General features: G+C 71.0%; 34 protein-coding genes (1 of these 34 running past the window's edge). 14 read left to right on the forward strand and 20 right to left on the reverse strand.

The window, feature by feature from the left end; translation table 11 throughout:
• From N4G66_RS20680 to N4G66_RS20695, 4 genes are all read right to left on the reverse strand, one after another.
• Positions 1-396: the 5' portion of a hypothetical protein gene (locus N4G66_RS20680; protein WP_261705619.1), read on the reverse strand. Its footprint begins 372 nt before the window's first position; 396 of the gene's 768 nt are visible here — the first part of the coding sequence; it begins with the start codon at positions 394-396; its stop codon lies off the left edge, out of view.
• A gap of 11 nt (positions 397-407) precedes the next feature.
• On the reverse strand, positions 408-1,136 hold the full coding sequence (locus N4G66_RS20685) for a hypothetical protein (protein WP_261705620.1): 729 nt from the start codon (positions 1,134-1,136) through the stop codon (positions 408-410).
• 21 nt (positions 1,137-1,157) lie between these two features.
• The gene (locus N4G66_RS20690; RefSeq protein ID WP_261705621.1) at positions 1,158-2,117 is read right to left on the reverse strand and encodes a hypothetical protein; all 960 of its coding nucleotides are present in this window, start codon (positions 2,115-2,117) and stop codon (positions 1,158-1,160) included.
• A 326-nt stretch (positions 2,118-2,443) separates the two neighbouring features.
• Positions 2,444-3,529, reverse strand: coding sequence for a hypothetical protein (locus tag N4G66_RS20695; protein ID WP_261705622.1), 1,086 nt, complete (start codon positions 3,527-3,529; stop codon positions 2,444-2,446).
• 484 nt (positions 3,530-4,013) lie between these two features.
• Here N4G66_RS20695 and N4G66_RS20700 point away from each other — a divergent pair, with 484 nt between their 5' ends.
• Both N4G66_RS20700 and N4G66_RS20705 read left to right on the forward strand, forming a co-directional pair.
• Positions 4,014-4,571, forward strand: a complete 558-nt coding sequence (locus tag N4G66_RS20700; RefSeq protein WP_261705623.1) for a glycoside hydrolase family 25 protein — start codon at positions 4,014-4,016, stop codon at positions 4,569-4,571.
• 301 nt (positions 4,572-4,872) lie between these two features.
• A complete protein-coding gene (locus N4G66_RS20705) occupies positions 4,873-6,045 on the forward strand; it encodes a N(5)-(carboxyethyl)ornithine synthase (protein ID WP_261705624.1) in 1,173 nt (390 codons plus the stop codon).
• 21 nt (positions 6,046-6,066) lie between these two features.
• On the opposite strand, the gene N4G66_RS20710 is transcribed toward N4G66_RS20705, so the two are convergent.
• The 3 genes from N4G66_RS20710 to N4G66_RS20720 all read right to left on the reverse strand — a co-directional run bounded on the left by N4G66_RS20710 (position 6,067) and on the right by N4G66_RS20720 (position 8,176).
• Positions 6,067-6,789: an NADPH-dependent F420 reductase gene (locus N4G66_RS20710; protein WP_261705653.1), complete on the reverse strand. Its 723-nt coding sequence runs from the start codon at positions 6,787-6,789 to the stop codon at positions 6,067-6,069.
• Between the two features lie 199 nt (positions 6,790-6,988).
• The gene (locus tag N4G66_RS20715) at positions 6,989-7,201 is read right to left on the reverse strand and encodes an EF-hand domain-containing protein (protein ID WP_261705625.1); all 213 of its coding nucleotides are present in this window, start codon (positions 7,199-7,201) and stop codon (positions 6,989-6,991) included.
• A gap of 60 nt (positions 7,202-7,261) precedes the next feature.
• A complete protein-coding gene (locus N4G66_RS20720) occupies positions 7,262-8,176 on the reverse strand; it encodes a MerR family transcriptional regulator (RefSeq protein ID WP_261705626.1) in 915 nt (304 codons plus the stop codon).
• A gap of 54 nt (positions 8,177-8,230) precedes the next feature.
• Here N4G66_RS20720 and N4G66_RS20725 point away from each other — a divergent pair, with 54 nt between their 5' ends.
• Positions 8,231-8,923, forward strand: coding sequence for a GNAT family N-acetyltransferase (locus tag N4G66_RS20725; protein ID WP_261705627.1), 693 nt, complete (start codon positions 8,231-8,233; stop codon positions 8,921-8,923).
• A 244-nt stretch (positions 8,924-9,167) separates the two neighbouring features.
• Here the strand turns inward: N4G66_RS20725 and N4G66_RS20730 are convergent, their stop codons facing one another.
• The 6 genes from N4G66_RS20730 to N4G66_RS20755 form a co-directional block, all read right to left on the reverse strand.
• Positions 9,168-10,367: a YncE family protein gene (locus N4G66_RS20730; protein ID WP_261705628.1), complete on the reverse strand. Its 1,200-nt coding sequence runs from the start codon at positions 10,365-10,367 to the stop codon at positions 9,168-9,170.
• Entirely contained in the window at positions 10,367-11,203 is an 837-nt protein-coding gene (locus N4G66_RS20735; RefSeq protein WP_261705629.1) for a polysaccharide deacetylase family protein, read from the reverse strand. The genes N4G66_RS20730 and N4G66_RS20735 overlap by 1 nt, the downstream gene beginning before the upstream one ends.
• Positions 11,204-11,697: 494 nt before the next feature.
• Entirely contained in the window at positions 11,698-12,201 is a 504-nt protein-coding gene (locus tag N4G66_RS20740; RefSeq protein WP_261705630.1) for an ATP-binding protein, read from the reverse strand.
• A 364-nt stretch (positions 12,202-12,565) separates the two neighbouring features.
• The gene (locus N4G66_RS20745) at positions 12,566-13,333 is read right to left on the reverse strand and encodes an enoyl-CoA hydratase/isomerase family protein (RefSeq protein WP_261705631.1); all 768 of its coding nucleotides are present in this window, start codon (positions 13,331-13,333) and stop codon (positions 12,566-12,568) included.
• 121 nt (positions 13,334-13,454) lie between these two features.
• A complete protein-coding gene (locus tag N4G66_RS20750) occupies positions 13,455-14,702 on the reverse strand; it encodes a L,D-transpeptidase (RefSeq protein ID WP_261705632.1) in 1,248 nt (415 codons plus the stop codon).
• Positions 14,703-14,883: 181 nt separating this feature from the next.
• Positions 14,884-16,113 carry a L,D-transpeptidase gene (locus N4G66_RS20755; protein WP_261705633.1) on the reverse strand — a complete coding sequence of 410 codons (1,230 nt, stop codon included), beginning with the start codon at positions 16,111-16,113 and terminating at the stop codon, positions 14,884-14,886.
• A 151-nt stretch (positions 16,114-16,264) separates the two neighbouring features.
• Between N4G66_RS20755 and glgX the strand changes: the two genes are divergently transcribed.
• The gene (gene glgX, locus N4G66_RS20760; RefSeq protein WP_391858842.1) at positions 16,265-18,589 is read left to right on the forward strand and encodes a glycogen debranching protein GlgX; all 2,325 of its coding nucleotides are present in this window, start codon (positions 16,265-16,267) and stop codon (positions 18,587-18,589) included.
• A gap of 33 nt (positions 18,590-18,622) precedes the next feature.
• On the opposite strand, the gene N4G66_RS20765 is transcribed toward glgX, so the two are convergent.
• From N4G66_RS20765 to N4G66_RS20780, 4 genes are read right to left on the reverse strand one after another with little or no spacing between them, the layout of a single operon-like run.
• Entirely contained in the window at positions 18,623-19,273 is a 651-nt protein-coding gene (locus N4G66_RS20765) for a response regulator (RefSeq protein ID WP_261705634.1), read from the reverse strand.
• Positions 19,263-20,513, reverse strand: coding sequence for a sensor histidine kinase (locus tag N4G66_RS20770; protein WP_261705635.1), 1,251 nt, complete (start codon positions 20,511-20,513; stop codon positions 19,263-19,265). The genes N4G66_RS20765 and N4G66_RS20770 overlap by 11 nt, the downstream gene beginning before the upstream one ends.
• Positions 20,514-20,538: 25 nt before the next feature.
• A complete protein-coding gene (locus N4G66_RS20775; RefSeq protein ID WP_261705636.1) occupies positions 20,539-21,273 on the reverse strand; it encodes an ABC transporter permease in 735 nt (244 codons plus the stop codon).
• Positions 21,270-22,172: an ABC transporter ATP-binding protein gene (locus N4G66_RS20780; protein ID WP_261705637.1), complete on the reverse strand. Its 903-nt coding sequence runs from the start codon at positions 22,170-22,172 to the stop codon at positions 21,270-21,272. Before N4G66_RS20780 ends, N4G66_RS20775 begins: the two co-directional genes overlap by 4 nt.
• A 205-nt stretch (positions 22,173-22,377) precedes the next feature.
• On the opposite strand from N4G66_RS20780, the gene N4G66_RS20785 reads away from it, so the two are divergent.
• The 5 genes from N4G66_RS20785 to N4G66_RS20805 all read left to right on the forward strand — a co-directional run bounded on the left by N4G66_RS20785 (position 22,378) and on the right by N4G66_RS20805 (position 31,271).
• Positions 22,378-24,399: an ABC transporter transmembrane domain-containing protein gene (locus tag N4G66_RS20785; protein WP_261705638.1), complete on the forward strand. Its 2,022-nt coding sequence runs from the start codon at positions 22,378-22,380 to the stop codon at positions 24,397-24,399.
• On the forward strand, positions 24,396-26,411 hold the full coding sequence (locus N4G66_RS20790; RefSeq protein WP_261705639.1) for an ABC transporter ATP-binding protein: 2,016 nt from the start codon (positions 24,396-24,398) through the stop codon (positions 26,409-26,411). The genes N4G66_RS20785 and N4G66_RS20790 overlap by 4 nt, the downstream gene beginning before the upstream one ends.
• Before the next feature lie 50 nt (positions 26,412-26,461).
• Complete coding sequence (locus N4G66_RS20795) at positions 26,462-28,372, forward strand: ABC transporter transmembrane domain-containing protein (RefSeq protein WP_261705640.1); 1,911 nt, start codon at positions 26,462-26,464, stop codon at positions 28,370-28,372.
• Entirely contained in the window at positions 28,369-30,126 is a 1,758-nt protein-coding gene (locus tag N4G66_RS20800; protein ID WP_261705641.1) for an ABC transporter ATP-binding protein, read from the forward strand. Before N4G66_RS20795 ends, N4G66_RS20800 begins: the two co-directional genes overlap by 4 nt.
• Before the next feature lie 167 nt (positions 30,127-30,293).
• Positions 30,294-31,271 (forward strand): NAD(P)-dependent alcohol dehydrogenase, encoded by a 978-nt coding sequence (locus N4G66_RS20805; RefSeq protein ID WP_261705642.1) that lies wholly within the window; start codon positions 30,294-30,296, stop codon positions 31,269-31,271.
• 60 nt (positions 31,272-31,331) lie between these two features.
• On the opposite strand, the gene N4G66_RS20810 is transcribed toward N4G66_RS20805, so the two are convergent.
• Both N4G66_RS20810 and N4G66_RS20815 read right to left on the reverse strand, forming a co-directional pair.
• The gene (locus tag N4G66_RS20810) at positions 31,332-31,733 is read right to left on the reverse strand and encodes a hypothetical protein (RefSeq protein WP_261705643.1); all 402 of its coding nucleotides are present in this window, start codon (positions 31,731-31,733) and stop codon (positions 31,332-31,334) included.
• Between the two features lie 91 nt (positions 31,734-31,824).
• Complete coding sequence (locus N4G66_RS20815) at positions 31,825-32,484, reverse strand: TNT domain-containing protein (RefSeq protein ID WP_261705644.1); 660 nt, start codon at positions 32,482-32,484, stop codon at positions 31,825-31,827.
• A 756-nt stretch (positions 32,485-33,240) separates the two neighbouring features.
• Here N4G66_RS20815 and N4G66_RS20820 point away from each other — a divergent pair.
• From N4G66_RS20820 to N4G66_RS20830, 3 genes are all read left to right on the forward strand, one after another.
• The gene (locus tag N4G66_RS20820) at positions 33,241-35,286 is read left to right on the forward strand and encodes a M4 family metallopeptidase (protein ID WP_261705645.1); all 2,046 of its coding nucleotides are present in this window, start codon (positions 33,241-33,243) and stop codon (positions 35,284-35,286) included.
• 332 nt (positions 35,287-35,618) lie between these two features.
• Positions 35,619-37,283 (forward strand): M4 family metallopeptidase, encoded by a 1,665-nt coding sequence (locus tag N4G66_RS20825; protein WP_261705646.1) that lies wholly within the window; start codon positions 35,619-35,621, stop codon positions 37,281-37,283.
• A gap of 70 nt (positions 37,284-37,353) precedes the next feature.
• Positions 37,354-37,854, forward strand: coding sequence for a DUF1990 family protein (locus N4G66_RS20830; protein ID WP_261705647.1), 501 nt, complete (start codon positions 37,354-37,356; stop codon positions 37,852-37,854).
• 150 nt (positions 37,855-38,004) lie between these two features.
• On the opposite strand, the gene N4G66_RS20835 is transcribed toward N4G66_RS20830, so the two are convergent.
• Positions 38,005-40,623: a glycosyltransferase family 1 protein gene (locus N4G66_RS20835; protein WP_261705648.1), complete on the reverse strand. Its 2,619-nt coding sequence runs from the start codon at positions 40,621-40,623 to the stop codon at positions 38,005-38,007.
• 327 nt (positions 40,624-40,950) lie between these two features.
• On the opposite strand from N4G66_RS20835, the gene N4G66_RS20840 reads away from it, so the two are divergent.
• Complete coding sequence (locus N4G66_RS20840; protein WP_261705649.1) at positions 40,951-42,147, forward strand: S8 family peptidase; 1,197 nt, start codon at positions 40,951-40,953, stop codon at positions 42,145-42,147.
• Between the two features lie 222 nt (positions 42,148-42,369).
• The coding region (locus tag N4G66_RS20845) for a maltotransferase domain-containing protein (RefSeq protein ID WP_261705650.1) at positions 42,370-43,411 on the forward strand (1,042 nt) is incomplete at its 3' end.

The following is a 43,411-nucleotide window of genomic DNA, read 5'->3' on the forward strand; positions in this document are numbered from 1 at the left end:
CACCTCGGGGAACGGGCGGCCGTCGGCGAGCAGCCGGGCGAAGTGCAGCGCCCAGCTCTCCTTGAAGACCGCGGCGCCCCGGTACGCGTCACCCACGAACTGGATCATGATGTGCAGACAGGGCCGCCCCGACGGGATCTCCGCCCACCGGGAGGTGAGCAGCGAGACGACCCGGTCGCGCTCCCGGTCCACCCCTACGACGACGTAGTCGGCATCCGTCAGCATCTCGCGGCGGAGCGTGAACAGCTGCCGGGTGTGGAGCCCCGGCATGGCGAGGACCAGACCGTCCACGATCCACTTCTCGGTCCCGGTCGGCAGCTCCCGGCCGGGCGGCAGGGTCAGTACCTCGACCCCGGGCCGCCCGCCGGGCCGCGTGGCTCGGTCGTCGTCGGCCACCGCTGCCCCGCTCAGACCTCGGCCGCGGTGGGCAGCGGGATCTGCGCGTCGCTCTTGCCGAGCACGGTGAGCTGGTGCAGCTCCACGAAGTAGAGCTTCCACAGCCAGTAGACGTTGTTGAGGTGCTCGACGACCTTCTGCTCGTCGGCCTCCGAGGTGATCAGCGTGGACAGCACACGCCACACGAAGTCGTCGTGGTCGTCGTCGAGGTCGGTGTTGACGTGAGCACGGGCGCCCTTGACGTTCTCCTCGCCGAGGACGTCGCCCAGGTTGTCCAGCCAGTCGGGCTGGGTGCGCGTGGTGACGTACTCCACGAAGTACACGCTGGTGATCAGCGCCATCGGGCTGTCCTCGAACTCCATGCCGTACTGCAGGTATCCGGTGAGCAGCTTGGTGGAGAGCAGCGGCTCCGTGGAGTAGATCTGGTCCTTGGTGACTCCGACCTTGGCGAGGTCGGCGGCGAACAGCCGGTCGTGCAGCATCTCGTCGTCGGTGTAGTGCGCCCACGCCTTGGCCTGCACCGGGTCCACCTTGGTGAAGTACTTGATGGCCAGCGCGTCCACGGTCCGCTTGCGGCGCAGCCGCAGGATCGTCTCGATGTTGTGCCGCTTGTAGTAGTCGAGGTTCAGCTCGGAGGCGCTCTTCTGGTGCTGGGCGTACGGGACCGTCTCGTAGAAGTCCTTGATGAAGGTGTCGAGGACCGCGTCGACCTTCTTGCGCAGTTCGGGGTTGATCGTCATGGCGTGCTTCCCTCCTTGGGGTCAGTGGCAGCCGCAGTTCGCGCTGGAGACGCGCTGCATCCGGCCGCGGCGTACCGCCTTGCGGGCGCCGAGGACGGCGGTTCCGTCCGATGTCACCAGGGAGCTGCGGGGGCAGAGGAAGGCCAGGGCGAAGCGCGTGGCCGGCGTGATCCCCAGCCCGAGGTTCACGACACCGTTGGTGGCCCCGTACACCTCGTTCGGGCCGCAGTTCGCCGGGATGATCTCCGTGGTGGTGTTGATCCCGAAGCCGAGTTCCCAGATGACGCGGTAGCGCGGATCGTCGGTGAGGAGCTTCTCCAGCTCCACGGCGGCCGACGTCGCCCCCGGCGTCTGCGGGGTGACGCCCTCGATGCTTCCGGCGGCGACGTGCAGCGTCACGGCGTTGGAGACGAGCGGCGAGAGCGCTTCGAACAGCCGCTGCTGGTCGGGGCCGTCGGCCGGGTCCCGGTGGCGGTGGACGATCGGCCAGCCGCGCAGGGTCAGGTCCCCGTTGAGGCCGAGCAGCCGGGCCTCCGGTTCGAAGGTGGTGATCTCGGCGGCGGTGACGCTCAGCTTGCCCGAGGGGAAGATCTGCTGGTCACCCTCTTCCAGGACGCCCGCCTGCATGTTCCAGACGCAATCGCCGACCGTGTGGTCGAACTCGGCCTCGGTTCCTGAGGCGTCGTCGACGATCGTCAGCCGGTCGCTGTCGCCCACCAGATCGAAGAACTCCTCGGCCACACGGGCGTGTTCGGCGACGTCGGTCTGAGCGGCGGTGCGCAGGAAGTAGCGGACGTGCTCGTCGGTCAACGGCGTGGAGCCGGCCGGCAGCACGGCCAGCTTGCGCCCGCCCAGCTCCTGCGGGGTCGGCGAGTCGAGGAACCGCCCTGGGCAGACGGCCAGCACATGCGCGTCCGGGGGGACGCTCCGCGCGATCAGCTCACCCAGGCGGATGCCGGGCGGGAGCGTCAGGCGGAGCACGCGGGAATACCCGTCACCGGAATTCAGGGAAAAGAGCTCGCCGTGCTGTTCACTCGTGATCAGACAGAATGTCTCGACCGGTCGGCCAAACTGACCGAAGTCGCTTGTCGTGAGATCCAGCGGTGGCACGGGTGCACTCCCTAGTGAGGACACAATGGGAACCCCGCGGCGGGGTATTGTGAAATACCCCGCCGCGGGTCGGTACTCAGCCCAGGAGCGTGCCCAGGTAGTTGCGGTTCTTCTGCACCTTGATCTTCTTCATGGGGAGTCACCTCCTGTTGGGTGTATTTCCTTGCATTCACCCCGGCCGGGGTGGTCGTGGTCCGCTATAGGGCGGGCACGACCCTCTCCACGGTGGGGTGGTCCGGGTGGCCGATCACTGCGACTCCATTACTGGTCAGCACGCGAGTGTCGGGCGAAATGATGTCCAGGTGGTACTGGGTGTACGGAGTGAGTCCGAGGCCGAAGTGCAGGCATCCCTCCGTGCCGCCGTACACCTCGTTCATGGCGTGGTTCCCGGGCAGGATGTCGTGCGAGGTGTTGAGGGCGTGGCCGATCTCCCACACGATCCGGTAGCGGGAGTCCACGGCGAACATCTGCTCGAGCATCGCCACGGCCGGCGCCGCTCCGGCGTCCAGCGCCTCCAGGCGGGTGATCCTGCCGTCCTCGACGGTGGCCTTGATCGCGTTGTCGCGCATCGCCCAGAGCTGGGAGTGGACGCGGGCCTGGTCGGTCCGGGAGAAGGAGGGGGTGCCGTTGTGCAGGATCGGGTAGCCGCGCAGCGTGATCTCGCCCTCCAGCGGCAGCTTCAGTGCCTCGTCGAACTCCCTGATCTCGACCGGCAGCACGCTGATCTCACCGGACGGGACGATCTGCTGGTCGCCCCAGTCCAGCGGGCCGGCCTGCTGGTTCCACACCAGACCCTCGCGCAGATGGTCGAGGGTGGCGCGGGTGCCGTGCACGGGGTCGACGTAGACCAGTTGCTCCGAGTCCTCGGCGAGTTCGAAGAAGGTGTCGCAGAACGCCGCCTGGTCGGCCGCCGAGGTCCGTTCCATCACACCGAGGAAGTGCCGGATCTCGTCGAGACCGGTGGGCGTCGAGTTGCACGCCATGCCCATGATCTTCCGCTGCCCCACCAGATCGGGGTCGGGTGATTCGAAGAACCTGTGGGGCGAGACCACCAGCACGTGCGCGGGTTCCGGGATCTTCTTCTCGAGAATTTCCTCGAAGCGGTCTCCCGCGTCCAGCGTAATGGTGAGGAATTCCCGGTACGGTGCCGTCTCGACGACTTCGAACCGATCCACCAGCTCGGAATTCGTGATCAGACAGAAGGTGCTTCCGGTGGCTTCACCGAACTGGCTGAAGCGGCCGGGATCAATTGCTATCTGCGCGGACACGATCACTCCCGTCATGACCTTTACATGTTTTCTCGCCGTGGTCACTAATTTGACGGGTCACCGGGTCCGAGGGCTATAGGACGATGGTCCCTGCCCCTTGTTCAGCGGCTAGTACTTCCGCCTGTATCCGCACTTGAGCGGGGTGCTGCACCTTCCCTCCGGTCCCTTTTCCGTACGGCGGCCACGAACGAGCCCGGCGGCACGTTTCCGCAGTGGGCGGTCGCGCTTCCCGGGGCGTCGCGCAGCGGGAGCCCGGCCGTCACCGCGTACCCGGCCGCCCCGGCGGCGCGGCTCGGCGTAATCCCGCCGGGGCTGACGGCCCGTGCAGGCCCGTACGGGTGTGCCGGTCGGGCGGGCGAGCGTGGAAGGGGCGAAGTGGGGGAACCCCAAAAGCAGTTGTCCCCCACGAACTGTCCCCCACGGACAGCGGCAGTTGCTCCCCACGGACACCGGGCATCGCCCCGCGTGGCCCGTCCCCCCATGCACGGAGGCTCCACCCATGCTGCGAGGAATCGACGTCAGCGCCTACCAGTCGTCCGCGTACGGCACCGCCGGCCTCTCCTTCGTCTTCGTGAAGGCGACGGAAGGCCGCTCGTACGTCAATCCGAAACTCACCGCACAGGCGAAGACCGCCCGCGACGCCGACTGCGTCGTGGGCTTCTACCACTTCCTGTGGCCCGGCAACATCACCGCCCAGGCCGCGTACTTCGTGAGCAAGGCCCCCGAGAGGGCGGACGACCTGCTCGCCGTCGACTGGGAGACCACCGGCGACGGCACCCACGCGAGCAACGCGGAGAAGGACCGCTTCATCCGCAAGGTGAAGGAGCTCCGCCCGGACAACCGTGTGGTGCTCTACACCAACCGTGACTTCTGGCTGAACGTCGACACCACCTCGTACGCCGGGGACGGCCTCTGGATCGCCGACTACGTGACCGCCGGCAAACCACGCATCAAGGCGAAGTGGCGCTTCCACCAGTACACCGACGAGCCGGTGGACAGGGACGTCGCGGACTTCGAGAGCGAGGCCGCCCTGCGCGCGTGGGCCGCCGGCGCCTGAGGATCACCGGCGGTCCGCCCCGCCCCGTGTCCGGTGCCGACGGTCCGCCGTCCGCCCGCACCCGGTGTTCGGTTCCGACGGTCCGCAGGCGTCCACGTCACCCGCGGTCCGCCGGCGTCCACGTCACCCGGAGGGCCGAGCCGGCACCTCGGCTCAAACGAGCGGCGGGGGTTCCCCGGCCGGGACGGAGTACGGTGGCGATACCGAGCGCACCTCGCACGCCGCCATCCATCGCGGCGTCGCCCTCGGGGAACGGCAAGGCCGGAGCACATCGCGTCCGGCCGGAAATGAGCCGCCCCACATGAGTCTGATGAGTCTCGGAGTACTCGCGTCCTCCCGCAAGGAGAACGAGTTCCGCCTGCCGCTGCACCCCCGCCACCTCGACCGGATCGCCCCGGACATACGGGAGAAGATCTTCCTCGAGCAGGGCTACGGCGAGCGGTTCGGCGTCGCCGACGACGCTTTGCGGCCCCTCGTGGCCGGACTGCGCTCCCGCGAGGAACTCGTCGCCGAGTGCGACATCCTGCTGCTGCCCAAGCCGATGCACGAGGACGTCGCCGAGCTGCGCGAGGGCCAGGTGCTGTGGGGATGGCCGCACTGCGTGCAGGACGAGAAGATGACCCAGATCGCCATCGACCGGCGGCTGACGCTGATCGCCTGGGAAGCCATGAACCACTGGACCTCGTCGGGCGCCTTCAGCGTCCATGTGTTCCACAAGAACAACGAGCTCGCGGGCTACTGCTCGGTACTGCACGCGCTCCAGCTCGGCGGGCTGACCGGCAGCTACGGGCGCCGCCTGCGCGCGGTGGTCATCAGCTTCGGCGCCACGGCGCGCGGAGCGGTCACGGGCCTGGGCGCCATGGGGGTCTCCGACGTCACGGTGCTCACTCAGCGCGCCGCCGCGGCGGTGGCCTCGCCGATGCCCTCGGTCGTGATGGGCCATTTCGAGGAGCAGGAGGACGACCCGTCACGCCTGCAGGCCGCCACTCCGGCCGGGCCCGTGCCGCTGGCGGAGTACCTGGCCGGGTTCGACATCATCGTCAACTGCATCCTGCAGGACACCGACGCGCCGCTCATGTTCGTCACCGACGAGGAACTCGCAGGGTTCCGGCCGGGGACCTTCTTCATCGACGTCGCCTGCGACGAGGGCATGGGCTTCACCTGGGCCCACCCGACCACTTTCGGCGATCCCATGCCCACCGTGGGACCGGGCTGCCACTACTACGCGGTGGATCACAGCCCGTCCCACCTGTGGAACTCCGCCACCTGGGAGATCAGTGAGGCACTGCTTCCCTACCTGCGCAAGGTCATGAGCGGTCCCGGCGCATGGGAGGCCGACGCCACGGTCAGCAAGGCCGTCGAGATCCGCGACGGCGTCGTCCAGAACCCGAAGATCCTCTCCTTCCAGCACCGGTCCGCCGCCTACCCGCACGCTCCGAAGAACCCGGCGACCGCGCTGAGCCCGGCGGTCTAGGGATCGCTCATCGTCGGCCGGTCACCCGCGGAAGTCCGCCTGACGCTCCGGGGACGCCTCCGCCAGTGCCTTCGTGACCGCGTCGACGCCTTCCTGGAGGCCATAGACGGGGGTGCCGGGCTGCTGGCGCCAGGAGTCGTCCAGGCCGCCGGCGTCGACGGTGTCGAAGCCGATCTCGTCGATGAGGTCGCGCACGCGCCGCTTCGCCGCCGCGTCGTCGCCGGCCACCGGGAGGGCCATGCGGTCGGGGGCGCCGGCCGGGCGGGCGCGGTCCAGGAGGTCCTGCGCGAAGGTGCCGTTGAAGGCCTTGATGACCGTGTGGCCGATCTGCTGGGCGGTCCAGCGGCTCTCGGTGAGGCCGTCGTCCTCGATCCCGGCGATCCTGCCGTCGCGCTGCTGGGGGTAGTAGTTGCCGGTGTCGATGACGGCGACGCCCTCGGCGGCTCCGTCCAGGATGCCGTCCGGCAGGTTCGGTACGGCCTTGAGCGGGATCGTGACGATCACGACGTCCGCGTCCTGTGCCGCCTGCTCGACCGTGACCGGGGTCGCCCCGGTCTCCTCGGCGAGCGCGCCGAGCGTCTGGGGACCGCGGGAGTTGGCGACGGAGACGTCGTGACCGACAGCGGTGAGCCGCCGGGTGAGGTTGCCGCCGATGTTGCCCGCGCCGATGATGCCGATCTTCATGAGAGACAGACCCTTCCGGGGTGGATGCTCCTGATGGGCACACCAACTCCGGAGGCGGATGCGCTATTCCGGGACGTACGGCATCCGGGTGACCGGTACCGAGAACGCCGAGGTCCGCGGGGCCCGGGCTCCGCACCGACGAGCGGCCGGACCTGCCCGCCCTGCCCGCTCCGCACCCGCTCTGCCCGCCCTGCCGATGGGTTCCGTCACGTCGAAGGGGCGCCCTCCGGAAACCCGGTGGGTGCCCCTTCGGCGGGCGTCACTTGCTCAGGTGGGTCCAGAACTCGTCGAACGAGAGGACCTTGTCGCCGTTGAGGTCGCGGCTGGCGATGACGGCCTCCGCCACCGACTCGGTGACGTTCCAGTCACCGCCCTGGGCGAGAGCGGTCTTGAACTCGGCTGCGGTGATGAAGCCGTCACCGTCCGTATCGATCCGCTCGAACTGCTTGCGTGCTTCCTCGATGTCGGCCACCGATCCGCCCCTTCGTCGTGCATCACTGCATGCGTTACTGCCTTGTGTACGGAGGTCACATTAACGGTCCGCGCGAGCGCGCAGTGCGGCGACCACCCAGGCGAACTCCTCACGGTGCGCCGAGAGCGGGTCCATGCCGCGGACCAGGGCGCTCAGCTCCCTGAAGCGGGCCATCTCGGCATGCGCCGCGGATTCCATGCGCGCGAGGACGGCGGCCCGGTCGGCGTCGCCGAGCAACCCGCTCAGCACCGTGTCCGCCTCCGGCGACCCGGGGTCGACACCCCGCCCCAGCGCCTCGCCCGCCAGCTGAACCAGTCGGCTCATGAACCACAAGGAGGTGCCCGGTGGCACGTCCGGCCCCCGGTCCGCCGCGTTGAACTCGATCATCTCGCGCATCCGCGCCCGGAAGCCCGGGTCCTGGATCAGCTCGGCCAGCTCCACCCAGGCGTCCACCTGTCCGGGGGTCGGGTCGTCCGGCAGATCACCGACGCTGAACCGCATCCGGGTACGGATGTCGGGGTCCGCGGTGTCCAGGCCCCCGAAGGTCTCCTCCATGAAGTCGTCGATGATGCGTCCGCGTTCGGCTGCCGAGAGCCGCGCCAGCTTGTTCATGAGTGTCATCTCCTGTGCGGTCGAACCGCGTCGCGCCACGGTCGACAGCACCGCCCGGGTCACCTTCAGCGACCTGATCTGTGCGTCCAGCGCGGCCACGTGCGCGGCCGCCACCTCCGCCACCGTCGTCTCGCCCGCCAGCACCCTGCGCACGTCCGCGAGACCGAGACCGAGCTCGCGCAGGGTGCGGATCAGCTCCAGGCGGGCCGCGGACCCGGCGTCGTACAGGCGGTAGCCGCCCGCGGACCGGGCCACCGGGGGCAATGCACCCTCGTCCGACCAGTAGCGGATGGTGCGGACGGACAGGCCGGTGCTGCGGGACAGTTCGCCGATCGTGAAAAGGCCGGTGCCGTCGTCGATCATGTCTGCGAGTGTGTGCCTTCCAGTGGGTGGAGACTCAAGCGGCGGGGGACAGTCATGCCCGGTACTCTGCGCGACATTCTGGACGCCGCGGCCCGTGGAGTCCTCCCGCCGCCCGACGGTGCCACCACGGTCGTACGCCAGCACTCCCCCCGCGACGCCGGCGTCCTCGCCTTCACCGCGCACTCCGTCGTCTTCACCGACGAGGACGAGGGCTGGGTGCGCGCGGCACTGGGCGATCTCGACTGCGACGCGCTCGCCGCGACCATGAATCCCCGGTTCCTCGCCGCGTTCATGGAGCGGACGGGACGGTCGAACGACACGATCGATCTGCTGTCCGTCGCCGCCCCGCTTCCCGGCCCCGCGACTCTCGCGCTCACGGAGATCGACGACCCCGGTCACCCGCGGGTCGCCGGGTCCCGAAGGCGGCGCGACGACGTTCGGGCGTGGGCCGCGGACGGCGGGGTCCTCGTCCTCGGGCGCGGGGTCGGCGGGCGCCTGGAGGTCGCGGCCGAGGTGGACGAGGGCGTACGGCACCGGGGGCTGGGCCGGGCGCTCGCGTCGGCGGCACGGCACCTCGCGGGCGAGCCCGTCTGGGCGCAGGTGGCGGCGGGCAACGCGCGAAGTCTGCGGGCGTTCCAGGCGGCCGGTTACCGTCCCGTCGGAGCGGAGGCGCTGCTCAGCCTTCGCCGAACCGGCGCGAGCCGAACCGGTTGCATACCGAACGGCCGTACTGAACGGCCGTACTGAACCGGCGCGTACCGAACCGACCGTACTGAACGGCCGTACTGAACCGGCCCTGTCGAACCGGCCCGTACCGAACCGGCGCGGCGGTCTTCGCGCCGACGGCCGCCAGGGACCGGAAGACGGCAACGGCCCGCCACCGCAAGCGAGTTGTGATCGCGCGGGGCACGATCACAACGCTGCGGCGACGGACCTGGGGCCGTCGCCCGTACCACGGCGGGTCAGCCGTCGCCGGTCAACAGGCCTCGCCCTAGCGGAAGATGCCGGTGTGGCCGAGCGAGTACCGGCCCGGCTGGGGGTAGACGGCGAGGCCGTGCGGACCGCTGCCGACTTTGATGCGGGCGAGCTGGACACCGGTGCGGGTGTCGATGGCGTACACCTCCGAGTTGTAGCGGCCGGAGAGCCACAGGACCTTGCCGTCCGCCGAGACACCGCCCATGTCGGGGCTGCCGCCGTTGGGCAGGTGCCACTTCTTGGTGAGTCTGTTCCGGGTGAAGTCGAAGATGGAGATGGTGCCTTCACCGCGGTTGGAGATGTACATCTCGCGCGAGTCCCGGCTGACGTAGAGGCCGTGCGTGCCCTTGCCCGTGTGCAGCAGGGTCGGCTCGGTGAACTTGTCGCCGTCCAGAACCCACACGCCGTCGGCCATCATGTCGGCGATGTAGAACCTCTTGCCGTCGGGGGAGATCTTCACGTCCTGCGGCATCGCCCCGTGGAACGGCAGCTTCTCCTGGCCGATCACCTTCATCCGCTCGGTGTCGACCTTCAGGAGTTCGCCGCTGAACTCGCAGGACACGATGAAGTAGCGGCCGTCCGGCGAGAAGTCGGCGTGGTTGACGCCGTAGCAGCTGACCGGCTCCGTCTTGACGGTCTTCATGGTGTGCGCGTCGCGGAAGACCAGTTCGCGGTCGAGGGAGGCCATCACGATCGCGTACTTGCCGTTGGGCGTGAAGTAGAGGTTGTACGGGTCGTGCACGTCGACCGGCCTGCCCGCCTCGCCGGTCCCCGGGTCGATGGGGGTGAGGGTGTTGCCCCGGTCGTTGTTGACCCACAGGGTCTTCATGTCCCAGGAGGGGACGACGTGCTGGGGCTGGACGCCGACCGGGATCGTCTCGATGACCTTGTAGGTCTTCGGGTCGATGACCGAGACCGTGTTGGAGTTGGTGTTGGGCACGTAGACGCGGGACGGGAAGTCCTTGACCACCGGGGAGAGCCGGTTCGGGCGGTCGGCGGCGTAGACGTCCCTGGGGTCCAGCAGGGGGGGCATGCCGGGCAGGCCCTGGACGGTCCGCTGCTTCGGCTGGGCGGGCCGGACGGCGGCGGCCTTGGTGCCGAGGGCTTCGTCGGCATGCTCCCGGGCGGGGCCGCCGCAGCCCGCGAGGGCGGCGAGCGTGGTGAGGGCGGCGCCGGCGATCAGGACGCGGCACAGGGAGGTGGGTGGCGTCAGCATCAGCTCAGCAGCTCCGTGGTGGTGACCGCGCGCAGGCCGCGGCGGTCGAGTTCGTGCAGGAGGGCGGGGAGGGCGGCGACCGTGTCGGCGTATCCGAAGTGCATGCTCACCACGGAGCCGGGGCGGACTTCGGCCAGGACCTTGCGGATGACCGCGGTGGCTCCCGGCGAGGTGTAGTCGAGGGAGTCGACCTCGTAGGAGAGCGTGTGCGGGTAGCCCGCGTCGCGGGCCAGGCGCTGGACCAGCGGGGAAGCCCGGGGGCTGCGGGAGGGCCGGAACCAGGTGCCGATCGAGCCGGTGAGCCGCTTGAGGCGGTCCGCGCAGCCCCGGATCTCCGCGGCCGCCTCCGTCGGTGACATCGCGTTGATGTCGAGGTGGCGAAAGGTGTGATTGCCGAGGTCGTGGCCGCCGTCGAGGATGCGGCGGGCGAGACCTGGGTGTTCGTCCAGCCAGGTGCCGACGGCGAGGACGGTGACCCGGGCGCCGACCTTCTCGGCCTCACCGAGAAGCGAGTTCGCGACGGCTGGGTCACCCTGGCCGTGGAAGGTGAGGGCCACCTTGGACGGGTGGGTGCGGGGGCCGTGGGTGATTTCGGAGGGCTGGGCGGGGTAGCGGCGGGGGGCGGGGGCGAGTACGGGGGCTCCGCGGGTCGCGGTGGCGCGGGGTGCGCTGGGCGCGGCCGGAGGTGTCGTGAGGTCGTGGGGAGTGGCGCGCGGGGTGGAGCAGCCTGCGGTCACTCCGGTGGCGAGGGTTCCTGCGGTGAGCGCGAGTCCCGTGAGCAGGGCCGCGCGCCGGGGCGGGGCGGGGGCTGCGTGGTCTTCGGCGGGCGTGGTCACCGGACCATTTAAGGGTGAATCGACCGAAAAACCGGCGATTGGTCCGGCCGGGTGGTGGTGCGGGTCGCTCGGCGGCTCCCGGACACGGGGTCGCACGGGGCGGCGGAGCCCGCAAGCGGAGCGGGATCCCCTGCTTTTGGATCAGTCGGCCGCGTCTGCGATAGTCGGCGATGCGACCTCCACCCATTGACCCGGGCCACGGTTGTCGCCGGTGCCGCGGTTCACACCCCAATTCGTTCCGCGACACCCCGCAAGCCCCGGCTGCCACACGGCCGGGGCTTTTGCGCTCGGGGCCGCGGGCGCGGGGCTCGCCCTGGCGGGCGTACGGGGATTTCGGGTACGAGGCCTACGGGTGTGGGACTTTCGCGTACAGGTCTTTCACGTACGGGCTTTCGCGCGCAGGGCTCTCGTGTGCAGGGCTCTCGTGTACGGGCCGGGACGGGCCGGCGGTCGGAACGGGCTGGCGGTCGGAACGGGCTGGCGGTCGGAACGGGTCAGCGGTCGGCGACGCGCATCTCGAACCAGGTGGTCTTGCCGCGGGGCAGCAGGTCGACGCCCCAGCGGTCGGAGAGCTTGTCGACGAGGAAGAGTCCCCGGCCGCTCAGGTCCATTTCCTGGACCGGCATGAGACAGGGAAGGCCGCGGGAGGGGTCACGGACCTCGATACGGATCCAGCCGCGGCGGCGGCGCATACGGAGTCCGAAAACGCGGGCGCCTGTGTGCCGTACGGCGTTTCCCACGAGTTCGGAGACGAGTAAGACCGCGTCCTCGGTCATCTTCGGGGACAGGCCCCAGTGCCGCAGCACCACGACCTGGGTGAGCCGCCGCGCGGTGGCCGCGGACTCCGGGCGGGACGGCAACGGCACCTCTCCCTCGGTGGGATTGCCGAACAACTCCATCGCCTTGAGCGCCCGTTCGTCCTCGACCGCAGGCGTCCAGCGCGCCGCGGTCGCACTTCCGTGCCGCCGCGGCTGTTCGATACCCTCCAGCCCCGCCATGCCCCCATCATGGCCGCCAAGAGCCCCCTTCGGGGCCGTTCCGGAGGAATACGCCCCCCGGAACGCGACATTCCACACCATCCGATCGGCATATGCCACAGGCAGTTCGGGGATGGTAAGGGCCCTTCCGACCTGCCGGAACAGGCCCGTCGAGGGCAATCGCCAGTGCCTCGCGACAAGGTTCACTTAAGGTTGCCTTAAGCCTGGGATAAACCGCTCCAACGGGGGACGCCGGGTAAGACATCGCGTCAACTGCAAGTGGATCAGCGGACCACGAGGGGGAAGTTCGCCGCGATCGGCGGCCGTCGGCCGTGCCGGCCCGGGAGACCGCACTGCCGTGTCCCGGGCCGGCGCGGCGGACAGCTCAGAGGAACTTCGCCTTGCCGGGGCCCTCTTCCACGAAGCTCCGCATTCCGCGCTCGCGGTCCTCCGTCGCGAACAGGCCGGCGAACCAGTTCCGCTCGATGGTCAGTCCGGTCTCGATGTCCGTCTCCAGGCCCGCGTCGATCGACTCCTTCGCGGCGCGCAGCGCGATGGCCGGGCCCTGCGCGAGCCGGGCGGCCCAGGCGTGCGCGGCGGTGTACACCTCGGCGGCGGGGACGACCCGGTCGACCAGGCCGAGCGCGAGGGCTTCGTCGGCCTTGACCATGCGGCCGGTGAAGATGAGGTCCTTGGCCTTGGAGGGGCCGATCAGCCGGGACAGCCGCTGGGTACCACCGGCGCCGGGGATCAGGCCGAGCAGGATCTCCGGCTGGCCCAGCTTGGCGTTGTCCCCGGCGATGCGGTAGTCGGCGCAGAGGGCCAGCTCGCAGCCGCCGCCGAGCGCGTATCCGGTGACGGCGGCGACTACGGGCTTGGGGATGCGCGCGACGGCGGTGAAGGAGTCCTGCAGGGCCCGGGACCGTACGACCATCGCGGCGTGGTCCATGGCCTGCATCTCCTTGATGTCCGCGCCCGCCGCGAACACCTTCTCCCCGCCGTACAGCACCACCGCGCGGACGTCCGGCCGGATCGTGGCCTCCTCGGCCAGTTCCTTGAGGCGGTCCTGCGTCGCGACGTCCAGGGCGTTCATGGGAGGGCGGTCCAGGCGGATGGTGCCCACGCCTTCGGCCACTTCGAGATGCACAGTCATGGAAACAGGTTAGTGGCCGTTAACGACACCGGGCCGGGTGTGCTGAGTCACAGCACACCCGGCCCGGTGAAGAGCGGTCCTTCGATCCGGTCCGGCGCGGTTGCCCGGTCCGGTCCCGCGGCTACTTGATCCAGTCCGACCAGGACATGTTCCAGCCGTTGAGGCCGTTGTCCGGGGCGACCGTCTTGTCGTGGGAGTGCTTGACGACCACCACGTCGCCGATCATCGAGTTGTCGAAGAACCAGGCCGCCGGCACCTTGCCGTCGTAGCCGCCGCGCACATCGCGCAGGCCGACGCAGCCGTGGCTGGCGTTGAAGTTGCCGAAGGCGCCGCCACCCCAGTAGTTGCCGTGGATGAAGGTTCCCGAGTTGGTCAGGCGCTGGGCGTGCGGCACGTCCTTGATGTCGTACTCGCCGCCGTAGCCGACCGTCTCGCCGTTCATACGGGTCACCTTGAGGCGCTCGCTGATGACCATCTGGCCGTTCCAGGTCTCGTAGCCCGGCTTGCCCGTGGTGATCGGGATGGTCTTGAGGACCTTGCCGTCGCGCCTGACGACCATCTTGTGGGTCTTGGCGTCGACGGTGCTGACCTGGCTGCGGCCGATCGTGAACTTCACGGTCCTGGCCTGCTTACCGTAGACACCGGGGCGGCCCTCGACACCGTCGAGGTCGAAGGTGACGGTGACCTTCGTACCGGCCTGCCAGTAGTTCTCGGGACGGAAGTCGAGACGGTCGTTGCCGAACCAGTGACCCTCGACGTCGACCGCCGGCTCGGTCTTGAAGGTGATGGCCTTCTTGACGTCGTCGGGGTGTGTGATGCCCCGGGTGAAGTGGATCGAGAAGGGCATCCCGACGCCCACCTTGGAACCGTCCTCGGGCGTGTAGATGCCGACGAACGTGTTCTTCGGGGTCAGCGTGGTGAACGCGGCCTCCTCGGCCGCCTCACGGCCACTGGAGTCCTTGGCCACCGCGTGGACCTTGTACTTGGTGGCCGCGGCGAGGTGTGTCGAGGGCGTCCAGGTGGCGCCCCCGTCCGTGATGCTGCCCTTGACAGCGTTGCCCTTGGTGTCCTCGACGGCCACCTCGGTCAACTTGCCCTTGGCCGCGGTCACCTTGAGAGCGCCGCTGGTCTTCACGTCCGCGGCGCCGTCCTTCGGAGCGATGGTCACCACGGCCTGCGAGACCTTGGTGTCCGCCGTGCCGCTGGAGCCCTTGCCCTTGCCGTCGCCGGAGCCGGACCCCTGGTCCGAACTCCCTCCCCCGCCGCAGGCGGTCACGGCGAGCAGCAGAACTCCCAGCAGCGCCAGGACTCCCTTGCTCCTGTGTGTCCGCGCGCCAACCGACGCCCCCGATATCGGTCGCCCGTTCAAAATTGTTTTCTCCCCTCGCACGGCCTGATCAGGCCCGCACTCCAGCGCGTCCCACGCGCGTATCGCGCTAATTAATCACACGACCTGGAGTGATGGCTCCCCGGGAAGGTCACCGTTCAGTCCCAACTTCGGCCGTACGGGGCGCGGCTGGAGCCCGTAGTGCGGATACCCGTATATCGGGTTACTTCACCGCCCCACCCCTTTTCCATTCCTTCCAGCCCATGTTCCAGCCACCCAGTCCGTTGTCGGGGGCGACCGACTTGTCCTTGCTGTGGACGACCTCGATGACGTCCCCGATGAGGCTGCGGTCGAAGAACCAGCCCGCCGGAGTGTCCGAGCTGCCGCCCTTCACGTCCCGCAGACCCACGCAACCGTGGCTCACATTGGCGTTGCCGAAGGCGTCCGGCGCCCAGTAGTTGCCGTGCAGGAAGGTTCCGGAGTCGGTCAGGCGCATCGCGTGCGGAACGTCGGGGATGTTGTACTCCCCGCCGAAACCGACGGTCCGGCTGTTCATCCGGGTCACTTCGAGCATCTCCGTGACCACCATCTTCCCGTTGTACGTCGTCGTCTTGGGCGCCCCCGCCGTGATGGGCACCGTGGCGATGAGGCTGCCGTCGCGGCGTACCTCCATGGTGTGCGCGCGGGCGTCGACGAGCGACGTCTGGCTGCGGCCGACGGTGAACGAGAAGGTCCTGGACTGGAGTCCGTACACCCCCGGTGAAGCTTCGACGTCACGCAGCCGCAGCTCCACGGTGACCTTCGTGCCCGGCTTCCAGTACCGCTCGGGGCGGAAGTCGACGCGGCCGTCGCCGAACCAGTGCGCGCGGATCTCGGCCGCCGGCCGCGCCCGCACGTGGATGGCACGCTCGACGGCGGCCCGGTTCTCGATCTCCCGGTTGAACTCGAGGGAGACGATCATTCCGGTGCCCACGACGGACCGGTCCTCCGGAGTGACGTATCCGATGAACCGCTCGTCGGGGACGGCCGTGGTGAACATGGTGTGCCGTGCCGAGCGGTGCCCGCTCCCGTCCAGGGCCACCGCGTCGACGGTGTACTTGGCGGCCAGGGCGAGCCGCGTCCCGTCCGGTTTCCAGGACAGGCCGTCGTCGCTGATGCGCCCCGGCACCGGGGACTCCTCGGCATCCTGGGACCTGACGACCTTCACGGACTCCAGGCGCCCGCTGGGCACCCGTACCAGCAGCGGCTCCTCGGGGCGTACCCCCTTGGTGTTGTCGTCGGGCGAGACATGGATGACGTCCTCGGGCGACCGTGGTTTGCCGAACGCCTCGCCGATCCCCTTCGAGATCCCGTCGGAGGAGCAGCCGGAGGCTCCGGCCAGCAGGCCGGCCCAGGTCAGTACGGCGGCCAGCGCGGCCCCTGCGCGCCGCGCGCGCGTCTGTACGTGCTTCACAAGGGACCCAACGACGCCGCCCCTCCGGGGAAACGTGAGTGCGAGCCACGCTCTGGGCAGAACAGTGGGGAGGACGACGCGACAAGGAGCTGCGGCCGGGACGCCGTGCACCCTTTTTCGTGCCGTTCCACGAGCCGTGGGAGGCTGACCGGTGTCGAGCGCACCCGAGCAGGAGGCGGTCCACGAGGGACATGCCGTGGGCGGCGGGCTGCCCGCGCAGACCGCCACGGACCCGGCGGGGCCGTCCGCCGCCGCTCCGGCGGCCACGGACCCGGCGGTGGAGCCGGCCGCTCCCCCGGTGAACGGCGCGCGGCGGCGCCCCGCGGCGCCCCCCGTCTCCGTGTGGCCGGGTGCCCCGACTCCGCTCGGAGCACGCTTCCGGGTCGGGCCCGACGGCTCCACCGGCACCAACTTCGCGCTGTGGGCGGGCGGTGCGGAGGCCGTCGACCTGTGCCTCTTCGACGAGGAGGGCGCCGAGACACGCGTCCCGCTCACCGAACTCACCCACGAGATCTGGCACGGCTTCGTCCCCGGTGTGCACCCCGGCCGCCGCTACGGCTTCCGGGTGCACGGCCGCTGGGACCCGTGGACCGGCGCCCGCTGGAACCCGGCGAAGCTGCTCCTGGACCCGTACGCCCGTGCCGTGGACGGCGACTTCAGCCTGCCGCCCGAGGTGTACGGGCATGTCAGGGACTGGCCCCAGCAGCAGGTCGCCGACACCGTGCGCGACGACCGCGACTCGGCGCCCTTCGTCCCCAAGGGCGTCGTCGTCCAGGACGACGACGACTGGTCGGACGACCACCGCCCGAAGACCCCCTGGGCGGACTCGGTGATCTACGAACTGCACGTGCGCGGATTCACCCGTCTGCACCCCGGGATCCCCGAGGACCTGCGCGGCACGTACGCGGGACTGGCGCACCCGGCCGCGATCGAGCACCTGGTGAACCTCGGGGTGACGGCGGTGGAACTGCTGCCGGTGCACCAGTTCGCGCACGAGGACCATCTGCTGCGCCGGGGCCTGAAGAACTACTGGGGCTACAACTCGATCGGCTACTTCGCCCCGCACGCGGGCTACGCCGCCTCCGGCACGACCGGCGGGCAGGTCGGCGAGTTCAAACGGATGGTGCGCGCGCTGCACGCGGCCGGGATCGAGGTCATCCTCGACGTGGTCTACAACCACACCGCGGAGGCGGGCGAACTCGGCCCGATGCTGTCGCTGCGCGGCATCGACAACCGGGGGTACTACCGGCTCCAGTCGGACGCCCGCCGCTACACGGACTACACGGGGTGCGGCAACACCCTGCACGTCGTGCAGCCGCAGGTGCTGCGGCTGATCACGGACTCGCTGCGGTACTGGGTGACCGAGATGGGCGTCGACGGCTTCCGCTTCGACCTGGCGGCCGCGCTCGCCCGGTCCATGCACGATGTCGACATGCTGTCGCCGTTCCTCGCCGTCATCGCGCAGGATCCCGTGCTGCGCCGGGTGAAGCTGATCGCCGAGCCGTGGGACGTCGGCTCCGGCGGCTACCAGGTGGGGGCTTTCCCGCCCCTGTGGACCGAGTGGAACGACCGCTACCGCAACGCCGTCCGGGACTTCTGGCGCGGCGCGCTGCCCGACGTACGGGACCTGGGCTACCGGTTGTCCGGGTCGAGCGACCTGTACGCCTGGGGCGGACGGCGGCCGTACGCCTCCGTCAACTTCGTGACCGCGCACGACGGTTTCACCCTGCGGGACCTCGTGTCCTACGAGCGCAAGCACAACGAGGCGAACGGCGAGGGCAACCGGGACGGTTCCGACGACAACCGGGCGTGGAACGGCGGGGCGGAGGGCGAGAGCGACGACGAGCGCGTACAGGCGCTGCGGCGGCGGCAGTTGAGGAACCTGCTGACGACGCTGCTGCTGTCGACCGGGGTGCCGATGCTGGTCGCCGGGGACGAGTTCGGGCGGACCCAGCGGGGCAACAACAACGCCTACTGCCAGGACAACGAGATCAGCTGGGTCGACTGGTCGCAGCTGGACGACCCCGGCTGGCGGGCGCTGTTCGAGCTGACGTCCCGTCTGATCGCGCTGCGGCACGAACATCCCGTGCTGCGCCGCCGGGCGTTCTTCTCCGGGCGGGCCCATTCGGTCGACGGACTGCGGGATCTCGCCTGGTTCACCGCGCGGGGCACCGAGATGACGGAACGGGACTGGTACGCGCCCGCCGCGACCCTCGGGATGTATCTGTCCGGCCGGGACATCCCCGGCCGGGACGCGCGGGGCACCCCGGTCGTCGACGACAGCTTCCTCGCCGTGCTGCACGCCGGGGACCGGCCGGCCCCCTTCGACCTGCCCGGCGCCCCCTGGGCCGCGCGGTACGAGGTGGTCGTGGACACCTCGCGCGAGGACCAGGCAGCGGCGCCCGGGCTCGTGCACCGGGCGGGCACGGCGATCACGGTGCCGGCGCGGTCCGTGCTGCTGCTGAAGGTCCGCTGAGGGCGCGCCGTCAGAGACCTGGGCGCGGCCCGGTCAGCCGAGGATCCCCCGCTCGTACGCCGTCGCCACCGCCGCCGCCCGGTCCTTGACGCCCAACTTGGCGTACAGGTGGGTGAGATGGGTCTTCACGGTCGCCTCGCTGATGAACAGTTCGCGGGCGACCTCGCGGTTGGAGGTGCCCTTGGCGACCAGGGCCAGCACCTCGCGCTCACGGGCCGAGAGAGCCTCGTTGCCGGGAGCGCCGGAATCACGGACGGCGCTGACCAGGCGCGAGGCGACGGCCGGGGAGAGGACCGTACGGCCCTCGGCGGCAGCGCGCACGGCGGTGAACAGCTCGTCGCGGGGCGCGTCCTTCAGCAGATAACCCGTGGCGCCCGCCTCGATCGCGGGCAGGGTGTCGGAGTCGGTGTCGTAGGTGGTGAGGACGAGGACCCTGGCGCGGACGCGGCGGCGGCTCAGTTCGGCGATGGCGTCCACTCCCCCGCCGCCCGGCATGCGCAGGTCCATCAGGATCACGTCCGGGTCGAGGGCGGCGGCCCGCTCGACCGCCTCGACTCCGTTCACCGCCTCGCCGACGACCGTGAAACCGGGCGCGGACTCGAACATGCCGCGCAGACCGTCGCGTACGACGGGATGGTCGTCGACGATCAGCAGCGAGATTCGGGGGTCAGTGTCATGGGGCATGGCGTACCAACGGTACGCGAGCCGAGAGCGCCGTGCCGTGGCCCGGCTCGGACTCCACGGCGAGCGAACCGGCGATGCGTTCGGCGCGGGCGCGCATGCCGTCGAGGCCGAATCCGCCGGTGCCGGTGCGGGCGGGCACGGCGAGCGCGTCGAAGCCACGGCCGTCGTCGCGCACGTCGAGGGTGACCTCGTCGCCCATGAAGCTCAGCGTCACTCCGACGCGGGCGGCGGCCGCGTGCCGTGCGGCGTTGGAGAGGGCCTCCTGGGCGATGCGCAGGAGGGTGGCCGAGACCTCGTCGTGGAGCTGCTCACTGGTGCCGGTGACGGTGAACTCGGCACGTATGCCGGTGCGTTCGCCCCACTCGGCGACCGTCTTCTTCAGCGCCTGGGGCAGACCGTCGTCCGCCAGCGCCACGGGGGCCAGGTTGTGCACCGAGCGGCGGGCCTCGCCGAGGCTGTGGCGGGCGAGCGCGGAGGCCCGTTCGAGGTGGGTGCGGGCGATGGTCAAGCCGGGTGCGTTCGCCGCGACTTGAAGCTGAGCGATGATGCCGGTGAGGCCCTGGGCGATGGTGTCGTGGATCTCGGCGGCCAGCCGACGGCGCTCGTCGGCGACCCCGGCCTCCCGTGCCTGGACGAGAAGTTGGGCGTGAAGGGCGGCGTTCTCATCGAGAGCCCGCTGCAACGCCGCGTTGGTACGGCCGAGTTCGGCGATGACCTCGGCCTGGGTGCGGGCATGCTCCTGCTCCTGCACATTGAACCGGTTGAAGAGGGCGACCAGCCCGAGGTTGGCGCCGAACACCACGACGAAGCCCAGCCACCACAGCAGGCCGCGCGGTGGCATGCCACCGATCTCGCTGCCCGCCATGGTGAGGGCGGTCAGGAAGAGACCCGGCAGCATCAGCCGACGGGTCAGCTGGCGGGCGGCGCTGTAGTAGCCGGTGACGGCGTAGAAGGCGAAGAACGGGTTGAGCCAGGTAAGCCCGAACCCGAGCGCCCAACGGACGAAGTACAGCGTTGTACTCGTGCGGTTCGGCCCCGACCACTCGCGGGCCGCCCGCCCCCAGAACAGCTGCAGCAGCAGGGACACGGCCACCAGCGCGCCGGCGACCCGTATCGCAGCAGGCGTCATCCCGACCGCGTGGGCCGAACCGCCCGCCGTCACCACGCCGACCGCGAGCAGCGCGTAGGGCCCCCAGAGGTCGAAGAAGGCCCTGCGCTCGGGTCGTTCGGCCTGCGTCATGCCATCAGTGTCCGGCACGGTCGACTCACTCCCAACGGAACCAGCGTGCCGCGCCCACCGTCAGCAGTACCGCCCAGGCCGCCAGCACGCCCAGGTGGCCCCAGCCGAGCCAGTGCCCGGCGGCGGCCTGGTCCAGGGCGCGGGCCGCCGCGCCGAAAGGGGTCAGCTGGACCACGCGGGCCAGCGCGTGCGGCATCGCCCGCACCGGGATCCACACGCCCGCGCAGAACATCATCGGGAAGAACACAGCCGAACCGATCGCGCTCGCGATCTTCGTGGTGCGGGACAGCGCCGAGACGACCGAGCCGAGGGCCAGGGCCGCCGCGACCGCGAGCAGCAACGCCAGCAGATACCCGGCCGGTTGTCGGGGCAGTCGCACGTCGAAGGCGAGGCGGCCGACGGCGAGCGCGAGCAGCGCCGAGCCCAGCGCGACCGTGCCCTGCACTGCCATCTGCGCGGACAGCAGAGCCGAGGGCCGCACGGGGGTGAGCCGCATCCGGCGCAGGATGCCGCGCTCCCGGTAACCGGTCAGCGCCTGGGGCAGTGTCTGCACCCCGGACATGATCAGGGCGATCAGCACGGCGATGGGCACATAGGCATCGACCGGACGCAGCCCGCCCAGGGACTCGTCGGCGTGCCGGAACGACGGGATCGAACCGAGAATCACCAGGAGCAGGGTCGGGAACAGGAAGACCCAGAAGACAGCACCGGGTTCGCGGCGGAACAGCCGGAACTCGGAGCGCAGAACGGCGGTGTTCATACGGCGGCCTCCGTCAGGTCCAGGAACGCGTCGTCCAGGGTGGCGTCGGTGACGCGGAGTTGGTGGGCGGTGATGCGGTGCCGGGCGAGCAGGGTGAGGACGGCGTTGACGGTCTCGTCGGTGCCGGACAGCGTGATACGGCCGTCCTTGTGCGCGACGGACGCGAGCGCGGGGAGCGCGGCCAGGTCACCCTCGTCCAGTGGCGCCGACGGCGTGAAGCTGATGACGGTCGAGCCCGTCGAGCGGCGGATCAGACCGGCCGGGGTGTCCAGGGCGGCCACACGCCCCTGATCGATGACCGCGATCCGGTCGCACAGCCGCTGCGCCTCCTCCATGGAGTGCGAGACCAGGAGGACGGTGACGCCCTGGGCGCGGATGTCCTCGATGAGCTCCCAGGTGTCGCGGCGGGCCCGCGGGTCGAGCCCGGTGGTCAGCTCGTCGAGCACGACCACGCGTGGGTTGCCGATGAGCGCGAGCGCGATGAACAGGCGCTGCTTCTGGCCGCCCGAGAGTTTGCCGAAGCCGGTGCCGAGCCGGTCGGTCAGTCCGAGGCGTTCGGCCAGCGGGCGCCAGTCGGCGGGGTCCGGGTAGAAGGCGGCGTACAGCTCCAGGGCCTCGCGCACGGTGAGTTTCGCCTGGAGTTCGCTCTGCTGGAGCTGGGCGCCGAGGACGCGGCTGGTGGCCTCGTGGTCGGTGAAGGGATCCAGCCCGGCGACCCGGACGCGGCCCGCGTCGGGGACCCGCAGCCCCTGGACGCATTCGACGGTGGTGGTCTTGCCGGCGCCGTTCGGGCCGAGGATCCCGAAGATCTCGCCCTCCTCGACGGTGAAGGAGACACCGTCGACGACGGCCCGGCCGCCGTAGGACTTGCGCAGTCCGCTCACTTCGATGACTGACATGTTCCGAGAGTTCCAGCGGGCCCCCCGCCGGTACATCGGCCATCACGCTCGAACCGGCATCAGCCGATCGGTTGATGCGGCGGTACGACTCCTCGAACGCCCGCCCCCGGCAGTGGCCGCGCGGGCGCCTGCGTCCTTCGAACGACTCAGGGTGCGCCGAAAACTCGGTGGGCACTGTCAGTGGTGAAACGTAGGCTCGCACGTGATGCCCACACCAGATGCCGCCGCCCTGGACCACCCCGACCGTTCGACCGTGCGCAGCCTGCTGCGCCTGTGGCCGTATGTACGCCCGGTGCGGGCGCGGCTGTTCTGCGCGGCCTTCGTCGCGGTGGTCGCGTCCTGTCTCGCGCTCGTTTTCCCGCTGATCCTCAAGTGGATGGTGGACGGTCCGGTCACCGGGCACGATCCGGCGGGTGTCTGGCTCGGGGCGCTGTATCTGCTGCTGCTCGGCATCGCCGAGGCCGGTCTGTTCGGGCTGCGCCGATGGCTGGTGGCACGCCCGCTGGCCGGGGTCGAGGCGGCGATGCGGGCCGCTCTGTACCGGCATCTGCAGCGTCTGCCGGTCGCCTTCCACGACCGCTGGGCCTCGGGTCAGCTGCTGTCCCGGGCGACCACCGATCTGATGCTGGTCCGCATGTTCCTGGCGTTCCCGCTGACCTACCTGCTGGTGAACACCGTGACGATCTCCGCGGGCATCGCCATCATGCTGGCCCAGGAATGGACCCTCGGGCTGGTGCTCCTCGCCCCGGCCGTCCCGGTCATGATCGTCTGCTGGCTCTTCGAGCGGCGCTACGCGGACGTGGCGCGGCGGGCGCAGGACCAGGTCGGCGACCTCACGACGGTGGTCGAGGAGAGTGTGCTCGGCATCCGGATCATCAAGGGGTTCGGGCGCCATCGCAGCCAGGCGCGCGCGTTCCGCGAGCTGTCCGGGACGCTGCGCGGCACGGAGCTGGTCAAGGCCCGGCTGCTCGCCTCCATCTGGGGCGTCATCGTCACGTTGCCCGAATTCGCCATCGGCGCCGCCCTCGTGCTCGGCACGGTCCAGGTCGCCGACGGCCGTCTCTCCGCCGGCACGCTGGTCGCGTTCCTGTCGACCGCGCTCGCCCTGCGCTGGCCCGTCGACTCCATCGGCTTCCTCCTCGCGATGAGCCAGGAGGCCGGGACGGCCACGGAGCGGTACTTCGAGGTCATGCGGGCCACGCCGGAGTCGGAGGTCACGCCGACGCCGGCCACCGCGTCCGGACGCGCCCCTGCCACCGTGACCGGGCCCGCTCCGAGTTCGGCGCGGGTACGGGCCACCACGGCCGTCCTCCCGACGGGCCCGGCACGGTCCTCGGCCACGGGCGAAGCCGAGGTGGGGACGAGGGCCGCGGTCGAGGTGAGGGCCGAGGACGAGGTCGGGGTGAAGGCCGAGGACGAGGCCGGGGCGAGGGCCGAGGACGGGGTGAGGGCCGAGGACAAGGCCGGGGCGAGGGCCGAGGGCGGCGGGCTCCGGTTCCACGGTGTCGAGTTCCGCTATCCCGACGCGCCCGCGGACACACCGCCCGTGCTGGTCCGCATCGACCTGCATGTCCGCCCCGGCGAGAGCATGGCCCTCGTCGGCGCCACCGGTACCGGCAAGACGACGCTCACCGCACTCGTCCCCCGTCTCCACGAGGTGACGTCCGGCCGGATCACCCTGGACGGCCGGGACATCACCGAGATGCCCCGCGAGGAGCTGCGCGAACTCGTCGCCGTCGCCTTCGAGGAACCCACCCTCTTCTCGGCCACCGTCGGCGAGAACGTCCTGATGGGCGCTGCGGAGAGCGCCGGCCGGGCGGAGCTGGACCGCGCCCTCGCCGTCGCGCAGGCCGACTTCGCGCACACGCTGCCCCAGGGCACGGCGACACAGGTCGGCGAGCAGGGCCTCAGCCTCTCCGGCGGGCAGCGCCAGCGGCTCGCGCTGGCCCGCGCGGTGGTCGGCCGACCCCGCTTCCTGGTCCTCGACGACCCGCTGTCGGCGCTGGACGTGCACACGGAGGCGGCGGTCGAGGCCGCCCTGCGCCGGGTGCTGGCGGAGACGACCGCGCTGATCGTGGCGCACCGCCCGTCCACGGTCCTGCTGGCCGACCGGGTGGCCCTTCTCTCCGGCGGCCGGGTCACGGCGGTCGGTACCCACCACGAACTGCTGCGCACGCATGCCGAATACGCCCACCTGATGTCGGGTGCAGAGGAGGACGGCCGATGACGGCGGCGCCCAGGACCACCGCGCCGGACAAGGAACCCGACGAGGGACCGGACAAGGAACCGAACGGGGGTCCCGGAAAGGGCCCGGGCGAGGCCCCGGACACAGGTCGTCGGAACCATGGGCCGCGCGAAGGCCGGGACGACGGACCGGGCCGAGGCCGGGACGACGGACCGGGCGGCGGACGGCGGAAGGGCCGGGCGGCCCCGGAACCCGAGCCGTACCAGGACCCCTTCGACCGCGACACCCTTCCCACTCCCCCGGACGCGACCGCGACGCTGCTGCGCTCGCTGCTCGCCCCGCTCAGGGCCCGGGTGGCCGTGACCGCCGTTCTGCTGCTGCTCCAGCAGGCCGCGGTGCAGGCGGGCCCGCTGCTGGTGGCGTACGCCATCGACCGCGCCGTTCCGGCGTTCCGGCAGGACGACCACGGGCCGCTCATCGCCGTCGGCGTCGCCTACCTGCTGTGTTCCGCAGCCTCCGGCCTGCTCCAGTACGCCTTCATCATCGCCTCGGCCCGGGTCAACCAGGACGTGCTGCTCGATCTGCGCGGCCGGATCTTCCGGCACGCCCAGGCGCTCAGCATCGACTTCCACGAGCGCTACACCTCGGGCCGGCTGATCTCCCGCTCCACCACGGACGTCGAGTCGCTGCGCGAACTGCTCAGCGAGGGCCTCCAGGAGCTCGTCACGGTCATCCTGTCCTTCGTCTGCATCTCGGCGATGCTGCTGTGGCTGGACGCCGGCCTGGGCGCGGTCGCGGTGGTCTCCTTCGTGCCGCTGTATCTGCTCATCCGCCGCTACCAGCGCCGGGCCGGCCGGATCTTCGCCGTCCGCTCGACGACGATCGCCGCGGTGATCGTGAAGTTCGCGGAGACGATGAACGGCATCCGGCCGGTGCGCGCGTTCCGCCGGGAGGCCGCCAACGAGGCCGAGTTCGGGGTGCTCAACCGGCGGCACGAGAAGACGAACGGCGACGCCCTGCTGGAGATGGCCCGCTATGTCGTCGGCTCCCGGCTCGTCGCCAACACGGCGGTCGCGGGCATCGTGCTGTGGGGTGCCTACCGGGTGGCGTCGGGTTCGCTGGCACTCGGTGTGCTCGCCGCGGCGGTCCTGTATCTGCGCCGGCTGTACGACCCGATCGACCGCCTCGGCATGTTCCTGAACTCCTACCAGTCCGCGGCGGCCTCGCTGGAGAAGATCGCCGGTCTGCTGGCCCAGACACCGTCCGTGCCGGAGCCTTCCGCACCGCGGCAGCTGCCTGCGCTCGCCTCCGAACACCCCGGCCGTGAGGTCGTGTTCGACGAGGTCCGCTTCGCCTACCGCACCGGAGGGGAGGTCCTGCCCTCCTTCTCGCTCACGCTGCCCGCCGGACAGACGGTGGCCGTGGTCGGCTCGACCGGCGCCGGCAAGTCGACGCTGGCCAAACTCCTGGCCCGGTTCTACGACCCCTCCGAGGGACGGGTCCTGCTCGACGGCGTCGATCTGCGCGAACTGTCGGTGCCCGAACTGCGGCGCGGGGTGGTGATGGTGACCCAGGAGGCGTTCCTGTTCTCCGGCACGGTCGCCGAGAACATCGCGATCGGCCGCCCCGAGGCGTCCCGCGAGGACATCGAGCGGGCCGCGAAGGCGATCGGCGCGCACGACTTCATCAGCGCCCTGCCCGACGGCTACGACACCGACGTACGCAAGCGCGGCGGCCGGATCTCCGCGGGCCAGCGCCAACTCGTCGCCTTCGCAAGGGCCTTGCTGGCCGACCCGGCCGTCCTGATCCTCGACGAGGCGACCAGCTCCCTGGACATCCCGGGCGAACGGGCCGTGCAGCGCGCCATGTCGACGGTCCTGCGGGGCCGTACGGCGGTGGTCATCGCGCACCGGCTGTCGACGGTGGCGATCGCCGACCGGGTGCTGGTGATGGAGCACGGGCGGGTCGTCGAGGACGGCACACCCGCCGAACTCGTCGCGGGCACCGGCCGGTTCGCGGATCTGCACCGGGCATGGCGCGACAGCCTCGTCTAGCGGTGGACGGGCGGGCCGACGGACAGAGGACAGAGGGGCGAAGAAGGCCGATGATCGACACGTACGCGGATCCGGGGACACCGGACCGGCGGGGCGGCTGGCGGTTCCTGTGGTGGCTGGTCACCCGGCAGGCGGGCCGGTCGGTCACCGGCGCGGTGGTCGCGAGCGTGTGGATGGGGCTCATGGCACTGACGCCGTACCTGCTGTCCCGGGCGATCGACGACGGTCTGGAGCCGGGCGACGGGGTGGCCCTGGCCGGCTGGACGGCCGCCGTGCTGGGTGCCGGAGTGATCAACGCCGGCCTGGGTGTCGTACGGCACCGCACGATGACCAAGGTCCGGATGGACGCCAACTTCCGGACGGTCAAGCTCGTGGTCGAGCACGCGGCCCGGCTCGGTGCGGCACTCTCGCGGCAGATCGGCACGGGGGAGATCGTCACGGTCGGCGTCCGCGACGTGGACACGATCAGCACGTCGCTGACCGTCGTCGGGCCCGGTCTGGCCGCGGTCGTCACCTACGCCGTGGTGGCCGCTCTGCTGCTGCCGGTCTCGGTGCAACTGTCCGGGGTGATCCTGCTCGGGGTGCCGCTGATGGCCGTCCTCGTCGGGCCGTTGATGAGCCGGCTCCAGGGGACCGAGACGGGGTACCGCGAACGGCAGTCCGTACTGACGGCACGCATCGGCGATCTCGCGGGCGGGTTGCGCGTCCTGAACGGGCTGGGCGGCAAAGGGCTGTTCGCGGACGCGTTCCGCCGTGACTCGCAGAAGCTGCGGGAACAGGGTTACCGGGTCGGCTCCGTGACGAGCTGGATCCAGGCGCTGGGCATGGGGCTGCCGTCCGTCTTCCTGGCCGCGGTGACCTGGATGGCGGCCCGGCTTGCGGCTCAAGGCGCCATCAGCATCGGCGAGTTGGTGTCCGTGTACGGCTATGTCGCGGTGCTCGTCCTGCCGGTGTACTTCTTCATCGACTGCGCCTACGAACTCTCCCGGGCCGTGGTCGCAGCCCGGCGCGTCGTACGGTTCCTGTCCCTGGAGCCCGACGCCTCTCCCTCCGACGCGCTGGACGCCCCGGGGTCCCCGGCCGTGCTCCACGATCCGGAGTCCGGGGTCCGGGTGGTCCCGGGGAAGCTGACCGCGCTGGCCGGGGCCCGCCCCGCGGAGTCCGAGGCCGTGGTCGACCGGCTCGGCCGGTACGCGGCGTCGGACGTGACCTGGGGCGGCGTACGGCTCGACGAGATCGTCCTGTCCCAGGTACGCGAACGGATCCTGGTCGCCGACCACGAGGCCGACCTGTTCGCGGGCACCCTGCGCGAACTGGTCAGGGGACGCCGGGACCCCGCCGAGGAGACCATCGCCACGGCCGTGCATACCGCCGTCGCCGACGACATCGTGCTCGGCCTGCCGGGCGGTCTCGACTCGGCCGTCGACGCGCAGGGCCGGAGCCTGTCGGGCGGGCAGCGGCAGCGGGTACGGCTCGTGCGCGCGCTCCTCGCGGACCCGGAGGTGCTGCTCGCCCTCGAACCGACCTCGGCGCTCGACGCCCACACCGAGGCGGCCGTCGCCACCCGGCTGCGCGCCGCGCGCTCGGGCCGTACGACCGTCGTGACCAGCACGTCGCCGCTCGTCCTTGACCGTGCGGACACCGTCTGCTTCCTGGTCGACGGCAAGACCGCGGCCACCGGCACCCACCGCGAACTCCTCGGAACGGAGCCGGGGTACCGGGCACTGGTGGCCCGCGACATGGAGCCGGACGAGGGCGAGGACGCGGAGACGGACACGGATGGCGCGGCCGACGCGCATCCGGAAACGGGCGCGGGCCCGGCGGCGTACGGGCGCCCGGAGCCGGGTACGGGCGCGGCGGCCGGCACGGGCACTGGGGTCGGCGGGAGCGCGACGGCGGGCTCGTCTCCGGTGTTCGGCGCGGGCCCGGTGGCGGGCGTGGACGAGGAGGTCGTGCTGTGAGTGTCCATCTCCCGGTCGCGGGGCGCGCCGACGTGCGGCGGGCGGCGGTGCGGCTGATCCGGGCGGACGGGCGGGTGTTCGCCGCCGTGCTCGGTCTCAACGCGCTGGCCGCGGCGGCCGCTCTGGTCGGCCCCTGGCTGCTCGGGCGGATGATCGACGACGTGCGGAGCGGCGGCGGTGTGGAGGTGGTGGACGGGCCGGCGCTCGTCATCCTCGGCTCCGCAATCGCGCAGGTGCTGCTGGCTCGCTGGGCCGGGTACGTGGGGTACCGCTTCGGGGAGCGGACACTCGCGCGGGTGCGGGAGGAGTTCGTGGAGCGGACGCTGACGCTGCCCGCGTCGGTCGTGGAGCGGGCGGGCACCGGTGATCTGACGGCGCGCGGCACCGCCGATGTCACGGCGGTGGGCAACACCCTGCGCGACACGGGACCCCAGCTGCTGATCTCCGGCGCGCAGGCGCTGTTCGTCCTCGTCGCCGTGTTCGCCATCAACCCGCTGCTCGGTGGCTGCGGTGTGCTGGGTCTGGCCGGCATCGGGTTCGCGCTGCGCTGGTATCTGCGCCGGGCGCGCTCCGCCTACCTCGCCCAGGGCGCCGCCACGTCGGAGGTCGCCGAGGTCCTTTCGGCCACCGCGACCGGCGCCCGCACGGTGGAGGCGTTCGGGCTGCGTGGACGCCGGATCCGGGCGAGCCGGGACGCGCTGGAGGTCTCCCGGGTGACGCGCATGCGGACGCTGTTCCTGCGCAGCGTGTTCTTCCCGGCCGTGGAGATCTCGTACGTCGTACCGGTCGTCGCCGTACTCCTGGTGGGCGGCGCGCTGCACGCCCGGGGCACGCTGAGCCTCGGCACGGTGGTCGCCGCGACGCTCTATCTGCACCGGCTCGCCGAACCGCTGGACCAGATCCTGAACCAGGTCGAGCAACTGCAGAGCAGCGGTGCCTCGTTCGCCCGCGTGGAGGGCCTGGCCCGCGCGCCGCGCGCCGTCCCGGCCGATTCGCCCGTACCGGTGGACGACCGGATCGACGTCACCGGTGTGCGGTACGCGTACGACCGCGGCGGCGAGGTGCTGCGCGGGGTCGACCTGACGGTGCGGCCCGGGGAGCGACTGGCCGTCGTGGGCCCCTCCGGCGCCGGGAAGACCACGCTGAGCAGACTGCTGGCGGGCGTCGACGCGCCGGGCAGCGGGACGGTGACGGTCGGGCGGGTGCCGGTCGTCGCCCTCGACCCCGAGCAGTTGCGCCGGCACGTCGTCCTCGTCACCCAGGAGCACCATGTGTTCCTCGGCACGGTCCGCGACAACCTGCTCATCGCCGAACCGGCCGCAGGTGACGCCGAGTTGTGGGCGGCGCTCGCGGCGGTCGGCGCCGACGACTGGGCCGGGGAGCTCCCGGACGGTCTTGACACCGAGCTGGGTCCCGAGGCCCTGCGCGTCGACGGCTCACGGGCCCAGCAGCTGGCGCTGGCCCGGGTGGTGCTCGCCGACCCGCACACCCTGATCCTCGACGAGGCAACGGCGCTCCTCGACCCGACGACCGCCCGGCACACGGAGCGCGCGCTGGCCGCCGTCCTCGAAGGCCGGACCGTCATCGCCATCGCCCACCGGCTGCACACCGCCCACGACGCCGACCGGGTGGCGGTGATGGAGGACGGCCGGCTGACCGAACTGGGCACGCACGACGAGCTGGTGGCGGCCGAGGGTCCGTACGCGGCGCTGTGGCACTCATGGCACGGGGAGCGGCGCCCCGCGGACGGCTGAACGGGTCGCGGCGACCGGCGGCCGCCGCGGGTCGCGTCCCTCCGGTTGTCCCCTAGGGCCTCTCCCCGATTCCCGTGAGGCCGGTGCGCGGCTAGCCTCGCAAGCAGTGGCGCTGCCTCGGCCGGCCGATCAATTTCCGCACCCCACGAGTGCTTTACGGAGTTCCCATGAAGGCGATCGCCCAGGACCGGTACGGATCTCCCGACGAACTGGAGCTGAGGGAGTTCGACCGACCGGTGCCGACGGGAAACCAGGTGCTCGTGCGGGTGAAGGCGGTCTCCCTCAACGCGTACGACTGGCACCTCATGCGCGGCGATCCGTATCTGGCCCGGCTGTCCTTCGGTCCCCGCAGGCCCAGGCAGCGGATCCGGGGGCGGGACTTCGCGGGGATCGTCGAGGCGGTCGGCGCCGACGTGAAGCGGCTGCGTCCCGGTGACGAGGTGTTCGGTGAGGCCGACGGGGCGTTCGCCGAGTACGTGTGCGCCCCGGACGACGTGGTGGAGAGGAAGCCCGCGGGTCTGACCTTCGAGCAGGCCGCCGCACTGCCGCTGGCGGGGAACACCGCCCTCATCGGGCTGCGCGACGTGGCACCGCTGCGGCCGGGACTGCGGGTGCTCGTCAACGGCGCTTCGGGCGGTGTCGGCACCTTCGCCGTACAGATCGCCAAGGCGTACGGCGCGGAGGTGACCGGCGTGTGCAGCGCGAGGAACGCGGACCTGGTTCGCTCGCTCGGCGCGGACCGCGTCATCGACTACGCCGCGGTGGACTTCACCCGCGAGGACCAGCGCTACGACGTCGTGCTCGACCTGGTGGGCAATCGCTCCCTGACCGCGTTCCGGCGCGCACTGGCACCCACGGGGACGCTCGTGCTGTCCGGCGGCGGGGTGTCCGAGGGCGGCAGTCTCTTCGGGCCGATGGGGCTCATCCTGAGGGGACCGGCGCTGTCGCGCTTCGTCGGTCAGCGGATCCTCACCCTGACCGCGAAGCAGCGCGGGGAGAACCTCGCGACCCTGCGGGAACTCGTCGAATCCGGGAAGATCACCCCGGTCATCGACCGGACGTACGGGTCCCTGAGCGAGGTGCCGGAGGCCATCCGCTATCTGGAAGTGGAGCACGCCCGGGCGAAGGTCGTCGTCACGGTGTGAGACGCACGAGGAGCGGGCTGGGGTCTCGTTGCGGCAGGTCCTCGCCGGGCGCGGCGCCTCTCAGGGCCCCTCGCCGGGCTGCTCGTCGGGCTCTTCTTGGGGCTCCTCGCGTGCTCGGCGGCGCAGCTCGGCGAGGGCCTGTTCGAGCTCCTCGTCGGCCTGCCGTTGCAGGGCCTCGGAGTCGCACCCCGGATCGGCCGGCGCTTCGGACGCGGGTGCCGGGGCGGACGACTCGGCGATGAGCCGGTCGTAGATCCACCGACAGGCCTCGTCCTCGTCGGCGAACCGCTCGAAGACCTCGTGCGTCCCCCGCTCGTGGACGCCCACGGCCCAGTCCCCGTCGTGTCCTTCGAGGAAGTAGCGGTCGGCCGCGCGGTGGCCGCCGGAGCAGTCCGCGATCTCGTAGGAAGCGGCGGGAACCCCGGCCGCTACGAGGGCCCGGCACAACCCGAACCGGTCCATGCCGTCAGCCTTCCGCCGGGGCGGAAACCGGGCCCGGTCACCGCCGGGGCCGGCTTCCGCACGGGGTTGCGCGCCGCCGGGGGAGGGCGGGTCAGTTGCCGACCCGCACCAGCGTGCCATTGCTCACCAGGTCACCCACCGTGGTGCGGGGGATGTCCGGGCAGAACTTGCTCGACGTCACGTACTGGGTGCCGAGGCCGGGCTGCTCGAACCCCGGGGCGGTCCTGCCCGCGCAGACCGTCACGTCCTTGGCCAGCCGGTAGGCGTGGTAGTTGTACGGGTAGCGCGGGTCCATGGTGTTGAGGCTCGACGGCGGGATGGAACGCTTCCCGTACTTGGTGCCCGCCGGGGCGAGGAAGCGGCCCGCCTCACTGCCGATGCGGTCGAGCCTCAGGCCGGCGTGGAGCACCAGGGGGGCGGCGAGCACCGTCTGGTTCCGGTGGGTGAAGCCGTCGTCCGGCGGGTAGCGCCAGTCGCCCTGGCCCGAGTCGAGGGCGGGGTCCCACCACTTGTCGAGGAACTTCACGGCGGTGAGGCCGCCGAGCCGGTCGTACCCGTCGAGGATGCGCCCCAGCGCGCCCCGGGTCGGCAGCCGCCTGGGGCCCAGCCGCCAGTCACCGCAGAAGTAGAGGCGCTCCAGCCTCGGCGGGATGGGGTCCGGCACGAGCCCCTTGCACACCCGCGGCTGCTCGTACCCGCCGTGCTCGCCTCCTGGCTTCACGTGCCCGGGCTTCACGTCCTCTGGCTTCACGTCCCCAGGCTTCACGCCCCCAGGCTTCACGTCCCCTGGCTTCACGTGCCCGGGCGCCGGCTTCGGGACCGGAGTGGCGGACAGGGCATGCGCGACGTCGGGCGTACGGCTGTCGTGCGCGGGCGCCGCGGACGAGATGGAGGCGCCGAGTACCAGGGAGCCCGTCAGACCTCCCAGAACCGCCAGGCTCGCACACCGATGTGACCTTCTCACCAAACCTCCTGCGGGAATACGTGTCCGGATCCCACGCCTCGCACGACTGAAGGCGCCAGGAGCGGGCCGGAATGTCGGGATCACTCAAACCGCAGGGGACGGACGCGGGCGAGCGGACGTGCCGGAACGCGCCCGAAAGGGTCTGGGCTTCATTCCGTTGCGGCCGACGGGCCGGTCATCTGGCGGTACGCGCCGCCCGGCCGGCGCCGCGCGCCGGGTGCGTCCCGAAGCGGTCCGTCTCCCCGTCCCGCTGTCCGGTTCACGCCCGGCGAACACCCGAAGGACAGTCCGTATATCGAACATGACTAACCGGACAACGAACCGTTTCCGGCCATTTTAGTGACGCGGTCCTGACAGAAAGGGTTATCTCCTGCCACTCTTCCCACGGCTACTTCACAGCAACCTCACAGCTACGTCCGCTGTGTTGAGCCGTACGACCCCATGCACCTGGTTCCGCGTAACGCCCAGTTCTGCCCGGACGGGTCACCCATCGTCCGGTCTCCCCTGGCCGCGCGACCCGCGGCCATGCAGAAGGAGTCAGTGTTGAGCAGCAGTTCTCCCCACAGACGCACCTCCCACATCACCAAGCGCCGCGTCGCCGGTGTCGCCCTCGTCGGCGTCTCCGCCCTGCTGGCCGCGGCCGTCCAGTCGGGCGCCGCGAACGCCGCCCCCGAACAGGCCCCCCGGGCAGGCAAGGTCAACCCGGGCGCCGTCGCCATGAAGCTCACCGCCTCGCAGCGCGCCGAGCTGATACGCGACGCCGACGCCGCCAAGGCCACGACCGCCAAGGACCTGGGTCTCGGCGCCGGCGAGAGCCTCGTCGCCCGTGACGTCATCAAGGACCACGACGGCACCGTCCACACCCGCTACGAGCGGACGTACCAAGGACTGCCGGTCCTCGGCGGCGACCTGGTCGTCGACACCTCCAAGTCCGGGAAGACCGGGCACGTCTACAAGGCGACGAAGGCGTCCCTCAAGGTCGCCACCCTCAAGCCCACGGTCGCCGCCGGCACCGCGGAGAAGCAGGCTCTGTCCGCCGCCAGGGCCGCCGGTTCGAAGAGCACCGCCGCCGACCGCGCGCCCCGCAAGGTGATCTGGGCGGGAAGCGGCAAGCCGGCCCTGGCCTACGAGACGGTCGTCGGCGGCCTGCAGGACGACGGCACCCCCAACGAGCTGCACGTCATCACCGACGCCGCCACCGGCAAGAAGCTCTACGAGTACCAGGGCATCGAGACCGGCATCGGCAACACCCAGTACAGCGGCCAGGTGACCCTGACGACCACGCAGTCGGGCTCCAACTTCACGCTGACCGACGGCGCGCGCGGCGGCCACAAGACGTACAACCTGAACCACGGGAGTTCGGGCACCGGCACGCTGTTCTCTCAGACCAGCGACACCTGGGGCAACGGCACCACGTCGAACGCCGCGACAGCCGGCGCCGACGCGCACTACGGCGCCGCGGAGACCTGGGACTTCTACAAGAACACCTTCGGCCGCAGCGGCATCAAGAACAACGGCGTGGGAGCGTACTCGCGCGTCCACTACGGCAACGCGTACGTCAACGCGTTCTGGGACGACAGCTGCTTCTGCATGACGTACGGCGACGGGTCCGGGAACAACGACCCGCTGACCGCGCTGGACGTGGCCGGCCACGAGATGAGCCACGGCGTCACCTCCAACACCGCGGGCCTGAACTACTCGGGCGAGTCCGGCGGTCTCAACGAGGCGACCTCCGACATCTTCGGCACCGGCGTGGAGTTCTACGCCAACAACTCGACCGACGTGGGCGACTACCTCATCGGCGAGAAGATCGACATCAACGGCGACGGCACACCGCTGCGCTACATGGACAAGCCGAGCAAGGACGGCGGCTCCGCGGACAGTTGGTACTCCGGCGTCGGCAACCTCGACGTGCACTACTCCTCGGGTGTCGCCAACCACTTCTTCTACCTGCTGAGCGAGGGCAGCGGCGCCAAGGTCATCAACGGCGTCAGCTACAACTCGCCCACCTCCGACGGGCTTCCGGTCACCGGCATCGGCCGCGACAAGGCGCTGCAGATCTGGTACCGCGCGCTCACCACCAAGTTCACCTCGACCACCAACTACGCGTCGGCCCGCACCGGCACGCTCGCGGCGGCGGGTGAGCTGTACGGCACGACGAGCGCCGAGTACACGGCGGTGCAGAACGCCTGGGCGGCCGTGAACGTCGGTTCGCGTCCGGGTGGCGGCGGCGGTGGCGGCACGTCGTTCGAGAACACGGCCGACGTATCGATTCCGGACAACGGGGCGGCGGTCACCTCGTCGATCACGGTCACCGGCCGCACCGGCAACGCCCCGTCGAACCTCGCGGTCGCCGTGGACATCGTGCACACCTGGCGCGGTGACCTGGTGATCGATCTGGTCGCCCCGGACGGCTCGACGTACCGCCTGAAGAACTTCAGCTCGTCCGACTCGGCGGACAACGTCAACGCGACCTACACGGTCAACGCGTCCTCCGAAGTCGCCAACGGCACCTGGAAACTCAAGGTCCAGGACCAGGCGGCCCAGGACACCGGGTACATCAACAGCTGGAAGTTGACCTTCCCGTAGACCGCGGCCGACCGCCGCGTGGACAGCGGCGGAAGTCGGTACGCGGGCAGCACGCCAGGGCGCCGTCCCGGAGGTTCAACTCCCCGGGACGGCGCCCTCTTTTGCCCTGCGAGGGGTTTGCGTTGACCCGTTCTTGCCGGTGCCCCACCCGGCGCCCGGGAACCCAACTGTTCACCTGATCGACGATTTTCGGCCAAGGTCCTTATGGCCTCCTGACATGTACGCGCCCGGGGTGGCACGCTTCACCCGCACGGCTCACCCGCACCGCAACTTCACAACCGTCCGTCCGGCCACCCCACGCCGTTCGGGCGCCCCCACAAGAAGGAGCTTGCGTGACCCCCCTCTACGCGCGTCACAAGCGCACCACTCTGGCCATCGCCACCGCTGTCGCGGCCGGAACCCTGCTCGCCACCGGTCTGACCACCGGTGCCGCCGCCCAGACCGCGGCACTCCCCGCCGGCAAAACCACCCCCCTCGCCGGTTCGCCCGTCCTGCTGTCCAGCTCCGCGCGCACCGCGCTCATCAAGAAGGCCGACGCCGCCACGGCGGAGACGGCCCAGCGGATAGGCCTCGGCGCCAAGGAGAAGCTGGTCGTCAGAGATGTCGTCAAGGACGCCGACGGCACCGTCCACACCCGCTACGAGCGCACGTACAACGGACTTCCGGTCCTCGGTGGCGACCTCGTCGTCCACGAGTCCAAGGCGGGCAAGACCGAGGGCGTGACGAAGGCGAACAAGGCGTCCATCAAGGTCGCCTCGCTCAAGCCGCTGGTCACGACCGCCAAGGCCGAGAAGCAGGCGCTCACCGCCGCCCAGGCCGCGGGCTCGGCCAAGACCGCCGCCGACCAGGCGCCCCGCAAGGTGATCTGGGCCGCCACCGGCAAGCCGACCCTCGCCTACGAGACCGTCGTCGGCGGCCTCCAGGACGACGGCACCCCCAACGAGCTGCACGTCATCACCGACGCCGCCACCGGCAAGAAGCTCTACGAGTACCAGGGCATCGAGACCGGCACCGGCAAGAGCCTCTACTCGGGCACGGTCACCCTCAACACGACCCTGTCGGGCTCGACGTACAGCCTGACCGACGGCACCCGCGGCGGCCACAAGACGTACAACAAGTCGCACACCACGAGCTCCTCCGCGGGCACGCTGTTCACCGACGCGGACGACGTGTGGGGCACCGGCGCGGCCTCCAGCTCCACCACCGACCAGACCGCGGCCGTCGACGCCGCCTACGGCGCACAGGTGACCTGGGACTTCTACAAGAACACCTTCGGCCGCAGCGGCATCAAGAACAACGGCGTCGCGGCCTACTCCCGGGTGCACTACGGCAGCGCGTACGTCAACGCGTTCTGGGACGACAGCTGCTTCTGCATGACGTACGGCGACGGCACCAGCAACACGCACCCGCTGACCTCGCTGGACGTGGCCGGCCACGAGATGAGCCACGGCGTCACGGCCAACACCGCGGGCCTGAACTACTCGGGCGAGTCCGGCGGTCTCAACGAGGCGACCTCCGACATCTTCGGCACCGGCGTCGAGTTCTACGCGGCGAACTCCTCCGACGTGGGCGACTACCTCATCGGCGAGAAGATCAACATCAACGGCGACGGCACCCCGCTGCGCTACATGGACAAGCCCAGCAAGGACGGCGGCTCCGCGGACTACTGGTCGTCCTCGGTCGGCAGCAAGGACGTGCACTACTCGTCCGGCGTCGCGAACCACTTCTTCTACCTCCTCTCGGAGGGCAGCGGTTCGAAGACGATCAACGGCGTCAGCTACAGCTCCCCGACCTACAGCGGCACGACGGTCACCGGCATCGGCCGGGCCAAGGCCCTGCAGATCTGGTACAAGGCGCTGACGACGTACATGACGTCGACGACGAACTACAAGGCCGCCCGTACGGCCACGCTGTCGGCGGCGTCGTCGCTGTACGGCTCCAGCAGCACCGAGTACGCGACGGTGGCTGCGGCCTGGACCGCGGTCAACGTCAGCTAGTACGAACGTAATCGAACTGAGGCGGCACCCGGCACCGAACAGTGCCGGGTGCCGCCTTACTCTTGCCCCCATGCCCTACACGTACGAGGACGTGGGCGCGACCCGCGAGGACCGCTGCCCCCCGGGCTTCCACCGACTGCACGTCCGCTCCCGGATAGGCGAGGGCGAGGCCGTCTTCCGGCGCGCCTCCGAAGCCCTGATGACCTGGGAGCTGCACCGCGCCATGGGCATCGGCATGGCCTCCGACGCCGACAAGGCGGCGCCCGGCGTCACGGTCACGGTCCGTATCGGCCCGATCAAGGCCCCCTGCCGCATCGTCTGGACGGCCGAGGAACCCCGGCGCACCGCCTGGGCCTACGGAACGCTTTCCGGCCACCCCGAGTGCGGCGAGGAGGCCTTCGTGGTCTCCCGCACCGGCGACGGCACCGTCTGGCTGACGATCACGGCCTTCAGCCGCGCCGCCAAGTGGTACGCCCGCGCGGGCGGCGCCGCGGTCCGAGGCCTCCAGCACGCCTACGCCCAGCGGTGCGGAAAGGTGATGCGGAGGTTGTGCGCGGGGCTGGAGGAGTAGGCGTCGCAGCCCCGGCCGACGCGGTGTCCCTGGCGGCGGCAGCCGAGGACTGTCCCGCCTCATACCGGCGGGAGGCCTTGGCGCAGCCGCCCCAGTCGGCGCCGACCGTGGAGGCGGTCGGCGCCGACAGATCCTGTCGCGGGACCCGTGTCACCGCATCAGCACTCCCGCCGCCTCTGCGGACCCTTCCGACGGAACCGTCAGCAGACCCAATTCCGCTCCCGAGGCGAGCAGTTGATGGGCCGGCAGGATGCGGACCGTGTAGCCGAAGGAGCCCGTGCGGTCGAGGGAGAGCGGACCCTCGTACACCCAGCGGCCCTCCAGGTCGGGGCCGCCGGTCGGTTTCAGCGGGACACAGACCGCGTCCGCGATGCGGTCGTCCGTGTCGACGCGGCCCGCGACCGCCTGGATCTCCACGTCGTCGGGGGCGAGGTCGCCGAGACCGACGCGGACGCGCAGCGACAGGGTGGTGCCGAGTTCGGGGGTCGTGGTGGCCGAGGACGCCTCGACATGGTCGACGGTGAGCTGCGGCCAGGCGGCGCGGACCCGCGACTTCCAGGCGGCCAGTTCGCGGGCCGCATCGGCGGTGAGGGAGCGGTGGGCATGGGCCGCGGGGGCGTACAGGCGCTCCACGTACTCGCGCACCATCCGGCCCGCCAGGACCTTCGGGCCGAGGTGGGTCAGGGTCCGGCGGACCATCTCGATCCAACGGTCGGGCAGACCCTCCTGACCGCGCTCGTAGAAACGCGGGGCCACCCGCTGTTCGAGGAGGTCGTACAGGGCGCCGGCCTCCAGTTCGTCCCGGCGGTCGTCGTCGGTCGCGGTGCCGTCCGCGGTCGGGATCGCCCAGCCGAAGTCGGGCTGGAACCACTCGTCCCACCAGCCGTCCAGGACGGAGAGGTTGAGGCAGCCGTTGAGCGCCGCCTTCATCCCGCTCGTGCCGCACGCCTCCAGCGGGCGCAGCGGGTTGTTGAGCCAGATGTCGCAGCCCGGGTAGAGCTTCTGGGCCATCGCCATGCCGTAGTCGGGCAGGAAGACGATCCGGTGGCGCACCCGTGGGTCGTCCGCGAACCGGACCAGCTCCTGGATCAGCCGCTTCCCGCCGTCGTCCGCGGGGTGCGCCTTGCCCGCCACGACGATCTGGACCGGCCGCTCGGAATGCAGCAGCAGGTCCATGAGCCGGTCGCGGTCGCGCAGCATGAGGGTCAGCCGTTTGTACGAGGGGACGCGGCGCGCGAAGCCGATGGTGAGGACGTCGGGGTCAAGGACCCCGTCGATCCAGCCGAGTTCGGCGGTGCCGGCGCCGCGCTGGCGCCAGGACGCCCGGAGCCGGTCCCGTACCTCCAGCACCAGCTGTTCCCGCAGCACCCTGCGCAGGTCCCAGATCTCCTGGTCGGCGATCTCGGCCACCGCGTCCCACCGGTCCGAGCCGCCGACGGTCAGCGCGTCCTCGGTGCGCTGCGCCCCGACCTGCCGGGCGCCGAGACGGAAGACCTCGGGCGCCACCCAGGTCGGCGCGTGGACGCCGTTGGTGACCGAGGTGATCGGCACCTCCTCGGGGTCGAAGCCCGGCCAGAGCCCGGAGAACATCTCCCGGCTGACCTGGCCGTGCAGCAGCGAGACCCCGTTCGCCCGCTGGCCCAGGCGCAGGCCCATCACGGCCATGTTGAAGAGGTTCGGCTCGCCGCCGGGATAGGTCTCCATGCCGAGGGCGAGGATGCGCTCCACGTCGATGCGCGGGAGTTCGGCGTCGGCGCCGAAGTGGCGGGCGACCACCTCCCGGTCGAAGCGGTCGATGCCGGCGGGCACGGGCGTGTGGGTGGTGAAGACCGTGCCGGCCCGCACGGCCTCCAGCGCTGACGCGAAGTCCAGCCCCTCGTCGCCGAGTTCGGCGATCCGCTCCAGGCCGAGGAACCCCGCGTGCCCCTCGTTGGTGTGGAACACCTCGGGCTGCGGGTGCCCGGTCAGCCGGCAGTACGTCCGGACCGCCCGCACCCCTCCTATGCCGAGCAGCATCTCCTGCAGCAGCCGGTGTTCGCTGCCGCCGCCGTACAGCCGGTCGGTGACCTCGCGTTCGCCGAGGTCGTTCTCCTCGACGTCGGAGTCGAGCATGAGGAGCGGGACGCGGCCGACCTGCGCCAGCCAGATCCGGGCGCGCAGCGCGCGGCCGCCGGGCAGGGCGAGGGAGACCTGGGCGGGTGTGCCGTCCTCCTCGCTCAGGGGCACCACGGGCAGTTCGTTGGGGTCGAGGACCGGATAGTGCTCCTGCTGCCAGCCCTCGCGGGACAGGGACTGGCGGAAGTAGCCGTGCCGGTAGAGCAGGCCCACGCCGATCAGCGGGACGCCGAGGTCACTGGCGGCCTTGAGATGGTCGCCCGCGAGGATGCCGAGGCCCCCGGAGTACTGCGGCAGCGCGGCGGTGATGCCGAACTCGGGCGAGAAGTAGGCGATGGCGGCGGGCAGGTCGGAGGTCTGCGTCTGGTACCAGCGCTCGCCGGTCACGTACTCGCGCAGGTCGTCGGAGACCGCGGCGAGACGGCGCAGGAAGCGGCTGTCCTCGGTGAGCTCCGTGAGCCGGCCGGCCGACACGCTGCCGAGCAGCCGTACGGGGTCGCCGCCGCACGCGGTCCAGCGCTCGGGGTCGACGGACTGGAAGAGGTCTCGGGTCTCGGCATGCCAGGACCAGCGGAGGTTGCGGGCCAGGTCACTGAGCGGGTGAAGGACTTCGGGGAGAACGGGTCGGACGGTGAATCTGCGGATCGCCTTCACGAGTTCCACCTTCACACAGGACGTACGCGGCAGAGGGACGCACGGCGTTGTGCGGCCTTCGTCACCCACGACGTTAGCGGCGAGGGTGCCTTCGCGACACGGCGCATCGCGGCACGGCCCCGGATGGGGCCGACCGTGTGACGTCGGCGAGAAATCGACGCAACCTTCCCGGACACCCATGGACGGCATGGCCGATTCCGCCCTCATGGGCGGCCTTGTGGTGCTTCGCGCCGCACGAGAGGCTCACCGGGTGACGTGCGGCCGGACCCTGCCCAGAGCGGTCGGCTCCGGCCTCGGTACGTCGAGTTGAGGAGGGGAACTCAAGTCATGGCACGGACGAGGAAGAGGCGTCTGCGCTGGGCGGCGGGTCTCACCGCGGTCACGACGGCCGCGGTGCTTTCGGCCATCGCCCCGCCCGCGCAGGCGGCCCCTGACGGGCAGATACTCGGAGCGGGGGAACCCGGCTCCGTCAGCGGGAGCTACATCGTGACGCTCAAAGGGGGTACGCGGGCTCCGTCGTCGGCGGGCACGGACATAGCCGAGCGGTACGGGGCGAGAATCAGCCACACCTACGGCACGGTCCTCAACGGCTTCGCCGTGCGGGTCGACGAGAGACGGGCCCGGCGGCTCGCCACGGACCCCCGCGTGGCCTCGGTCGTCCAGGACACCAGGGTGACGCTCGGCCGTGTCCAGGGGAACCCGCCCTCGTGGGGTCTGGACCGGATCGACCAGCCGAGCCGCCCGCTGGACAAGCGGTACACGGCACCCGGATCGGCGGGTTCGGGGGTGACCGTCTACGTCATCGACACCGGCATCCGTGTCACGCACCGGGACTTCGGGGGCCGGGCGGGCTACGGCTGGGACTTCGTCGACGACGACGGGACGGCGCGGGACGGCAACGGCCACGGCACCCATGTCGCCGGAACCGTCGCCGGCACCGCGTACGGCGTCGCCAAGAAGGCCAGGGTCGTCGCCGTACGCGTCCTCGACGACAAGGGGGCCGGCTCCACCGCCCAGGTCATCGCGGGCATCGACTGGGTCACCCGGCACGCGAGAAAGCCGGCCGTGGCCAATCTCAGCCTGGGCGGCTACGCCAACGACCGGTTGGACGCGGCCGTCCGCAACTCCATCGCCTCCGGCGTGACCTACACCGTCGCGGCGGGCAACGCCGGACTGCCGGCCTCGCTCTACTCCCCGGCCCGGGTCGCCCAGGCCCTCACCGTCGGCGCGAGCGACCGCGCCGACACCCGGGCGGGCTTCTCGAACACCGGGTCGTCGCTCGACCTCTTCGCGCCGGGGGTCGACATCACGTCGGATTCGTACACCGGTGATACGGCCAGGGCGACGTACTCCGGTACGTCGATGGCGAGCCCGCACGCCGCGGGCGCGGCCGCGCTGTATCTGGCGGACCATCCGCGGGCCGCACCCGCCCAGGTGGTGAAGGCGCTGGTGGAGCGGGCGGTCACGGGAAGGCTGTCGGGCGTCGGCCCGGGTTCGCCGAACAGGCTCCTGCAAGTCGGCTGACACGGGTGGGACGCTGGTACAACCAGGGTGATTCGGCCACACCGCACCGGCCTCGCCTGCCCGGGACGAGGCCGGTCTTGTGTGTAGACATACGCGTGAGTAGTTAACAAAGTGCCGGAATGCTCACCCGCATAGTGTGGGAAGGCTCCTCCGGTACACCCGCAGGCCCCACCTCCCCACACCCCCATCCGCCCGCCCACGTTGACGCGGACAGGAGCGGTCATGCCCGCCACGCACCACACGTCGCCAACCCCGACGACCACCCCCGAGACACCCCGAACACGCACGACCGAAGCCGGTCCCCGTACACCTGAGAAACCGTCGGCCGCCCCCGGCGGAAGCAGCCCGGCCGCCCCCGGCGTGACCGGCTCCTCCGCTCGCTCGACGACCACCGGCTCCACGGCCGAGTCGGCCGACCCGGGCACCGGCACCTCCGTGGGCGGTACCTCCGTCACCGGTACGTCCGCCCCGGACACCTCCGCTCCCGGCACCTCCGCTCCCCGCAGCGCCGCTCCCAAGCCCAAGACAGCCAAGTCCGCTTCGAGTACAGCCAAGTCCGCACCCAAGACGGGCAAGGCCGTTCCGAAGGCGGGAAGGACCGCTCCCGGCGCAGGCAAGGCCGCTCCCAGGGCAGGCAAGGCCGCCGTCCCCGCCACCCGCGCCCCCGACGCCCCTCTCGCCCCCGCCGTCGCTCCGGCGACGGCCGTCGGACGCATCCCCGTCCTCGACGTCCGCCCGGTCGTGCAGCACGGGCGCCGACCCGCGAAGGCGGTGGTGAACGAGGAGTTCGAGGTCTCGGCCACGGTCTTCCGCGAGGGCCATGACGCGGTCGCCGCGAACGTCGTCCTGCGTGACCCGGACGGCCGCGTCGGCCCGTGGACGCCGATGCGCGAGCTGGCCCCCGGAACCGACCGCTGGGGGGCCAGGGTGAGCGCCGGCACGGAGGGCCGCTGGACGTACACGGTGGAGGCCTGGGGGGATCCGGTCACCACCTGGCGGCATCACGCGGGGATCAAGATCCCGGCCGGGATGGACACGGAACTGGTGCTGGAGGAAGGCGCCCTGCTGTACGAGCGGGCGGTCGCCGCCCTGCCGAAGGGACCCAAGGGCAAGAGCCGCAGGGGCACGCTGCTCGGGGCCGTCGACGCGCTGCGCGACACCGGCCGTCCCGTCGCCTCCCGCCTCGCGGCCGCCCTCACACCCGAGGTGGACGAGGTGCTGGCCCGGCATCCGCTGCGCGACCTGGTGACCTCCTCCGAGCCAC

The organism is Streptomyces rhizosphaerihabitans (assembly GCF_025399795.1).
Classification (GTDB): Bacteria; Actinomycetota; Actinomycetes; order Streptomycetales; family Streptomycetaceae; genus Streptomyces; species Streptomyces rhizosphaerihabitans.

Bases quoted from the DNA above. Each gene is read 5' to 3' on its own strand.
- N4G66_RS20795 (WP_261705640.1), top strand. From the start codon at position 26,462: ATGATCGACACGTACGCGGATCCGGGGACACCGGACCGGCGGGGCGGC.
- N4G66_RS20840 (WP_261705649.1), top strand. From the start codon at position 40,951: ATGGCACGGACGAGGAAGAGGCGTCTGCGCTGGGCGGCGGGTCTCACC.
- N4G66_RS20720 (WP_261705626.1), bottom strand. From the start codon at position 8,176: ATGATCGACGACGGCACCGGCCTTTTCACGATCGGCGAACTGTCCCGC.
- N4G66_RS20785 (WP_261705638.1), top strand. From the start codon at position 22,378: ATGCCCACACCAGATGCCGCCGCCCTGGACCACCCCGACCGTTCGACC.
- N4G66_RS20790 (WP_261705639.1), top strand. From the start codon at position 24,396: ATGACGGCGGCGCCCAGGACCACCGCGCCGGACAAGGAACCCGACGAG.
- N4G66_RS20745 (WP_261705631.1), bottom strand. From the start codon at position 13,333: ATGACTGTGCATCTCGAAGTGGCCGAAGGCGTGGGCACCATCCGCCTG.
- N4G66_RS20685 (WP_261705620.1), bottom strand. From the start codon at position 1,136: ATGACGATCAACCCCGAACTGCGCAAGAAGGTCGACGCGGTCCTCGAC.
- N4G66_RS20705 (WP_261705624.1), top strand. From the start codon at position 4,873: ATGAGTCTGATGAGTCTCGGAGTACTCGCGTCCTCCCGCAAGGAGAAC.
- N4G66_RS20805 (WP_261705642.1), top strand. From the start codon at position 30,294: ATGAAGGCGATCGCCCAGGACCGGTACGGATCTCCCGACGAACTGGAG.
- N4G66_RS20725 (WP_261705627.1), top strand. From the start codon at position 8,231: ATGCCCGGTACTCTGCGCGACATTCTGGACGCCGCGGCCCGTGGAGTC.
- N4G66_RS20740 (WP_261705630.1), bottom strand. From the start codon at position 12,201: ATGGCGGGGCTGGAGGGTATCGAACAGCCGCGGCGGCACGGAAGTGCG.
- N4G66_RS20770 (WP_261705635.1), bottom strand. From the start codon at position 20,513: ATGACGCAGGCCGAACGACCCGAGCGCAGGGCCTTCTTCGACCTCTGG.
- N4G66_RS20730 (WP_261705628.1), bottom strand. From the start codon at position 10,367: ATGCTGACGCCACCCACCTCCCTGTGCCGCGTCCTGATCGCCGGCGCC.
- N4G66_RS20695 (WP_261705622.1), bottom strand. From the start codon at position 3,529: ATGACGGGAGTGATCGTGTCCGCGCAGATAGCAATTGATCCCGGCCGC.
- N4G66_RS20700 (WP_261705623.1), top strand. From the start codon at position 4,014: ATGCTGCGAGGAATCGACGTCAGCGCCTACCAGTCGTCCGCGTACGGC.
- N4G66_RS20775 (WP_261705636.1), bottom strand. From the start codon at position 21,273: ATGAACACCGCCGTTCTGCGCTCCGAGTTCCGGCTGTTCCGCCGCGAA.
- N4G66_RS20830 (WP_261705647.1), top strand. From the start codon at position 37,354: ATGCCCTACACGTACGAGGACGTGGGCGCGACCCGCGAGGACCGCTGC.
- N4G66_RS20765 (WP_261705634.1), bottom strand. From the start codon at position 19,273: ATGCCCCATGACACTGACCCCCGAATCTCGCTGCTGATCGTCGACGAC.
- N4G66_RS20810 (WP_261705643.1), bottom strand. From the start codon at position 31,733: ATGGACCGGTTCGGGTTGTGCCGGGCCCTCGTAGCGGCCGGGGTTCCC.
- N4G66_RS20780 (WP_261705637.1), bottom strand. From the start codon at position 22,172: ATGTCAGTCATCGAAGTGAGCGGACTGCGCAAGTCCTACGGCGGCCGG.